The 53,277-nt window shown below is 67.9% G+C and carries 63 protein-coding genes and 1 pseudogene (1 of these 64 only partly in view); 43 read left to right on the plus strand and 21 right to left on the minus strand.

Annotated elements, in window-relative coordinates; translation table 11 throughout:
• The 3 genes and pseudogenes from D7V80_RS11545 to D7V80_RS41335 form a co-directional block, all read left to right on the plus strand.
• Positions 1–726 (plus strand): annotated as a pseudogene (locus tag D7V80_RS11545) (hypothetical protein); the annotation flags it as partial.
• On the plus strand, positions 723–1,253 hold the full coding sequence (locus D7V80_RS11550) for a hypothetical protein (RefSeq protein WP_120588202.1): 531 nt from the start codon (positions 723–725) through the stop codon (positions 1,251–1,253). The pseudogene D7V80_RS11545 and the gene D7V80_RS11550, both read left to right, overlap by 4 nt.
• A gap of 359 nt (positions 1,254–1,612) precedes the next feature.
• Positions 1,613–1,885, plus strand: coding sequence for a hypothetical protein (locus tag D7V80_RS41335; protein ID WP_147447051.1), 273 nt, complete (start codon positions 1,613–1,615; stop codon positions 1,883–1,885).
• A gap of 111 nt (positions 1,886–1,996) precedes the next feature.
• Here the strand turns inward: D7V80_RS41335 and D7V80_RS41735 are convergent, their stop codons facing one another.
• Complete coding sequence (locus tag D7V80_RS41735) at positions 1,997–2,173, minus strand: hypothetical protein (protein ID WP_158616600.1); 177 nt, start codon at positions 2,171–2,173, stop codon at positions 1,997–1,999.
• A gap of 261 nt (positions 2,174–2,434) precedes the next feature.
• Between D7V80_RS41735 and D7V80_RS11555 the strand changes: the two genes are divergently transcribed.
• The 3 genes from D7V80_RS11555 to D7V80_RS11565 all read left to right on the plus strand — a co-directional run bounded on the left by D7V80_RS11555 (position 2,435) and on the right by D7V80_RS11565 (position 4,826).
• Complete coding sequence (locus tag D7V80_RS11555) at positions 2,435–2,689, plus strand: hypothetical protein (protein WP_120588203.1); 255 nt, start codon at positions 2,435–2,437, stop codon at positions 2,687–2,689.
• 858 nt (positions 2,690–3,547) lie between these two features.
• Complete coding sequence (locus tag D7V80_RS41340; protein ID WP_147447052.1) at positions 3,548–4,393, plus strand: hypothetical protein; 846 nt, start codon at positions 3,548–3,550, stop codon at positions 4,391–4,393.
• A 145-nt stretch (positions 4,394–4,538) separates the two neighbouring features.
• A complete protein-coding gene (locus D7V80_RS11565) occupies positions 4,539–4,826 on the plus strand; it encodes a hypothetical protein (RefSeq protein ID WP_120588205.1) in 288 nt (95 codons plus the stop codon).
• A gap of 5 nt (positions 4,827–4,831) precedes the next feature.
• Here the strand turns inward: D7V80_RS11565 and D7V80_RS41345 are convergent, their stop codons facing one another.
• Positions 4,832–5,050 carry a hypothetical protein gene (locus tag D7V80_RS41345; protein ID WP_147447053.1) on the minus strand — a complete coding sequence of 73 codons (219 nt, stop codon included), beginning with the start codon at positions 5,048–5,050 and terminating at the stop codon, positions 4,832–4,834.
• 109 nt (positions 5,051–5,159) lie between these two features.
• Here D7V80_RS41345 and D7V80_RS11570 point away from each other — a divergent pair, with 109 nt between their 5' ends.
• The 16 genes from D7V80_RS11570 to D7V80_RS11650 all read left to right on the plus strand — a co-directional run bounded on the left by D7V80_RS11570 (position 5,160) and on the right by D7V80_RS11650 (position 17,266).
• The gene (locus D7V80_RS11570) at positions 5,160–5,729 is read left to right on the plus strand and encodes a terminase small subunit (protein ID WP_199738509.1); all 570 of its coding nucleotides are present in this window, start codon (positions 5,160–5,162) and stop codon (positions 5,727–5,729) included.
• A complete protein-coding gene (locus tag D7V80_RS11575) occupies positions 5,726–7,285 on the plus strand; it encodes a hypothetical protein (RefSeq protein ID WP_147447054.1) in 1,560 nt (519 codons plus the stop codon). Before D7V80_RS11570 ends, D7V80_RS11575 begins: the two co-directional genes overlap by 4 nt.
• A complete protein-coding gene (locus D7V80_RS11580) occupies positions 7,285–7,779 on the plus strand; it encodes a Mov34/MPN/PAD-1 family protein (protein ID WP_120588207.1) in 495 nt (164 codons plus the stop codon). The genes D7V80_RS11575 and D7V80_RS11580 overlap by 1 nt, the downstream gene beginning before the upstream one ends.
• Positions 7,776–8,312, plus strand: a complete 537-nt coding sequence (locus tag D7V80_RS11585) for a hypothetical protein (RefSeq protein ID WP_120588208.1) — start codon at positions 7,776–7,778, stop codon at positions 8,310–8,312. Before D7V80_RS11580 ends, D7V80_RS11585 begins: the two co-directional genes overlap by 4 nt.
• A gap of 95 nt (positions 8,313–8,407) precedes the next feature.
• Positions 8,408–9,745, plus strand: coding sequence for a DUF4055 domain-containing protein (locus D7V80_RS11590; protein ID WP_120588209.1), 1,338 nt, complete (start codon positions 8,408–8,410; stop codon positions 9,743–9,745).
• Between the two features lie 202 nt (positions 9,746–9,947).
• Entirely contained in the window at positions 9,948–11,147 is a 1,200-nt protein-coding gene (locus tag D7V80_RS11600; RefSeq protein ID WP_120588211.1) for a minor capsid protein, read from the plus strand.
• Between the two features lie 30 nt (positions 11,148–11,177).
• Positions 11,178–11,930: a hypothetical protein gene (locus tag D7V80_RS11605; RefSeq protein ID WP_120588212.1), complete on the plus strand. Its 753-nt coding sequence runs from the start codon at positions 11,178–11,180 to the stop codon at positions 11,928–11,930.
• Positions 11,931–12,101: 171 nt separating this feature from the next.
• The gene (locus D7V80_RS11610) at positions 12,102–13,034 is read left to right on the plus strand and encodes a major capsid protein (protein WP_120588213.1); all 933 of its coding nucleotides are present in this window, start codon (positions 12,102–12,104) and stop codon (positions 13,032–13,034) included.
• Positions 13,035–13,113: 79 nt separating this feature from the next.
• Positions 13,114–13,560 (plus strand): hypothetical protein, encoded by a 447-nt coding sequence (locus tag D7V80_RS11615; RefSeq protein WP_147447055.1) that lies wholly within the window; start codon positions 13,114–13,116, stop codon positions 13,558–13,560.
• Between the two features lie 21 nt (positions 13,561–13,581).
• On the plus strand, positions 13,582–14,073 hold the full coding sequence (locus D7V80_RS11620; RefSeq protein WP_120588215.1) for a DnaT-like ssDNA-binding protein: 492 nt from the start codon (positions 13,582–13,584) through the stop codon (positions 14,071–14,073).
• Positions 14,070–14,456 carry a hypothetical protein gene (locus tag D7V80_RS11625; protein WP_120588216.1) on the plus strand — a complete coding sequence of 129 codons (387 nt, stop codon included), beginning with the start codon at positions 14,070–14,072 and terminating at the stop codon, positions 14,454–14,456. Before D7V80_RS11620 ends, D7V80_RS11625 begins: the two co-directional genes overlap by 4 nt.
• Positions 14,453–14,872 carry an HK97 gp10 family phage protein gene (locus tag D7V80_RS11630; RefSeq protein ID WP_120588217.1) on the plus strand — a complete coding sequence of 140 codons (420 nt, stop codon included), beginning with the start codon at positions 14,453–14,455 and terminating at the stop codon, positions 14,870–14,872. The genes D7V80_RS11625 and D7V80_RS11630 overlap by 4 nt, the downstream gene beginning before the upstream one ends.
• Positions 14,869–15,288: a phage tail terminator-like protein gene (locus D7V80_RS11635; protein ID WP_120588218.1), complete on the plus strand. Its 420-nt coding sequence runs from the start codon at positions 14,869–14,871 to the stop codon at positions 15,286–15,288. The genes D7V80_RS11630 and D7V80_RS11635 overlap by 4 nt, the downstream gene beginning before the upstream one ends.
• Positions 15,289–15,318: 30 nt before the next feature.
• Positions 15,319–16,461 (plus strand): phage tail tube protein, encoded by a 1,143-nt coding sequence (locus tag D7V80_RS11640; protein ID WP_120588219.1) that lies wholly within the window; start codon positions 15,319–15,321, stop codon positions 16,459–16,461.
• A gap of 47 nt (positions 16,462–16,508) precedes the next feature.
• Positions 16,509–16,964 (plus strand): hypothetical protein, encoded by a 456-nt coding sequence (locus D7V80_RS11645; RefSeq protein ID WP_120588220.1) that lies wholly within the window; start codon positions 16,509–16,511, stop codon positions 16,962–16,964.
• Between the two features lie 47 nt (positions 16,965–17,011).
• Complete coding sequence (locus tag D7V80_RS11650; RefSeq protein ID WP_120588221.1) at positions 17,012–17,266, plus strand: hypothetical protein; 255 nt, start codon at positions 17,012–17,014, stop codon at positions 17,264–17,266.
• A gap of 18 nt (positions 17,267–17,284) precedes the next feature.
• Here the strand turns inward: D7V80_RS11650 and D7V80_RS41350 are convergent, their stop codons facing one another.
• Positions 17,285–18,046 (minus strand): hypothetical protein, encoded by a 762-nt coding sequence (locus D7V80_RS41350; protein WP_147447056.1) that lies wholly within the window; start codon positions 18,044–18,046, stop codon positions 17,285–17,287.
• A gap of 104 nt (positions 18,047–18,150) precedes the next feature.
• On the opposite strand from D7V80_RS41350, the gene D7V80_RS11655 reads away from it, so the two are divergent.
• Both D7V80_RS11655 and D7V80_RS43465 read left to right on the plus strand, forming a co-directional pair.
• Entirely contained in the window at positions 18,151–21,885 is a 3,735-nt protein-coding gene (locus D7V80_RS11655) for a phage tail tape measure protein (RefSeq protein ID WP_120588222.1), read from the plus strand.
• A 113-nt stretch (positions 21,886–21,998) separates the two neighbouring features.
• Complete coding sequence (locus D7V80_RS43465) at positions 21,999–22,130, plus strand: hypothetical protein (protein WP_255417634.1); 132 nt, start codon at positions 21,999–22,001, stop codon at positions 22,128–22,130.
• Here the strand turns inward: D7V80_RS43465 and D7V80_RS11660 are convergent.
• The 3 genes from D7V80_RS11660 to D7V80_RS43470 all read right to left on the minus strand — a co-directional run bounded on the left by D7V80_RS11660 (position 22,120) and on the right by D7V80_RS43470 (position 23,760).
• Entirely contained in the window at positions 22,120–22,656 is a 537-nt protein-coding gene (locus D7V80_RS11660; RefSeq protein WP_147447057.1) for a hypothetical protein, read from the minus strand. The genes D7V80_RS43465 and D7V80_RS11660 overlap by 11 nt on opposite strands.
• A complete protein-coding gene (locus D7V80_RS41355; protein WP_147447058.1) occupies positions 22,632–22,922 on the minus strand; it encodes a hypothetical protein in 291 nt (96 codons plus the stop codon). The genes D7V80_RS11660 and D7V80_RS41355 overlap by 25 nt, the downstream gene beginning before the upstream one ends.
• Before the next feature lie 715 nt (positions 22,923–23,637).
• Entirely contained in the window at positions 23,638–23,760 is a 123-nt protein-coding gene (locus D7V80_RS43470) for a hypothetical protein (protein WP_255417635.1), read from the minus strand.
• Between the two features lie 490 nt (positions 23,761–24,250).
• Here D7V80_RS43470 and D7V80_RS11665 point away from each other — a divergent pair, with 490 nt between their 5' ends.
• The 9 genes from D7V80_RS11665 (at position 24,251) to D7V80_RS11695 (ending at position 34,230) form a co-directional block, all read left to right on the plus strand.
• Positions 24,251–24,838: a phage tail protein gene (locus D7V80_RS11665; RefSeq protein ID WP_120588224.1), complete on the plus strand. Its 588-nt coding sequence runs from the start codon at positions 24,251–24,253 to the stop codon at positions 24,836–24,838.
• Positions 24,835–25,530 carry a phage minor tail protein L gene (locus D7V80_RS11670; RefSeq protein ID WP_120588225.1) on the plus strand — a complete coding sequence of 232 codons (696 nt, stop codon included), beginning with the start codon at positions 24,835–24,837 and terminating at the stop codon, positions 25,528–25,530. Before D7V80_RS11665 ends, D7V80_RS11670 begins: the two co-directional genes overlap by 4 nt.
• Positions 25,531–25,759: 229 nt before the next feature.
• Positions 25,760–26,686, plus strand: a complete 927-nt coding sequence (locus D7V80_RS41360) for a hypothetical protein (RefSeq protein ID WP_147447059.1) — start codon at positions 25,760–25,762, stop codon at positions 26,684–26,686.
• Entirely contained in the window at positions 26,683–27,222 is a 540-nt protein-coding gene (locus D7V80_RS41365) for a hypothetical protein (RefSeq protein WP_147447060.1), read from the plus strand. Before D7V80_RS41360 ends, D7V80_RS41365 begins: the two co-directional genes overlap by 4 nt.
• 53 nt (positions 27,223–27,275) lie before the next feature.
• Positions 27,276–28,007: a C40 family peptidase gene (locus D7V80_RS11675; RefSeq protein ID WP_120588226.1), complete on the plus strand. Its 732-nt coding sequence runs from the start codon at positions 27,276–27,278 to the stop codon at positions 28,005–28,007.
• Positions 28,001–29,059 carry a hypothetical protein gene (locus D7V80_RS11680; protein ID WP_120588227.1) on the plus strand — a complete coding sequence of 353 codons (1,059 nt, stop codon included), beginning with the start codon at positions 28,001–28,003 and terminating at the stop codon, positions 29,057–29,059. The genes D7V80_RS11675 and D7V80_RS11680 overlap by 7 nt, the downstream gene beginning before the upstream one ends.
• 1 nt (position 29,060) lies before the next feature.
• Positions 29,061–31,541 carry a host specificity protein J gene (locus tag D7V80_RS11685; RefSeq protein ID WP_120588228.1) on the plus strand — a complete coding sequence of 827 codons (2,481 nt, stop codon included), beginning with the start codon at positions 29,061–29,063 and terminating at the stop codon, positions 31,539–31,541.
• A 10-nt stretch (positions 31,542–31,551) separates the two neighbouring features.
• The gene (locus tag D7V80_RS11690; protein WP_120588229.1) at positions 31,552–33,681 is read left to right on the plus strand and encodes a Hint domain-containing protein; all 2,130 of its coding nucleotides are present in this window, start codon (positions 31,552–31,554) and stop codon (positions 33,679–33,681) included.
• A gap of 9 nt (positions 33,682–33,690) precedes the next feature.
• Entirely contained in the window at positions 33,691–34,230 is a 540-nt protein-coding gene (locus D7V80_RS11695) for a hypothetical protein (protein ID WP_120588230.1), read from the plus strand.
• Between the two features lie 5 nt (positions 34,231–34,235).
• On the opposite strand, the gene D7V80_RS11700 is transcribed toward D7V80_RS11695, so the two are convergent.
• Complete coding sequence (locus D7V80_RS11700) at positions 34,236–35,285, minus strand: DUF4062 domain-containing protein (protein ID WP_120588231.1); 1,050 nt, start codon at positions 35,283–35,285, stop codon at positions 34,236–34,238.
• A 297-nt stretch (positions 35,286–35,582) separates the two neighbouring features.
• On the opposite strand from D7V80_RS11700, the gene D7V80_RS11705 reads away from it, so the two are divergent.
• The 6 genes from D7V80_RS11705 to D7V80_RS41370 all read left to right on the plus strand — a co-directional run bounded on the left by D7V80_RS11705 (position 35,583) and on the right by D7V80_RS41370 (position 39,122).
• Entirely contained in the window at positions 35,583–36,020 is a 438-nt protein-coding gene (locus tag D7V80_RS11705) for a hypothetical protein (protein ID WP_120588232.1), read from the plus strand.
• A gap of 103 nt (positions 36,021–36,123) precedes the next feature.
• Entirely contained in the window at positions 36,124–36,669 is a 546-nt protein-coding gene (locus D7V80_RS11710) for a transglycosylase SLT domain-containing protein (RefSeq protein ID WP_120588233.1), read from the plus strand.
• Positions 36,670–36,796: 127 nt separating this feature from the next.
• The gene (locus tag D7V80_RS11715; RefSeq protein ID WP_120588234.1) at positions 36,797–37,294 is read left to right on the plus strand and encodes a hypothetical protein; all 498 of its coding nucleotides are present in this window, start codon (positions 36,797–36,799) and stop codon (positions 37,292–37,294) included.
• An 80-nt stretch (positions 37,295–37,374) separates the two neighbouring features.
• A complete protein-coding gene (locus tag D7V80_RS11720) occupies positions 37,375–37,890 on the plus strand; it encodes a hypothetical protein (protein ID WP_120588235.1) in 516 nt (171 codons plus the stop codon).
• Between the two features lie 38 nt (positions 37,891–37,928).
• A complete protein-coding gene (locus D7V80_RS11725) occupies positions 37,929–38,120 on the plus strand; it encodes a hypothetical protein (protein ID WP_120588236.1) in 192 nt (63 codons plus the stop codon).
• A 105-nt stretch (positions 38,121–38,225) separates the two neighbouring features.
• Complete coding sequence (locus tag D7V80_RS41370; protein WP_147447061.1) at positions 38,226–39,122, plus strand: hypothetical protein; 897 nt, start codon at positions 38,226–38,228, stop codon at positions 39,120–39,122.
• Between the two features lie 34 nt (positions 39,123–39,156).
• Here the strand turns inward: D7V80_RS41370 and D7V80_RS11730 are convergent, their stop codons facing one another.
• From D7V80_RS11730 to D7V80_RS11750, 5 genes are all read right to left on the minus strand, one after another.
• A complete protein-coding gene (locus tag D7V80_RS11730; protein WP_120588260.1) occupies positions 39,157–39,486 on the minus strand; it encodes a hypothetical protein in 330 nt (109 codons plus the stop codon).
• Positions 39,487–39,532: 46 nt separating this feature from the next.
• A complete protein-coding gene (locus D7V80_RS11735; protein WP_233585266.1) occupies positions 39,533–40,000 on the minus strand; it encodes an SMI1/KNR4 family protein in 468 nt (155 codons plus the stop codon).
• An 8-nt stretch (positions 40,001–40,008) separates the two neighbouring features.
• Positions 40,009–40,650, minus strand: coding sequence for a hypothetical protein (locus tag D7V80_RS11740; RefSeq protein WP_120588237.1), 642 nt, complete (start codon positions 40,648–40,650; stop codon positions 40,009–40,011).
• Positions 40,651–40,740: 90 nt separating this feature from the next.
• The gene (locus tag D7V80_RS11745; RefSeq protein WP_120588238.1) at positions 40,741–41,151 is read right to left on the minus strand and encodes a hypothetical protein; all 411 of its coding nucleotides are present in this window, start codon (positions 41,149–41,151) and stop codon (positions 40,741–40,743) included.
• 2 nt (positions 41,152–41,153) lie between these two features.
• Positions 41,154–42,215 (minus strand): hypothetical protein, encoded by a 1,062-nt coding sequence (locus D7V80_RS11750; protein ID WP_120588239.1) that lies wholly within the window; start codon positions 42,213–42,215, stop codon positions 41,154–41,156.
• Between the two features lie 219 nt (positions 42,216–42,434).
• Here D7V80_RS11750 and D7V80_RS11755 point away from each other — a divergent pair, with 219 nt between their 5' ends.
• A complete protein-coding gene (locus tag D7V80_RS11755) occupies positions 42,435–43,319 on the plus strand; it encodes a hypothetical protein (protein WP_147447062.1) in 885 nt (294 codons plus the stop codon).
• A gap of 131 nt (positions 43,320–43,450) precedes the next feature.
• On the opposite strand, the gene D7V80_RS11760 is transcribed toward D7V80_RS11755, so the two are convergent.
• Entirely contained in the window at positions 43,451–44,389 is a 939-nt protein-coding gene (locus D7V80_RS11760; RefSeq protein ID WP_120588241.1) for a hypothetical protein, read from the minus strand.
• Positions 44,390–44,560: 171 nt separating this feature from the next.
• On the opposite strand from D7V80_RS11760, the gene D7V80_RS11765 reads away from it, so the two are divergent.
• Entirely contained in the window at positions 44,561–45,265 is a 705-nt protein-coding gene (locus D7V80_RS11765; protein ID WP_120588242.1) for a DNA methyltransferase, read from the plus strand.
• Between the two features lie 220 nt (positions 45,266–45,485).
• On the opposite strand, the gene D7V80_RS11770 is transcribed toward D7V80_RS11765, so the two are convergent.
• Positions 45,486–45,737, minus strand: a complete 252-nt coding sequence (locus D7V80_RS11770) for a hypothetical protein (RefSeq protein WP_120588243.1) — start codon at positions 45,735–45,737, stop codon at positions 45,486–45,488.
• Positions 45,738–45,972: 235 nt separating this feature from the next.
• Here D7V80_RS11770 and D7V80_RS11775 point away from each other — a divergent pair, with 235 nt between their 5' ends.
• The gene (locus tag D7V80_RS11775) at positions 45,973–46,197 is read left to right on the plus strand and encodes a hypothetical protein (protein ID WP_120588244.1); all 225 of its coding nucleotides are present in this window, start codon (positions 45,973–45,975) and stop codon (positions 46,195–46,197) included.
• 106 nt (positions 46,198–46,303) lie between these two features.
• Here D7V80_RS11775 and D7V80_RS11780 read toward each other — a convergent pair whose 3' ends face one another.
• On the minus strand, positions 46,304–46,498 hold the full coding sequence (locus D7V80_RS11780; RefSeq protein ID WP_120588245.1) for a hypothetical protein: 195 nt from the start codon (positions 46,496–46,498) through the stop codon (positions 46,304–46,306).
• A gap of 184 nt (positions 46,499–46,682) precedes the next feature.
• Here D7V80_RS11780 and D7V80_RS11785 point away from each other — a divergent pair, with 184 nt between their 5' ends.
• Positions 46,683–47,234 (plus strand): nuclease-related domain-containing protein, encoded by a 552-nt coding sequence (locus D7V80_RS11785; protein WP_158616601.1) that lies wholly within the window; start codon positions 46,683–46,685, stop codon positions 47,232–47,234.
• Positions 47,235–47,519: 285 nt separating this feature from the next.
• On the opposite strand, the gene D7V80_RS11790 is transcribed toward D7V80_RS11785, so the two are convergent.
• The 6 genes from D7V80_RS11790 to D7V80_RS11815 form a co-directional block, all read right to left on the minus strand.
• Complete coding sequence (locus D7V80_RS11790) at positions 47,520–47,918, minus strand: ParB/RepB/Spo0J family partition protein (protein ID WP_158616602.1); 399 nt, start codon at positions 47,916–47,918, stop codon at positions 47,520–47,522.
• Positions 47,919–48,425: 507 nt separating this feature from the next.
• On the minus strand, positions 48,426–49,046 hold the full coding sequence (gene tmk, locus D7V80_RS11795) for a dTMP kinase (protein ID WP_120588248.1): 621 nt from the start codon (positions 49,044–49,046) through the stop codon (positions 48,426–48,428).
• A complete protein-coding gene (locus D7V80_RS11800; RefSeq protein ID WP_120588249.1) occupies positions 49,039–49,638 on the minus strand; it encodes a hypothetical protein in 600 nt (199 codons plus the stop codon). The genes tmk and D7V80_RS11800 overlap by 8 nt, the downstream gene beginning before the upstream one ends.
• Complete coding sequence (locus D7V80_RS11805; protein WP_147447063.1) at positions 49,631–51,127, minus strand: hypothetical protein; 1,497 nt, start codon at positions 51,125–51,127, stop codon at positions 49,631–49,633. Before D7V80_RS11805 ends, D7V80_RS11800 begins: the two co-directional genes overlap by 8 nt.
• Complete coding sequence (locus D7V80_RS43885) at positions 51,124–51,525, minus strand: cell wall protein (RefSeq protein WP_370452483.1); 402 nt, start codon at positions 51,523–51,525, stop codon at positions 51,124–51,126. The genes D7V80_RS11805 and D7V80_RS43885 overlap by 4 nt, the downstream gene beginning before the upstream one ends.
• 111 nt (positions 51,526–51,636) lie before the next feature.
• Positions 51,637–53,277: the 3' portion of an amidohydrolase family protein gene (locus D7V80_RS11815; RefSeq protein WP_120588251.1), read on the minus strand. It continues 132 nt past the right edge of the window; only the last 1,641 of its 1,773 coding nucleotides appear in the window; its start codon lies off the right edge, out of view — the gene reads right to left on this strand; the stop codon is at positions 51,637–51,639.

Genomic DNA, 53,277 nt, shown 5'->3' on the forward strand with positions numbered 1-53,277 from the left:
CAGAAGAAGCGTGCTGCTGCTGAAAGCGCGCGCGACGTGTCCCCTGTCCCCTGTCCCCCTGTCCCCGGGGACATGTCCCCTGTCCCCCTGTCCCGCGCCGGAGGGGACACGTCCCCGGCAGCCCCTGTCCCGGGGGCACCCGTCGTCCGCAAGGCCCGGCCGAAGTGGATGGAGGACGACGCGCCGAGCCCGGACAAGGTGTTCTTCTCGTGGACGCAGGAGGAGCGCTGCCGGCGCTTCGGCCGCGCCATCCCCGAAGCGCCCCCGCCGGGCTGGGGCACCTGGTACGCGGACGCGCTGGCTGCCGTCGGAGGCGACGAGGGGCGCCTGCGCGCGGCTTGGCTCGCGTGGCTGGAGGACACCTGGGGGCAGTCTCGCCAGCCGGTGTGCGCCTCCCGGGCCTTCATCGGTGCCGAGGTGTGGCGGCGGCACGTCCCGGGGCAGGGCGGGGCCGAGCTGGGCAGCGTGGGCCTTACGCAGCTGTCCCCCGCGGAGGCCCGTCGCCGCGCGCAGCTGAGCGTCGGCCGTGGTGAGGAGCCGAGTGCACCATGCGCCACCGGATGCGGGACGGCGTCCTCCCTGGTGGTGTGGGGGCATCCGCTGTGCCGGGGCTGCGCGGTGCGGTTGGAGGCGGACGTGCCGCGCCTCACGACGGACAGCGTCTCCGGCTGGGTGGAGCCTCGTGCACGCGGAGCATCCCCCACCGCCTTGGAGACAAGTCCATGAGCTGCATCCGTTTCGAGGTGCCGGTGGAGACCGTCAACACCTCCAACCGGCGTGAGCACCACATGCAGCGCCACAAGCGCTCCAAGGGGCAGCGCGACGCCACCCATCTGCTGTGGCCTGGCTGGAGCGGGCCCGCGCTCCTGGTGGTGCGCCTGACGCGCGTGTCCCCGGGGACGCTCGACAGCGGGGACAACCTCCCCATCTCCATGAAGAGCATCCGCGACGAGGTGGCCCGGCAGCTGCGTCTGGACGATGCCTCGCCGCTGGTGCGCTGGGTGTACGCCCAGGCCCAGGGCGAGTCCTCGGTGCTGGTGGAGCTCTCCTGGGGGGATGACGCCCTCGCCGCGGCTGTCCGCGCCCAGGATGCGTTGGCCCCGCCTCCACCCCCGGTGCCGCCCGAGTCCGCCGCTCCCCGCGCGCCCAGGGAGCGGAAGCCGAAGGCGGAGAAGAAGACCACGGCCCGGCCGCTGCGCGGGCTCGCGGCCCTAGCCACGCCGTCCTTTACCCCAGGTGGGAAGAAGCCCTGACGTACCGTCAACACGGGCGACGGCGGCAGCTAATGGAAATCTGGCACTACGGAGACGCTCGCGCCGGTGTAAATGTCGCTTGGACGACCGCAGAATTGATGTTCGTAAGTGATATAGATTGCAAAGATTGAGCCGGCTCCCGCTACAGGTTTACACGGGATCTTGCGTTGACACACCGAAGGACCCCCCATAGCTTGGGTTCGTCCGAGCGCAAGCGGTGCGTTCGAATGTGCCTCAAAAACAAAGGGCGCCCACCCCGCGAAGGTGGACGCCCTTCGTCGCAGAGGCCCTTCGGCACACCGCGACTGGCCCGGACAGCATGCACACCGTTGCGTTCAAACGCAACGGTGCAGCACTTCATGCAGAAGGAAGTCAGGGAAGGAAGAGGAGTGGGAAGACGATCAAAGCGTGCAGGGCATGCGAAGCATGGAAGTTCATCACAATCCGCGGAGAGGAACTTCGGCACATCGCGACTGGCATCCGTCGTGTCGAAGCTCTCTCCCCGCAGAAAGGGGAGGGGTGCGTCCATGGGCGACCCCATCATGAAGATGTGGATCATCAAAGCGGTCGGTACGACCGCTGCGGTGCTCCAGCTCGTGTACGGGCTTCTTAAGATCCATTGGGACAAGTAGCCGAGCCTGGCTGCGTCACAACCGGTTTGTCAGTGCCGGTTCGTGTTTGTCGCGAGGGCCGCCAGCGCTAAGCAGGCTGGCGGTCGTAGTGTCCCTGCGTTGTGACGACGTCTACTTCTGGTTCTGCTTATGGGCCTCCTCGATCCTCGTCTTCTCGGCGAGGGAGAAGGTCTCCTCGCAGTCGTTGCACTCGTAGTCCCCAGTGTGACAGCCCATGATGAGCTCACGGCTGATGCTCTTGTGTTCGCATTCCGTTGTGGCGGTTTGCTTGATGGTCGATTCGGCCATGGTGGTTCCTCCTGTGTGATGACTTGGCGTCCATGATGCGAGAGAAGCCTACCTGCCGGGGCTGACATGCCCGCCGCTTCCGGTGCTGTTCTCCCGGCCCTGCGGCACAGCAGGAGCGTCCAAGTCCTCCTGGCGCCCTCCAGTCCGCTGCTCCGAGGGCGACTGCATCCGCCCTCCCGACGCTGCGGCACCGGCGCAGGGCTACCGAATTCTTGAAGCGCACCGCCGGACCCGGTCTACGCCGCAGGTGATGCTGCGAGGATGGAGACCAACAACGGCGTGGCCACGCTCAAGCCCTGGGAGACCGTGGACTTCCCGCACTTCGTGGGCGTGCGGCACCGCGGCGGTGAGTGGAGCACCATCATCCTGAAGCCCTCGGGGCAGGAGATCGACGTGGCGAGCCTGGGCGGACGGCGCGTCGTCCTCCACGGCAACGGCATCGAGTTCCTGGACCCGCTGCCGTCCGCAGGCGCGCAGCCGGTGCCGCTGAAGCCCAAGACGCAGGAGACGGTGTAGCCGTTTCCTGCCTGCCGGATTCGCAGCTGACGAAGGGTGGTGGGCAATGACGCCCTGCGCCTGCCACCGAGAACGCGAGGATCTGCCGTGCCCGGTGCAGGGGGGGGGCGCAGGCGTGGCGCCCCCGCACGGTTACCACCGGGTCTCAGACGGCAGGCGCTGAAGCCGCGTCCTCGTCCCTGGTCCGCCCGGCGAGATGTCCCGGTGGGGCTGGGCGCAGTGGGAGCCCGTCCGTGCCGGAGGCCAGAAGAGGGAGTAGTAGCTGACCCAGAATGCTACGTCGTGAGATGCCTCTCTCGGGGGATGGCTGAGGCACTCGGGCGTCGAGTACAGGGAGTCCCAACTATTCGGTGTGCGCCTCGCGCATGCGGTAGGGGGAACGATGTCTAGGCTTTGCGGTGTTCTGGTGTGCGCGGTGCTGCTTCAGGGATGTTTTACGCCGGAAGCGGGTGATTCCTGTACTGAGGAGCGCCTCGGTGCCGTGGCGTGCAGCTACTCAGGAGGGGAAGTCCTTCGCTGTGATGCCGCGGCGGAGAGCCAATCCTGGGTGCTCCAGGAGGACTGCGGTGAGCGCTCCTACTGCGACCACGACACCACCACCTGCATTGCTGCAACGAGCGGTGTTCCGTCGGGTGGGGGAACCTGCTGCAAGCGCTGCGGATCCGGGAGCAAGGCGTGCGGGGACTCGTGCATCCCGTCGGGGAACACGTGTCGCAAGGGACCTGGCTGCGCCTGCTAAAGGATTCTATTGCGCCCATCCTCGACAGAGGGGGCTGGCTACAACAGGAACGGCCCAATGTCGCGGTATTGATCGGCAGTCGTAGACGCTGGATCGAGGGCTGGGGAGGTGTTGTCTAAATGGGCTGGTTTTGTGTGATTTGCTGCGTCGTGTTGCTGGCTTTCTACCTGTTCGGTTCGAATCTGTCTGAGGCAAGCAAGAAGGGCGAACGCAGTCTTGAGGGCCCAGCGTTGTTGCCTCAATCCATCGCAGGACTGACCCCCCAGTTCCTGGCTGGTGGCGCGTGTGTGGATGTCGATGGGGAGTCGCGCTATCAACAAGAGTTGGAGGAGATTGCTTCGGGGCGGACGGATGAGACTCACAGGTACTCAACCACGGCTACTCTTGTCTGCGTCCCCAGGGTCGGAAAGATGAGTGGTGGCGTTGCAGTTTTTGTTGAAGGCCGCCGAGTTGGAGATCTGCCTCTTGGAGTCGTGCGGGAGTTTCGGGAACTATTGAATGCAATGCAGGCGAAGGGTGAAGTGGCAACCTGTAAGGCAACAATTCTCGGTGGCAAGCTGATGGAGTCTGGTTGGCGGACCAGCTTCGGTGTGCAGCTTGACCTTGTTCATCCGGACAGAGTCCCAACGGAGTCGGCGATAATTGCCAAGGCAAAGCGAGAGATTGAAGACCGGAAGAGTCCGGAGGGGCGAAGGTCCGCACTTCGAGATTCACTGCGCCTGTTGTGGACCGACGAGTCGCGGCAGCTTCTTCTCGCTGAGGCCTCGCGCATCGAAGTGGAGCGCACAATCGAAGGCGCCAGCCTGTTGAGAACGAAGGCCGGGAGGAAGCGCCGCCTGGAGGACGCGCTGGCCGCGCTCAAGGCGGATGAGGTACCGGATGAGCTCCAGCAGGAGCAGGTGAAGTGGCTGGAGGACGCCCTGCGGGAACTGGACGCGCCCGCGGAAGGGAAGATGACGTCGTAGCGGACCGCCGCGTTACGTGCACGCCGTCCGGGCGTGCGGCACAGTAGGGGCGTCCATGTCCTCCTGCCGCTCTCCAGACCAGTGCTCCGAAGGCGACTGCACCCGGCCCCGGGCGCCCAGGCACCGGCGCTGCCACGGACACCTCATGCGGCAGCGCCGCGGGCAGTCCATGTCGGATCCGCTGCGAGAGCCCTACGCCACGCCCTGGGAGCGCCTGACGGCCGCGGCCCTGGCGTACGCCGAGGCGGACGACGGGGACGAGGAGGAGTTCTCTCGGGCCCAGGACAGGCTCCGGAAGGCGGCCCAGGCCTACGCGCAAAAGGAGCTGCCCCCGGCAGCCCAAGTAGAGACGGCCCCCCGAGCCCCGCGGAAGCGGACGGAGCCGGAGGGACAGCTCGCGCTGTGGGAGGACGACGTGGACGGCCAGGACTGAGCGCGTCAGCCGAGCGGACCGGTCCCCTTGGGACGCGGTCCGAGGTAGTCGCAGTCCGAGCAGTACCAGTCCTTCTTCCCCGGGACGCGGGACGCGTAGGTGTGCGGGCAGGTACTGAGCCGCTCGGCGCGCTGGCGGAGTTCCTCCAGGCCGGGGCACCCGTGGTGCGCGGAGGGGCGGTTGTGGGTTCGGCATGCGGGGCAGTAGCGCGGATCGTCGGACACGGCTTCTCCAGGGGGAGGACCGGCGAGAAGTCGCCGGTACCCATGAAGAAGGGTCGGCCTCCCGCGCCCGGGCCGGACGTTGTCCACGCGACACCGGAGACTCGGCGGCGTGGGAAGCACGCCTCCTCGCAAGCCCAGCACGCGCCCTGGCCGGAAGACCCCGGCGGATGAGTCGCGCGCCCAGGCGCTGACGGCGAAGCAGGAGCGCTTCGTCCAGGAGTACCTCCTCGACCTGAACGCCACCCGGGCCGCCCGGGCCTCTGGCTACTCGGAGCGCACCGCCGAGTCGCAGGGCAGCCGCATGTTGAGGAATGTCAAGGTGTTGGAGGCCGTGGCGGCGGCCCAGAAGGCCCGTGCTGAGCGCGTCGAGGTGAAGGCGGACGACGTCCTGCGCGAGCTGCTCCTCATCGCCCGGACGGACATCGGCGATGCCTTCAGTCCCACCGGAGCCCTGCTGCCGCTGAAGGAGATGCCTGCCCACCTGCGCCGGGCCATCTCCTCCATCGAGGTGGAGCAGCTCACCGTGGAGGGCGAGGCCATCGGCACCGTGGCCAAGGTGAAGCTCTGGGACAAGCCGAAGTCCCTGGAGCTACTGGGTAAGCACCTGCGCCTCTTCGTCGACAAGGTGGAGACCACCGTCCAGTTCAGCCACGAGGACGCGCTGGGGGAGCTGGAATGAGCGCCCCTGCCCGCCGCCGCGTGGCCGGGACGGCCCACCAGGGCGCGGACCCGGCGCCCCTCTCCCCGCGGGAGAAGGCCATCCGCCAGCGGCTGAAGGACGACTTCCCGCACTACGCCTCGCGGTGCCTGCGCATCCGCCCGAAGGAGGTGACGGGCGGGGAGTTGCCGGCGCTGAAGCTCAACCGCGCGCAGTTGTACATCCACGAGCGGCTGGAGGCGCAGCTGAAGCGCCGGGGCTTCGTGCGCGCCATCGTCCTGAAGGGACGCCAGCAGGGCTGCAGCACGTACGTGGAGGCCCGCTTCTACTGGAAGGTGAGCCACCTGAAGGGCGTGCGCGCCTATATCCTCACGCACGAGGACGCGGCGACGGTGAACCTCTTCGACATGGCGAAGAGGTACCACGACCACGTCCCGGTGCTGGTGAAGCCTTCGACGAGCGCCTCCAACGCGAAGGAGCTCCTCTTCGACAAGCTCTCCTCCGGCTACAAGGTGGGCACCGCGGGCGCGAAGGGGACGGGCCGCTCCTCCACCATCCAGTACTTCCACGGCAGCGAGGTGGCCTTCTGGCCCAACGCCGCGACGCACATGCGCGGCGTCATGGAGGGCGTGCCGACGGCGCCGGGCACCGAAGTCATCCTGGAGAGCACCAGCGACGGGCCCCAGGGCCTCTTCCACCACCTGTGCATGGCGGCGCAGAAGGGGGAGAACGACTTCGAGCTCATCTTCGTGCCGTGGTTCTGGCAGGAGGAGTACCGGCGTGAAGTGCTGCCGGGCTTCGAGCGCACCAGCGAGGAGGAGCGGTATGCCGCCCTCTGCCGCGAGGCGCACGGCTACGAACTGGACGACGCGCAGCTCGCCTGGCGCAGGGCGAAGATTTCCGTCTACGAGAAGGGCATCCACGACTTCCGCCGTGAGTACCCGGCGACGGTGGAGGAGGCCTTCAAGGCCGCGGCGGTGGGGGCGCTGTGGACGCAGGAGGTGCTGGACAACACCCGCGTCTCCGCGCTGCCGAAGGACGCCGAGGGCAACCCCTTGCCCATGGTGCGCGTGGTGGTGGCGGTGGACCCGGCCGGCGGCGACGGGCCCGCCAACGACGAGGTGGGCATCGTCTGCGCCGGCAAGGCCAGCAACGGCCACGCCTACGTCTGGCGCGACGACTCCGGGAAGTACTCCGCGGAGGCCTGGGCCGCGAAGTCCCTGGCCGTCTACGAGAAGGAGAGCGCGGACGCCATCGTCGGCGAGAAGAACTTCGGCGGCGACATGGTGGAGACGAACCTCCGCGCCAAGGCCCGCGAGACGAAGAAGCACGTCACGGTGAAGGTGGTGACGGCCTCGCGCGGCAAGGCGAAGCGCGCGGAGCCGGTGGCGGCCCTCTTCGAGCGCGGCATGGCCCATCACGTGGGGCGCCTGCCCGCGCTGGAGGACGAGCAGACGACGTGGGTGCCCGGGGAGTCCACCTGGAGCCCCAACCGCATGGACGCGGAGGTGTGGGCCCTCACGGAGCTGATGCTCGGCGAGGGCACCGCCACCTTCCAGGTGAGGAGCTACCGGTGATGGCCTGCCCGCTGCCGACCGCGTCCGCTCCGGCCCTCTACGTCTCCGACGGCTACCGCGTGCGCCTGGCGCCTGGCGTCCTGGCCAAGGCCCTGCGCCTGGCGCGGGTGCGCGCCCCGCTGGAGACGGACGGCCTGCTGCTGGGCGCCATAGTGGACGGTGAAGCCCACGTGCTCGCCGTCACCGGCCCCGGAAGGCGTGCCGTGCGCGGACGCGTGGGCTACGACGCGGACCGCGCCCACGACCACCGGCTCCTGGACCGGGTGCGCCCGCGCCTGCGCTACCTCGGCGACTGGCACACCCACCCGGGTGGGCCCGCCAGGCTGTCGCGCACCGACGAGGCCTCGGTCCGCGAGTCCCTCCGCGCGAACAGGCCGGAGGTGCTGCACCTGCTGCTGTCCGGCCCGTCCGCCATGCAGGGCCACGTGGTGGCGAGCGTCTTCACCGCGGTGCGCGGCGAGGCAGCCATCCGCCGCATGGAGGTGGTGTCGTGACGTGCATTGCCGGAGTGGTGCACCAGGGGCGCGTGTACGTGGGCGGGGACAGCGCTGGCTCCAACAGCTGGCAGTTGGTGGTGCGGAAGGACCCGAAGGTCTTCCGCAACGGGCCCTACGTCCTCGGCTTCACCACCTCCTTCCGGATGGGACAGGTGCTGCGCCACGCCTTCCGGCCGCCGGGCCCGCCTCGCCGGAGGAGCGCTCTGGAGCGCTTCATGGTGGTGGACTTCGTCGATGCTTTGCGCGCGGCGTTGAAGGACTCGGGCTTCGCGCACCAGGAAAACGGGCAGGAACGCGGTGGCCACTTCCTGGTAGGCGTCGCCGGCCGCCTCTTCACGGTGGAGAACGACTACCAGGTGGGCGAGTCGCGGGACTCCTTCGCAGCCGTCGGCTGCGGAGCGGACGTCGCTCGCGGGGCCCTCTTCGCCACCAAGGGCGTGAAGCCGGTGGAGCGCGTGCGCACCGCCCTGCGCGCGGCGGAGCGCTTCAACAACGGCGTGCGGGGCCCCTTCCTCGTGGTGTCCGGATGAGCGGTGCCGCCGACGTCAGCACTCCCAGCAGCGCCTACCGAGCCATGCAGCCAGCCTGGGCCCTCGTGCTGGCCCTCCTTGGAGGCACCGGCACCATGCGCGCCGCCGGACGCACCTACCTGCCGCAGTACCACGCGGAGGAGGAGGCGGCGTACAGGGAGCGCCTCCAGCGCGCCGTCCTCCTCAACGTCTTCGGCAAGACGGCACGCAACCTTGCGGCGAAGCCCTTCGCCAAGCCCGTGCGCCTGGGCGACTCCGCACCGGAGCCGCTGCGCGTCCTGGTGGACGACGTGGACAGGCAGGGCAGCGACATCACCGCCTGGGCCCGCGGCGTCTTCCGGGACGGCTTGGCCAAGGGCCTCGCCCACATCCTCGTGGACTTCCCGGTGGTGGATCCGGAGACGGTGAAGACGCTGGAGGACGAGCAGCGCGCCGGCCTCCGCCCGTACTTTGCGCACGTCTCCGCCGAGTCCCTCATCGCCGCGTACGCGGAGACGGTGGGCGGGGTGGAGGTGCTCACCCACGTGCGTATCCGCGAGAGCGAGACGCGCCGGAATGGCTTCGAAGAGGTGTTGGTGGAGCGGGTGCGCGTCCTCGAGCGCGACTCCTGGGCCATCCACGAGCGCAGTGGCACCAGCGAGTGGAAGGAGGTGGCGAGCGGCCGCAACACGCTGGGCTTCATCCCCCTCGTCACCTGGTACGCAGGGGAGCGCACCGCCCTGTGCGCCGCGAAGCCGCCGCTGATGGACCTGGCGGACAAGAACGTGGAGCACTGGCAGTCCGCCAGCGACCAGCGGAACGTCCTCACCGTGGCGCGCTTCCCCATGCTGGCGGCCTCCGGGCTGGAGCAGGACCGCGGGGAAGGGGAGGGGCGAGGCTCGGGGAAGGTGACGGTGGGGCCCCACGCGCTCCTCACCACCAGCAGCCCGCAGGGGAAGTTCTACTACGTGGAGCACACCGGCGCGGCCATCACGGCCGGCCGGCAGGACCTGGAGGACCTGAAGGAAGAGATGGCCATGCTGGGCGTGGAGCTCCTCGTCCGGAAATCGGGCTCCACCACGGCCACCGAGAAGTCCATCAACACCGCTCAGGCTCACTCCGAGCTGCAGGCCATGGCTGAGTCCTTCAGCGACGCGCTGGAGCTGGCCTTCTACTTTGCGGCCCGGTGGCTGGGCCTGGAGGTGGAGGACGCGAAGCTGAAGGTGGAGGTGCACACTGACTTCGGCATCTCCGAGGCCGACGCGCAGGGCCTGGACGTCCTCTTCAAGGCGCGCGCGGCCCGGGAGATTTCCCGCGAGGCCTTCCTCGCGGAGCTCAAGCGCCGCGGCGTCCTCATGGCCGACTTCGACGTGGCGGTGGACGGGGAGCGCTTGGCGAGCGAGGGGCCCGCGTTGGGCAGCCTCCGCACGACGCCGGCCGGAGGTGCCCAGTGAAGCTGCTGCATGACGAGACGCTGTGCGCCGCAGGACTCCTTGGGGAGCAACTGTCGTGCCTCACAGAAGACTTCGCGCGGGCCGCCCACTGGTTCCGTCCCAACCGCCGCGGTGCGCGGAAGGTGCGCCGCCGCTTGCGTGAGCTGCGTGAGGCGCAGCTTCTCCGCGAACGGCGCTCCAACACACCCATCCGGGGGACGCTGTGAGCACTGCCCTCCCCACGGCCAACGAGGAACTGCTGGAGCGCTCCGTCGCGCACGCCGTGCAGTTGGAGCGCTACAAGGCCGGCGTCGCCCGGCGCGTGGTGGCCCTCCTCAACGACACGGAGGAGCGCCTCACGGAGCAGCTCGCCGCGCGCCTCCAGGCCATCGAGGCCGCGGGCGGGTACGACGCCGGCCGCGAGACGACGGAGCGCATCGCCGGCCTGCTGTCCGAGGTGCGCACCCTCCGGGCCGGTGCCTACGCCGCCATCTCCAGCACGCTGCAGGAGGAGGCCGCTTCCTTCGCGGCGTACGAGGCGCGGTGGCAGGCGGCCCTGCTGGAGGAGACGCTCATCGTGGACGTCTCCATCGCCGCGCCCACGGCAGAGGTGCTGGAGGCGGCCGTCTTCTCCAGGCCCTTCAACGGCGCCGTCTTCGAGACGTGGGTGGCCGGCATGGAGCCGGCGGACCTGGCGCGCATCGAGCGCACCATCCAGGCGGGCGTGGTGGAGGGCCGGACGACGCAGCAGATTGTCCGGGACCTCGTCAGCGGGGACGGGGCGCTGGAAGGTAGCCGCCGCGGAGCGGAGGCCGTGGCGCGCACTGCCCTCAACCACGTGGCCACCCAGGCCCGGGAAGAGGTGTACCGGGCCAACGAGGACCTGGTTCGCGAGGTGCGGTGGGTGTCCACGCTGGATGGGCGCACCACGCTGCTGTGCGCCTCCCGCGACGGCCACACCTTCCCGGTGCGCGGGGGCCCGCGCCCGCCCGCGCACTGGCGCTGCCGCAGCACCACCGTCCCCGTCATCGACGGCGTGCGCCTCGTGGGTGACAGGCCCACCGTCCGGGATACCCGCGACAGGCGGAACCGGGAAATCGACTTCCGGGCCGAGGCGAAGGCGAAGGCCGGCGAGGCCTGGAAGGACATGACGGAGAAGGAGCGCGGCGCGGCGGTGAAGCGCATCCGCGAGCGCTGGGCCAAGGAGAACATCGGCTCCGCGCCCAAGGGCTTGTCCTACGAGGACTGGCTGCGCCGTCAGCCCACCAGCTTCCAGGACGAGGTGCTGGGCCCCGCGCGCGGCCGCCTCTTCCGCGACGGGGGACTTCGCCTCGGCAGCTTCACCGACGCCAGCGGCAAGACGCTCACCCTGGACGCGCTGCGCGCCACCGAGGCCGCCGCTTTCAAGAAGGCACAGCTGTAGCCGGCCCACCGGGCCGAGAAAGGCAGACACGTGGAATTCGAGTGGCAGCAGGAGTTGGACGCGCTGGACATCGTCCCGGAGAAGTTCCGCGGGCTGTACGCGAAGGGGGAGGGCGGGAAGTTCACCCTCGATGCGGACGTCTTCAAGCGCATGGACCACAGCGGGCTCACCACCGCCCTGGACAAGGAGCGCAAAAGCAGCAAGGCGCTGACGGCGGCCCAGGCGGCGTGGCTGAAGCTCGGCAAGACGCCCGAGGATGTGGAGAAGTCCGTCGGCGAGCTGAAGGCGGCGCTGGCGAAGGCCCAGGAAGGGAAGGAGGGCGCCGCCAACTTCGAGAAGTTGAAGGCGGACCTCGAGTCCGGCCACGCGAAGGCGCTCGGCGAGCGCGACGCCGTCGTGGAGCGCATGCGCGGCTCGCTGCACAAGCACTTGGTGGAGGCGGAGGCGACGGCGGCCATCGCGGAGATGAAGGGCAGCGCTGTGTTGCTCTTGCCTCACGTGCAGAAGCATGTGAAAGTGATTGAGGAAGGTGGTGGCTTCTTGGCTCGGGTTGTTGACGCGGAGGGCGATCCTCGCGGCAACGGCAAGGGCGGCTTCCTGACGATTCGAGAGTTCGTCGGGGAGCTCAAGAAGGACACCAACTTCGCCCGTGCCTTCGACAGCACGGGTGCTTCCGGAAGCGGGACGCAACCGAAGCCGAAGACGGGCGCGATGCCCAGCGGTAGCGACAAGCTGAGCCCGACGCAGCGAATCGCGGCGGGCCTGGCCAGTCGCAGCAAGTAGGAGGCCCCTGGCAACGCGTGATGCGGAGCCGAGGCGAACCGGGCGGGATGCCCGGCAGTGCCCCTCTCGTCCAATCCCTTTCATCCGCCCAGGGGTCCTGACACCCCTTCGCCCTTGGCGCGTCTCCCGCCCCTGTTTCACCTCCCTCGCCCCGAGGAGGAGTTCACCCGTATGCCTTCCATCACCCTCACCGAGTCCGCGAAGCTGTGCCAGGACGAGCTGATTGCCGGCGTCGTCGAAACCATCGTCACCACCGACCGTCTCTTCGAGCGGCTGCCCTTCGACGAGTTGGAGGGCAACTCGCACACGTGGAACAAGGAGTCCGTGCTGGGCGACGTGCAGGTGCTCGGCGTGGGCGGCACCATCACCGCCAAGAACCCTGCCACCGTGGAGCAGGCCACCGCGACGCTGACGCGCATCATCGGCGACGCAGAGGTGGACGGCCTCATCCAGGCGACGCGCTCCAACGTCAACGACCAGCGCACGTACCAGCTGGCGAGCAAGGCGAAGGCCGCGGGGCGCCAGTACCGCAACATGCTGATGAACGGCACGGGCCTCGGCAATGAGTTCCCCGGGCTGCTGGCCCAGGTGGCCGCGGGCCAGACGCTGGTGGCGGGCACCAACGGCGCCCTCTACGACGTGGGCATCCTGGACGACCTCATCTCCAAGGTGAAGGCGAAGGACGGCGAGGTGGACTTCATCACCATGCCGGAGGTGCTCCTCAACCTGCACTACGCCTTCCTGCGGAAGCTGGGCGGGGCGAGCATCAACGACGTCATCACCCTGCCGAGCGGCAAGACGGTGCCGGTGTACCGGGGCGTCCCCATCTTCGTGAACGACTCCATCCCCACCAACCAGACGCAGGGCACGGCGACGGACTGCACCTCCATCGCCGCGGGCTGCTTCGACGACGGCAGCCGGAAGGTGGGCATCGCCGGCCTGACGGCCCCGGGCGCCAGCGCCGGCATCCACATCAAGACGGTGGGCGAGTCGCAGGACAAGGACGAGAGCATCGACCGTATCGTCTGGTACTGCGGCCTGGCCAACTACAACGACTACGCGCTGGCGGTGGTGAAGGGCGTGCGCACCGCGCGCCTCAACTGATGCAGCCGGGAGAGGGCGGCCGCCCGTGGCCGCCTCTCCGTCTCCCTCTCACACCTTTCGCAGCACAGGAGCCTTTCGCATGGACGGCATTCGTATGGTTTTGGTGGGCCCGCACGCGGGCAAGGACATCGAGCTGGGCGGCTTCCGCTTCGAGGAGGGGGAGTGCATCCTCCCCTCGCGCGGCAGCGAGCACGCGCAGCGCATCCTCTCGCGCTACTACAGCGCGTACCCCGAGGGCAGCGTGGAGGGCCGGGCCGCGCACCAGGCCTGGAAGAAGTCCCAGGAGGAGAAGTCCTCCGCCGGTGAGGCGGCCCCTGCAGTGAGCGCGCGTGACGTGACGCAGATCCAGGACGCGATGGAGGACCTCCGCGCCGAGCTGGAGGCGTCGCGCCGCCTGCGTGAGGAGCTGGAGGCCCGGCTGGCGCGCGCGGAGGCGATGAAGGCCGCCGGCACCACGCCGGCCACCGAGGCGCCCGCCGCTGAGTCTCAGGAGAAGCCGCCCAAACCCGGCAAGGCGGCGAAGTAGTCCGCGCACGAGGAGCTGCCCATGGCACTCGACACCACTCCCGGCGGCCCACTCGCCGACTCCTACTGCGACGTCGTGGAGGCGGATGCCTACCACGCGGCGCGCGGCCACAACGACGCCTGGGCCGCCGCTGACGAGGCGGCCAAGGAGCGGCACCTGAAGTGGGCGACGTCCGTCCTGGACTCCCGCTGCGAGTGGCTGGGCGCGCGCGCTGACGCGGAGCAGGCCCTGGCCTGGCCGCGCCGGGGCGTGGTGCTCGACGGGTGCCCGGTGGCGGAGGGCGCCGTCCCCCGGCGCGTGAAGTCCGCGGTGGCGGAGTTCGCCTTCAGGCTGCTGGGCGAGGACTGGACGGCCGGCCTCGGCCCCGTGGTGGACGAGGGCGTGACGGTGGGCCCCCTGAAGACGTCCAAGGAGACGCACCGGCCCATCCCCTCCCAGGTGCTGGCGCTGCTGGGGCCCCTCGTCCAGGGCAGCCCGGGCGGCATCCGCGTCCACACCACGGTGCGCGGATGAGCGCCCAGGCGGACAGGCTGGCGAAGAAGGCCCTGGCGCTGGTGAAGCGCTACGGCCAGGAGGCCACCCTCACGCGGGCCGGGCCGGGCGCCTACGACGTGGCCACCGCGAAGGTGGTGGCCTCCACGGCGACGTACCCCGTCCATGCGCTGGTACAGGCCGACAGCGGACAGGACAGGGAGGGCGACAGCCTCGCCGACGGCGGCACCACCCGCGCGGACCGGCGGAAGGTGCTCGTCGCGGCCAGCGGCCTGCCGGTGGTGCCGGCGCCGGGCGACACCGTGGGCCCCCTGGAGGGACGCACCTGGCGCGTGTTGCGGACGGACCCGCCGACGCAGCTGGGCGGCACCCCCATCCTCTTCAACCTCCGGGTGTCCGCATGACGAAGGTGGACAGGCGCATCCGCAAGGGGGCGCGCTTCAGCAAGCAGGTGCAGGCCTTCGTGAAGGCCACCGAGGCACGTGCCAACGAGATGGTGCGCAAGACGGCGCTGGGCGTCCTGGCCAACGTCGTCACCGCGTCCCCGGTGGACACCGGGCGCTTCCGGGGCAACTGGCAGGTGGGCATTGGCGACAAGCCCGCCGGCACCGTGGACGCGGAGGACAAGGACGGCAGCGCCGTTGTCTCCCGCGAGGGCGCGAAGCTGGAGGGCGTGCAGGTGGGTGAAACCGTCTTCATCACCAACAACCTGCCCTACGCCCGCCGGCTGGAGTTCGGCTGGAGCCAGCAGGCCCCGAAGGGCATGGTGCGCACCACCCTCGCGCAGGTGGATGAAATCCTCGAGGAGGCGGCGAAGTGAGCACCGTCCTCCTGGACATCCCCCAGGCGCTGGAGGCGCACGCCGCAGGGGTGTTGGCGCCTGTGGTGGGGGCGGACAACATCGCCTTCCCCAACGTCCTCTTCGCCCCGAAGGAGGGCACGCCCTGGGCGCGGGTGGACCACCTGCCCGCGCGCACGGCCCCCGCCGGCCTGGGCCAGGACGCGCAGACGCGCCACCCAGGCGTCTTCCAGGTGTCCCTCTTCTTCCCCCTGGGCGAGGGCGCCGGGCCCGCCAACACCGCCGCCCAGGCCGTGTGCGACGGCTTCGCGCGCGGCACCTCGCTGCAGGCGGGCGCCACCGTCGTCCGCATCCAGTCCGCCTCCGCCGGGCCGGGCCTCCGTGAGGAGCCCTGGTGGATGCGTCCCGTTTCCGTCTTCTGGCTCGTCCACGCGTAGCACCGTCGCCTCGCGCGACAGGAGAAACCCATGCCTTCCGCTTCCGGCCAGCGCACCGCGCTGCGCTTCACCTCCGAGGCCAGCTTCGGCGTCGCGGCCAGCACCACCTACAAGGCCCTGCGCTTCACCAGCACGGGCCTCAACCTCAGCAAGGCCAACTACCAGTCCAACGAGATTCGCGCCGACAGGCACCTCTCTGACCTGCGCCACGGCATGGTGAGCGTCGGCGGGGACATCGGCGTCGAGCTCTCCCTCGGCACCTTCGACGACTTGCTGGAGGCCGCCCTCAGCGGCGCCTGGGCCACGGCCACCACCGGCAGCGTCTCCCTCGCCGCGGACGCGGGCGCCGTGGTGCGCACCGCCGGCAGCTTTCTCGCGGACGGCTTCCTGCCCGGGGACCAGGTGCTGGTGTCCGGCTTCGCGGAAGCCGACAACAACGGACGGGCGCGCGTCGAAGCCGTCACCGCCGAGGCCCTCACCCTGGACCGGGAGCTGGAGGACGACGTGGCCGCCGCCGGCCGCACCGTGGCGCTGGTGGGCCGCCGGTTGAAGTCCGGCACCGTCCTGAAGACGTTCTCCTTCGAGCGCGCCTTCACGGACATCAACCAGTACGCCCTCTACCGCGGCTGCGCGGTGGACAGCCTGAAGCTCTCCATCAAGCCGGAGGAAATCATCACCGGCACCTTCGCGCTGCTGGGCAAGGACATGCAGATGGCCACGGCGTCGCACGCGGCCACCGTCACGCCCCCGGGCACCAACAGCCCTTTCGACGCCTTCACCGGCAGCCTGCGCGAGGGCGGGCAGCTGGTGGCCAACGTCACGTCCCTGGACCTGGACATCACCAACGGGCGCTCCACGAAGGGCGTCATCGGCCAGCGCTCCGCTACGGAGATTCACGAGGGCGGCTTCGGCGTGTCCGGCACCCTCAGCGCCTACTTCATGGGGCAGGACCTGCTCTCGAAGTTCCTCGACGAGTCGGAGTCCTCCCTGGAGGTGGTGCTGCAGGACGTGAACGGGACGGATTTCCACACCCTCCGGATTCCCCGCCTCAAGTACACGGGCGGCGAGCTCGACAACCCAAAGGAGGGCCCCGTCCAGGTGTCCATGCCCTTCACCGCGCTGCTCGACCCGGTGTCCGGCGCCTCCATTCTCTACCAGCGCAGCAACGCGTAGCAGCCCGCGTCCGCGCCCCTTCCACCCCTCACCACCAGGAGTCCCGCATGAGCACTGCCTCCGCCCCCTCCGGCTTTGACCTCTCCAGCCTCATCCGCCACGACACCCTCACCGTGGACATCCTCCACCCCGTCACCGGCAAGCCCACTGGTATGCAGGTGGAGGTGGCCAGTGCGGACTCGCCGCGCTACCGCGACGCCACGCGGGCCCTCATCGACAAGGCCACCGCCACGGCGCCGCGCGCCGGCCGCCGTGCCCGGCAGGAGACGCCCCGGGACATGGAGGCCGACGCGCTGGAACTGCTGGTGGCCTGCACCGTCTCCTGGACGGGCGTCCTGGAGGGCGTGGCGCAGGTGCCCCTCACGCCCGACAACGCCCGGCGCCTCTTCACCGCCCACCCGTGGCTGCGCCGCCAGGTGGACGAGGCCGTCTCGGACCGCGCGAGTTTTTTCGAGGAGAGGGCGAGCGACTCCTCGACTTCGCCCGCCACGAATTCCGCCTGAGTCGCACCGACGCGGAGGGCGTCTCCGTCCGCGCCCACCTGGAGCAGGTGGAGCGCGCCACCGGGAAGCCTCCGCCGGAGCTGCTGGAGGCGCCCCCGCTGCCCGAGGCCCTCGCCCACGTGTGGGGGTGGTTCGCGGAGCTGTCCAACGCCCGCGGCGCCGGCGCCTTCACCCTCAACCCCATCTCCTTCTCGGACATGGAGTCATGGGTGCGTCTCTCCGGCCACCGGCCCACGTCCTCCGAGGTGCAGCTACTCCGCCGGCTGGATGAAGCGTTCCTGGTCGAAGTCTCGAAGAAGTGAGAACGAACGGGGCCGAAGCTACATGCAGGCTGACGTCTCTTCGGTCCACTTGCCACCTGCTTCGCGGCAAAGAATGTATGCGCAGCCATCGCCAGAGTATGAACAGCAGGAGTATTCAAATCCGCCAGAACATCCGCCACGGGGTCTGCCGTTGTGAGTGGTCGGCGGAATGATGCTGTTGTTGGTGGGTTGTTTTGGTTTTGCTTCTCCGGTGCTGCCTGGAGACGAAGCCATAGGAACAGCCGATGCCGGCTGGCCGTCAGGTAGAGAGGCGCCTGTCGGCTTGCTCGGATCGAGGCTTTTCTTGTCGCTAGCTGCATTTCGGTACTCGCTGATGAACTCCTTGATTAGGCTGTTGACAGTTTCGAGCGTGCGCTTTGCGGCGAAGTCGGTGCGCGATTGGATTAGTCGTGAATTCTCCCATGTCGTTGCAAGACGTCGGTGCTCAGTTCCAGTAATGGTGGCTGGTTGGGCGACGGAGACGTTGATGTGAATTGCTGTCACCTCGTGGTTTTCCCAGGTGACCTCTTCGATGGATATGCTGAAGAGCGCCGAGCCTGCGTCTGTGTTCGTTCGCTCGATGGTGAGGATTGATGCTGTTTTAAACGCGCCGACTGCTGTTTCCTCCAGGCGCGCTGATGAGAGTCCCTGCTGCGCAATTAGTTCGGGAACCGAAGCGCTGACGCGAAACGCTGTAACGTCGGCAAGGTGGCCGAACGCGCTTCCTGCGAATGCGGTCGCAGAAAGCATTCCAATGAGAGTTGCCACAAGAGCTTTCATGCTCCAAGGCCACCATATGCCGGCCGAGCAGTCCACTGAGCGCCCGTGCAGATGGGCATTGGTCCGTTCTGCCACGCTGAATCTTGAATTTTTCGAGGGGCATCATGTCGTTCGACTTGGCTGAGCTGAGCATCCGCATCAACACCAGCGACGCGAAGGAGGCAGTCACGTCGCTGGGCGGGCTGGAGGAGGCCGCCGAGAAGACGGAGCGGAAGACGACGGGCCTGGAGAACGCCACGGAGGCCCTCACCAAGGCCTTCGCCCGCGCGACGCGGGGCCTGGACGGCACGTCGAAGGCGCTGGCCGACATCCGGGCTGCCACCTCCCACCTCTCGGTGCTGGAGCAATCCGCCGTGAAGATCCAGACGGCCTTCGCCGCCACTGCGACGGCCACAGGGGCGCTGGAGGCCCAGTTCATGTCCCTCGGGGGCGCGGCCGGGAAGCTCCAGGCGACGCTCGCGGACACCTCCGCGCTGTCGCGCTTCCTGACGCACGTGGAGTCCCTCAACAAGCGCTTCGACGAGATGGGGAAGCAGAAGGAGGGGGTGGCGGACGCCCTCCGCAAGGCGAAGGAGGAGGCCGCGAAGGCCGAGCCCCCGGTGAGCAAGTTCGCGGACGGGATGAAGCGGCTGGCGGGCCAGTTCGTCGGCGTCGCCGCGGCAGGGGCTGCCATCAAGGGGGCTACCGAGGAGGCGTTGCGCTTCTCGACGGCCATGGCCCAGGTGTCCACCGTGCTGGAGGAGGATCAGCTCGGGATGATGGACTCTCTCACCGCGAAGGTGAAGGAGTTGGGGAACCAGTTCGGCCGGACGCCCACGGACCAGGCCGGAGCCCTCTACGAAATCCTCAGCGCGGGAGCGAGCGACGCAGCGAAGGCCACGGAGCTTCTCACCGTGTCCAACAAGCTGGCCATCGGCGGCGTGACGGATGTGAGAACGGCGGCGGACGGCCTGACAGGCGTCATGGCCAGCTACGGGAGCCAGCTGCGCAACGTCACCCAGGCAGCGGACATGATGTTCGTGAGCGCCGCGGATGGGAAGACGAGCATCGAGGACCTCTCGCGCTTCATCGGCCGGGTGGCCCCCATCGCGTCCCAGACGGGCGTCAGCCTCGCGGAGCTGCTCGCGGCCACGGGCGCCCTCACGAAGAACAACATCCAGACGTCCACGTCGATGGAGGGCCTGCGCGCCATCATCTCCGCCACCGCTAAGCCGTCCAACGAGGCGGCGAAGCTCGCGGACGCGCTCGGCCTGGAGTTCTCCGTCACCGCGCTGAAGGCCAAGGGGCTCGCCGGTTTCCTCCAGGACGTGAACGAGAAGACGAAGGGAAGCACCGAGGAGATGGCCATGCTCTTCGGAGGCGTGGAGGCGCTGCTGCCGGTGATGACGCTCACCGGCACCGCCTCCGCGGACTTCGCGGCCTCCCTGAAGCACATGCAGGACTCCGCCGGGCGCACGGAGGCCGCCTTCAACAAGATGGCGAGCACGCCCCAATTCGCCCTGGACCAGCTCCGCGCGCGCTTCTCGGACCTCCAAGGCGAGGTGGGCGGCGACATCCTCTCCGCGACGGAGCCGGGCGTCCGTGCGCTGACGGAGAACTTCGAGACGGCCACCTACGCCGTGAAACTCTTCGGCGAGTCGCTGGTGGTGGTGGCGGCCATGCGCGGGGCCGCATGGGCCCAGGAGTGGGTGAAGGGGCTGGTCGCGAAGTCCACCGCACTCACCCAGGCGCGCGAGTCGGCCGCCAGCGCCGCGCTCGCTGAGGCGAAGTACGCCCGGGCCGCCGACGAGAGCCGTATCGCCGCGCTCCGCTCGGCGCAGGCCATGTTGGAGAAGAAGCTCGCGGCGCTCCAGGCCTCGGCGGCCGTGGAGGGCAGCCTCATGTCGGCGACGAAGCGTGCCACGCTGGCTTCCACGGAGCTGGCGCTGGCGAAGGTGAGGGAGGCGTCAGCCATCGAGGGCGCGTCCTTGGCGGCGCGTGCGGGGAAGACGGCGCTGGAGTTCATGGGTGGGCCCATCGGCATCATCACCGGCGCCCTCACCACGGCGGTCGCCCTCTGGCACGAGTACGGCAAAGCCGCAGAGGACGCGAAGGAGAAGACGCGGCAGTTCGCTCAAGAGAGCGGCGCCAACGCCACCCGTGGCAGTCAAATCGCGGAGAACCTCATCCGCGAAACGAAGGCCCTCAAGGACTACGAGAAGGCGCAGAAGGCCGCCGCTATCGCGCGCACGGAAATGGCGTCGCTGGGGGGGAGATACCAGGATGCCCTGAAAAACGTTGGCGACTCAGCGGAGGATGTCGTCAGGGTTTACGAAAGCCTCTCCCAGGAAGATCTGGTGGCGGCCTTGGCTGAGATTGACCGGCTCGAAAAGGAAATCAACGATCCCAACAACGGCGTGAAGCGTTGGATCGTGCTGAATCACTACAACGATGAAAGGCTGTCGAAGAACATTGGTCGTGACGTGCCGTTCTCGAAGGTTCGTGCGGACCCCGCCTACGCAGAGGACATTGAGAAGAAGCTAGCGCCCCTGGAGAAGGATCTCGGCATCCAAATGCAGCGCGCGGCCGACATCGAGAAGAGCCTCCAGCGGGTGCGGGCTGCACGAGCGGAAGACGCGAAAGTGAGCGCGGCCGCTGCGAAGGAGAGCACCTCCAACACGAAGGCCTCGCTCAAGGAGGCGGAGCAGGAGGAGAAGGCCCGCGAGAAGCTGCTGAAGCGCCAAGAGCAGTGGCTGATGAACCTGGAGGAGGAGGCGCGCACCCTCGGCAAGACGAAGGACGAGGCGAAGCAGCTCTCCGACGAGTACCGCTCGCTGAAGGACCCGAAGATGATCGCGCGGGCGGACGCGGCCATCGCGCAGTTGGAAGCCCTCCGGAAGCAGAAGGAGGAAACAGAGCGGGTGAAGAAGGCAGAGGAGGAGCGGGCGCGGGTGCTCCAGAGCCTCAACCGCGAACTGGGCAACCAGGACACGGAGAAGTACAGCCAAGCCCAGAAGGTCCTCCGCGAGGAACTCGAGGCCGGGCGCCTCAAGGCCGCGGAGTTCGAAGCGGCCATGAAGAAGGCCCGGGCGATGTGGACGCCGGAGGGCAAGGCCGAGGCTGCGCTGAAGACGGAGATGGACCAGCTCGCCAAGCAGCTCAACCCCACGGCGGAGCTGCAGAAGCGCTTGGAGATGGTGAATCAGCTCTTCGCCGACGGGCGCATCACCGCAGAGCAGTACCGGCAGGAGGTGGAGCGCCTCCAGGACCAGCTCCACGGCGGCTTCTCCTACACGAAGGAGATTGTCGGCACGGCCACGCAGCACATGGCGGACGCTTTCGCGAACTTCGTCACCACGGGCCGACTGGAGTTCTCGTCGCTGGTGGACGGCATCCTGAAGGACCTGGCGCGGCTCGCGGCGCAGAAGGCCTTCATGGCCCTCGTCAACCTGGGCATGGACGCCCTCAGCGGCTCGGTGTCGTCCGGCAGCGGCTCCACGCTGGTCGGCGGCGCGGACATGAGCAGCACCTACGGCTTCATGCTGGGCGGGGCGCACGCGGCTGGCGGCTCTGTTCGCGCACAGCAGGCGCACCTGGTGGGTGAGCTCGGGCCGGAACTCTTCATCCCCTCCAGCTCCGGCCGCATCGTCCCCAACGAGGCGCTCGGGGGAGGGGACGTGAACCAGACCCTCTACATCACCGTCAACGCGGACGGCTCCTCCCAGGTGAGCGCGTCAGGGGAGGGCGGACGTGCGGAGGCGGAGCGCCTTGGCAGGCGCCTCGCAGATGCCGTCCGGAAGGTGATGCGCGAGGAGATGGCGCCCGGAGGCATGGTCTACACCTACGTGAAGGGGCGGTAGCGTGGCCTGCGGCGAACGCCCGCCGCGGTGACGCACTCCCGTCCTTGATCGAAGAATTCTGAACGCGTGGCCTGGCGGGCGTCGGTGGCGGACTAATTCGTTACAGCCTGGGCATGACGACCAACAACCCGAAGTGCCCGAAGAAGTCTCCCCTCGACTGGGCCGCCATGTTGCTCCCGCTCGCCTACTACAGCGCCGAACTGCTCCAGCTCCTGCTTAAGGTGCTCAACGGACCTACTCCGTAATTTGGGGTGCCGGTCCAGCGCGGCGGCGTGCCTCCAGTGCCTGGAGCGCGTCCTCCGAGAGGGGAATCAGCCGCTCCAGCGCGGCGAGCAGCTCCGCAGACTCCTTGCGCGCGCACAGGCCCTCCACCAGCGCGCGCAGCGCGGCCGGGTTCTCCGGAGCCGCTTCCGCCGCGCAGTGCGTGAGGGCCCACACCGTGTCCGCGTCCGACAGCGCCCCGCTCGCCACGGACGCGGCGGCGAGCAGCAGCTCCGCGGCGCGCGAGCCTCCCGCCGCCTGGGCGCCCGCTTCGTAGATGTCCAGCAGGTCGCCGTGGCGGCCCCGGGCGCGCAGGCCCTCCACCGCGCGGTCGATGACGCTCGCGTCCGCCGGACGCAGCGGGCCAGCGGCACCAGCGCGTCGATGGCCACGCGGGTCCTCGAAGAGGTCCAGCGCACACAGCAGAACCTCCTCCGTTGCTATGTCCGGAGCCCGGCTCGCCAGTCGCAGGAAGGCCGGCGCAGCTACGCCCTGGTCTTTGACTCCCACCACTCGTCAGGAACAGAGACGTCGAGGCAAACTGCGACGTCAATACCGGCGCTGGTTGCTGTTGCCGGCCTGCCTGCCAGGAGACGAATTCCCGTTACTACTGCATTGACGTTGGGCTCGATCAATTCGATTTCAGTACCTACAGGAAGAACAACGACCTCGTTGATTCGCATGAGGGCCATGTTGTTCTTCCGGTCGTGGATGACCGTGTATTTGGCGGACTTGAGAGTCGGAACGGTATGCATGCCACTTGCGTCGACGAACATGTGGACCTCTGGTGTCTGGATTCCCGCTTACAATAGCGGTTCCGCCGTGCCGGAGTAGTCCAACTCCTGCTGATTTTGAAGCCCACCCCTCGGCTAGAGAGACATGGCCGAGCCAAGGCGCAGCAAGCTCTCGACCCTCGGCGGATCCACCGGTTTGCCTATGCGCAACAGCGCCAAGCGCAGCAGCACTGCCGCGCCCTCCTTCGGTCCCCGTCCTCCAGGGCAGCGCGCGCTCCCAGCATCGGGCGTCGGCGGTCACGGCGCTCGGCCAGGGCTGCGTCCCTGGGGGGCGTGTCCAATTCGGCCGCGAAGGCGAAGGCGCGTTCGCGAGCGTCGGCAGTGCCGCGTCCGCGTGGCCCAGCGCCTCCGCCAGCCGTGTCTCCTCGTCCCAGGCCGCCAGCTCGGCCTCCACGTCCCCAGCATGGAGGCTGAGCGCGGCCACTGGCTGGAGCTCGGCCAGCAGATCTGCGGCGCGGCCCGTCTCTCGGAAGAGCGCCACCAGCCGGTGGCGTAGCAGCAGGGGATCCTTCGCCATGCGCGCCGCGTGCGACGGGAGCGTAACGCTCGACCGGCTGCGGCCAGATTTCAATGACCCTCCCGGGATGCACGGGGGCATTCGTGCTTACGTACGTCGTCCCGGAAAGCTCACACTACGAGGTGCTGCTAGGCATCTTGTCACTGCTCCGCTCAGCGACGAAGAAGCCACCTCCTGCTGCTACAGCGGCTTCCAATCCCCCATGTCGCCGGGGGCGCGCGAGAGGTCTCCCTCGCGGTAGAGCTGGTTCTCCTCGTCGATGAGGTAGACGCGGTTGATGGACCGATCGACGACGCGTTTCACCACGACAGGCGAGCCATTCCGATTGAATCGGTCGTGCAGAGTCCCGTCCCGGTAGATGGAGACACTCGGACGACGGAGGAGTTCAGCGAGGTTGATGTTCATGGCGTTGAGCCCTTTCGTGCTGCTCCGTGCAAACGCACGGCGTGCCCCTCGCGACGAGGTGGCCCGCAGCTCGTACCGCGCGCACCGTTCGTCGTCAATGGACTTTATGCGTGTCATTAGGCGCGCGTCTATCTTTGCCGCTTAGCCGCGCGTCTATCTTTATTGAAGTCGTTAAACGGCCGAAATCTCTACGGTTCCGGCCCTACCCCACGTGCTTCCACGGGAGGCGCTGAGCGATGCGGCGTCAGGGGGGGACGATTCGAGAGGCGCGGGGCCACGCCATTCGGCGGAAGCTCGCAGCTGGCGTTGGCCCGGGGGGCCATCGTCCACGCCTCCGCTGAAGATTCGCCGCATGATCAGGTGGATTCCCAGCAAGGAGCGGTAGCACATGGAGCGCTTCCCCTTCACCCCGGACTACGGGGCCCAGGCGGACTCGGTGCCCCGGGTGCGCAAGGCGCAGTTTGGCGAGGGCTACACGCAGCGCTCCGGGGACGGACTCAACTCCGTCCTGCGGCACTGGGCCCTCCAGTTCTCCAACCTCACGAAGGTGGACGCGGACACCCTGGAGGCCTTCCTGCGCGCCCGCGCGGGCGTCGAGCCCTTCGAGTTCGTCACCCCGGACACAGCCTGGTCCGCCACCGCACAGCCTTTCGGGGTGGGGAACGGGGTCCAGACGCAGTGGCTCCTCCAGCGGCCGCTCTCCTCGGACGTTCCGGATCTACTGGTGCCCGCCACGGGCTGGACGGTGCCGCCTACCGTCTACGTCGCGGGCGTCGCCCAGGTGGCAGGCACCACCTACGTGCTCTCCGCCTCGGGGCTCGCCACCTTCACTGCGGCGCCGACCGCCGGGGCTGCGCTCACCTTCACCGGCGCGGGCGAGCTGGTAGCACACGTGGTGTGCGAGGAGTGGCATCGCACCGTGAAGGGCTTCAACGCCTACGACTTCACCGCGACGTTCCAGGAGGAGGCAGGGTGAGCATCGACAGCGACATCCAGAGGCTGGACGCAGGGGCCCTCGTGGAGCTCTTCGTCCTGGACGCCACCAACCTGCCAGGCGGGGGCGTCAGCCACTTCCACGCGGGCACCAACGGCCTCCGCGGGCCCGTCGTCTGGCAGGGCATGGCCTACGAGCCCTGGGCCATCCAGGTGAAGGGCTTCGACAAGTCCGGCATGGGGCGGCTGCCCAGGCCCACCCTGACGCTGGCCAACGTCGCCGGCACCATCGGCGCCATGGCGAGAGACTTGAACGACCTGCTGGGCGCGCGCGTCCTGCGGAAGCGAACCTTCGTCCGTTACCTGGACGCGGTGAACTTCCCCGGGGGCGTCAACCCCACGGCCTCGCCGCTGGATGCCTTCCCGGACGACGAGTTCGTGGTGGACCAGAAGACGGTGGAGAACAAGCACGTCATCGAGTTCAGCCTGGCCGCGAAGTGCGACCTGGACGGCGTGCGCATTCCGCTGCGCATCATCACGCAGATGTGCCCCTGGGAGTACCGCGGAGAGGGCTGCGGCTACGTCGGGCCGCCAGTGGCGAAGCTGGACGACACGCCGACGTCCAGCGCCACCGAGGACCGCTGCGGGAAGCGCCTCTCGAGTTGCAAGCTGCGCTTCGGGGAGAAGAGCGTCCTCCCGTACGGCGGATTCCCGGCAGTCGGACTAATTCGCTGAATACGAACAAGCGCGTCGCCCGATTCCCAGTGGTGGTTGTTGGGGTGGGTCAATATATACCCGTGCATGGGTATACGTGTCAGACCCCTGTCTAGAATCGTCCTTAGTAGCGAGGCCACAGGGGTGATGCCGACCCAGTGTCAGCCATTTCGAGGGAGTGTAAGGATCTTCATCAGGTCGCGCTTCAGCGACCAACATGCGCACATGTTCTCGGAGGGGCCTGCGCAAGATGAAGATCCGACTGTTGGGGGCGACTTTTAAAGCTGGCAGCGTAGTTACACTGGATGATTTGGATGCTTCATTTGAAGAGTCCAGTGGGCAGTTGGTAACTTTTGGTGGATGCGAACGAATGTATCTGTCTAAGAGACTGGAGGAGTACAATGTTGGTCTGCTGATTAGTATTAAGAATCAGAGGCGATTCTGCACTCTGCTGGAAAAGCCTGATGGCTTCGAAGTCGACGTGCATGAACTCGAAGACAAGACGCGCATGATGGATTTTAATTACTTTGTTCAGAGCCGTTCGACTGGGCGGGCGCTGTATCAGTACTATCATCATTCCTGTGCGCTAAGCAGGTTTGCTGCCTTTCTGGGCGAAAGGTATTCCATGTTGAAGCATAGGCGCATGGAAGCGGAACTCCAGTCTGCCGGTGGACAATCGGCGCCTGTCCGAGTCCAGAAGGCCATTAGGAGTTCGTTCAAGGGTCAGTTTGAGTGGGCGCAAATGCTTAGCGCCAAACAGGCCGGCGAGTTGATTGAGCAGCTCGAGGAGGTTTCTCGTCTTGAATTGAAGTTTGCGACCTTCGGAAGCAATGAATCGGATTTTCGACCCCTCAATGAACATGTGCAGAGAGGAAACATCGACATTCTATTTAAGCGCGAGCACAGGTCGTCGCCGACTCTTCGCGGCAAGGTGCGCTCTCTAATTCAAAGGGTCAGTCCTGCCAATGGATTGATCGAAGGGAGGGATGCTGAAGGAGTCAAGCAGTTTGTGAGGCTTGCTGATAATATTGAGTCGTTCGGCGAGTTCGACTTTGAGAGAACTTCCGGCACAATGAAGTTTGATTTGAAGAAGTTCCATGAGTCAAAGATGATTGGGGATATGATTGAGGTGATGAAGGAGAATAGGGCGCTATTTGATTATCCGGAGGCCGCATGAAGCGTGTGTTTCTGGTGGCTGCTGTGATTGGATTGTTTGTTTTTGCTGGGGTTGCTGCGCTTTCGCATGGAAAGATTGATGTGTCGGGGGTTTACAGGGATAGCTTGCGCGGGAGCTTTTTTAGTGGGTTTTTATCTGTGGGTGGTTTTCTGTTTTCATTAAAGACGTTTATTGTAATCAAGATGAAAGAGGGGTTGTATGATAGCGATGAATATCGGGAGAGGCATCGCGAAAAGTCAAAGCTTGGGCGTAGGGGTGTTGGTCTATTTGATCCGCTAAGAAACCTTAGTCGGCTGTTGTTTTATTCTATTGTTTCGTCGTTTAGTACTGCTGTTGCGCAGGTTACTGTTGGGTTGGTTCCGGGTTGGGGCGCCGTGGGCTTGTGCTTGTCCATGGTTGCTTGCACTCTCTGTCTGTTGTTTTTCTCGCTTCGAGAGATCAAGGGGAACCTTGACACTTGGTTTGACTGTCTTGAGGCAGAGGCAAAGAAGCCCGCTCCTCCGGCGACCGTGGCTTCGGCAAATGGAATAGCCTAGAAGCGCCAAGGGGTGCTCTGGATCCTGTCCACGCTCTCCAGCACCATGAGTGCATGAGCGACCCCTGCCGGCTGACGCTGGCTGATGACGTCCTGAGCGCCGCGCTCACGCACGCCCGGGCTGACTTCCCCCGCGAGTCCTGCGGCCTCGTGGTGCTGGTGGACGGCGCCCAGCGGTACCGCCCCTGCCGGAACCTCGCCAGCGGCCAGGCTCACTTCGTCCTCGCCCCGGAGGACTACGCCCGGGCGGAGGAGGAGGGCGATGTGGTGGCGGTGGTGCACTCCCATCCCAATGCCGCGCCGGAGCCGAGCGAGGCGGACCGGGTGATGATGGAGCGCTGGGGCCTGCCCTGGCTCATCCTCAACGTGCCCGTGGGGCACTGGCGCCTCTGGTATCCGGACGGCTACCGGCCGCCGCTGGTGGGCCGCACCTTCAGCCACGGCGTCCTGGACTGCTACTCCCTCATCCAGGACTACTACCGGGAGCGTCTGGGTCTGACGCTGCCAGACTTTGAGCGTCCGGACGACTGGTGGGCGAAGGGCGGCAACCTCTACCTGGAGGGCTTCGGCCGCGCGGGCTTCGTGGAGGTCACCGGGCAGCCCCCGCGCGAGCACGACGTCTTCCTCATGCAACTGCGCGCCCCGGTGCCCAACCACGCGGGCGTGTACCTGGGCGGGGACGTCCTCCTGCACCACGTCATGGGGCGCCTCTCCACCCGGGAGACGTACTCCGGCTTCTGGGCGCGCATCACCCAGCGCGTCGTGAGGCACGCCTCCCAATGCTGACGACCATCGTCCTGGGCGGGCCCCTGGGGAAGCGCTTCGGGCGCGTCTGGAAGCTGGACCTCTCCGTGCCCTCGCCTGCGGAGGCCGTGCGGGCCCTCTCCGCCGTCTGCGACGGCTTCCGGCGCTACCTCGCGGAGAACAGTGAGCCCGGCTACCACGTCTTCGCGGGCAAGCGGGACGTGGGAGAGGACGACCTGGGCATGCCCACCGGCGCGCGCGTCCTCACCCTCATGCCCGCGCTGGCCGGGGCGAAGTCCGGCTGGTTCCAGGTGGTGGCGGGTGCGGTGCTCATCGCCGCTGGCGCCGTCCTCACCGTCTACGGGTACGGCGCGGGCGTGCCCCTCATCACCGCGGGCATTTCCCTGGTGGTGGGCGGCGTCTCGCAGCTCCTCTTTGCCCCGCCCGCCTCCACGGGGCCGGACGAGGACGATGCCAACAAGCCCAGCTACGTCTTCGGCGGCCCCGTCAACACGCTCGCCCAGGGCCACCCCGTGCCCATCTGCTACGGGGAGATGGAGGTGGGCAGCTGCGTCGTCTCCGCCGGCATCGTCACCGAGTGGTCCGACGGCGGCTTCGGGGGCAGTGGCGGCAGCGGGCAGACGGGCCCCGGTGGAACCCCAGCGGGTGGCGGCACATGCCCCGCTCCGTGGGTGCCGATTCTCCTGGCGGACGGGCGCGAGGTGCCCGCGGGCGCAGTCCAGGTGGGCATGCGGGTGCGCACCCAGGACGAGGAGACGCTGGAGTGGGGCGACTTCCCCGTCACCGCGGCGGAGCTCGCCGAGGGCGTGCGGTGGTTGCTGGAGCTGGAGGACGGTCGGCGCCTGGAGGCCACCGGCAACCACCGCGTGCGGACGGAGGACGCCTGGGTGGAGCTGTGGCACCTCGCGGCCGGCGCGCGGCTGGTGGGCGCGCGGCCGGGCGTGGTGCGTCAGGTGACGCGCGGCGAGCACGGGCCCGTGGTGCGCCTCACCGTGGCGGGCGCGCACACCTACGTCTCCAGCGGCGTCCTCAGCCACAACGTGAAAAAGGCAGATCCGACGGTGGTGGACTGACATGGGCGGCAGCAGCGGCGGCAAGGGGGAGGGCGGCGCTCAGCGCACCCCCGTCGAGTCCCCCAACACGTTGAAGTCCAGCTCCAAGGCGCGCGTGCTGGATTTGCTGTGCGAGGGGGAGATTCAGGGCCTCGTGGACGGGCTGAAGTCCGTCTACCTGGACGGTGTCGCCATCCAGAATCCCGATGGCACCTTCAACTTCACGGGCGTCACCGTGTACGACGTGAAGGGCACGCAGTCGCAGGAGTACATCCCCGGCTTCCCCTCCGGCGAGGCGGAGCACTCCGTGGGCGTGGAGGTGAAGCACGCCGCGCCGGTGGTGCGCACAGTGTCGGACCCGGAGGTGGACGCCGTGCGCGTCACCCTCCAGGTGCCCCAACTCACCTACCAGGACCCCACGACAGGCGACTTGAAGCCCACCCGCGTCCTCGTCTCCATCGCGGTGCAGAGCAACGGGGGCGGGTACGTGGTGCAGTCCTTCCAGGACGCGGAGCTCTTCCGGGGGAAGTGCACCAGCCCCTACGAGCGCACCTTCCGCGTGGAGCTGACGGGCTCGCCGCCCTGGGACATTCGCGTCACGCGCGTCAGCGAGGACGCGGACAGCGTGACGACGCAGAATAAGGTCATCTGGAAGTCCTACGCGACGCTGCTGGACGAGAAGCTCGGCTTCCCCAACACCGCGCTGTGCGCGCTGCAGGTGGCGGCGAGCCAGTTCTCCAGCATCCCCACGCGCAGCTACCGCATCCGCGGGCTGCGGGTGCGCGTGCCCAGCAACTACAGCCCCGTGGCCCGGACGTACGCGGGCACCTGGGACGGCACGTGGAAGGTTGCCTGGACGGACAACCCGGCCTGGTGTTTCTACGACCTCCTCACGACGAAGCGCTACGGCCTGGGCCGCTACCTCAACGAGGCCGCGGTGGACAAATGGGGCCTCTACACAGTGGCGAAGTACTGCGACGAGCTGGTGCCGGACGGGAAGGGCGGCATGGAGCCGCGCTTCCGCTGCAACCTCTACCTCCAGACGCAGGAGGACGCGTACAAGGTCATCAACAACCTCGCCTCCGTCTTCAGAGGCATGACGTATTGGGCCTCCGGCGCTGTCTTCGTCGCCCAGGACGCGCCGCGCGACGCCGAGTACCTCTTCACGCCGGCCAACGTGGTGGACGGCCTCTTCACGTACGCCTCCAGCGGGAAGCGTGCGCGGCACACCGTGGCCCTCGTCACCTGGAATGACCCGGACAACCACTTCAAGGCGGCGCAGGAGTACGTCACCGACGAGGAGGGCCTCGCCACCTACAGCTACAACCCCACCGAGGTGGTGGCGCTCGGCTGCACCTCCCGGGGCCAGGCGCAGCGCGTGGGCCGGTGGTTGCTCCTCACCGAGAGGCTGGAGACGGAGACGGTGACGTTCCGCACCGGCTTCGAGGGCGCCATGCGCAACCCCGGCGCCATCGTGAAGCTTCAGGACCCGTACCGGGCCGGACGTCGGTGGGGCGGTCGCGTGGTGGCCGCCACCCCCAGCCAGGTGGAACTCGACGCGGACGTCACCCTGGAAGCGGGGAAGACGTACGCCCTCTCCGTGGTGCTGCCGGACGGCACCGTGGAGGAGCGCCCGCTGGCCGCGCTCGCGCCGGCGCCCTACCGCGCCCTCACCGTGGCGCCGCCCTTCTCGGCCGCGCCACAGCCCCAGGCCGTCTGGGTGCTGGCCGCGTCCGACTTGACGCCCACCCTCTGGCGCATCCTCAACGTGGCCGAGGTGGAGCCGCACCTCTACGAAATCACCGCCCTGCGCCACGAGCCGGGGAAGTACGCGGAGGTGGAGCACGGGGTGAAGCTGCAGCCGCTGCCCACGTCCGTGCTGCCTTCGTCCTCGCCGCCCGCGGGGCTGGCGGTGGGTGAGTCGCTGTACAAGACGACGAATGGCGGCGTGAAAGTCATGGTGACGGCCCGGTGGACGCAGGTGGCCACCGCCACCGAGTACCGGGTGCGCTGGCAGCGCGAGGGCGGCAACTGGACGTCGGAGACGCCGTTGCAGACGCACTACTGGGAGTTGCTGGACTGCCTGCCGGGCGCGTACACCGTGCAGGTGGCCGCCGTCCTCAACGGCCTCGTCACCACCTACGCCTCGGCCAGCTACACCGTGGTGGGCAAGGCCGCGCCACCCTCCGACGTGACGGGCCTCTCCTGCGCCCTCAACGGCAGCACCGCGACGCTGCGCTGGGCGGAGGTGCCGGACCTGGACAGGGATACCTACGAGCTGCGCTACGGCGCCAGCTGGGAGGCCGGCACCCTCATCGGCAAGGTGCGCGCCACCACCTACGAGTGGGCGCTGCCGCCGCCGGGCGTCAACCACCTGGTGCACGTGAAGGCCATCGACACCTCGGGCAACTACAGCACCGGCGCGGCGAGCGTCCTTGTGGTGTCCGTGCCCACGGTGCCGGCCACCCTCACCCTGGGGATTTCGTCCACGCCGCCTCCCTAAACGGGAGGGCATGCGCTCGCGCGAGCAGGAGGAAGCGGCCGGCATCTACGACCGCGAGGTGGACGGCGTCCGCTCTCCGCAGCTCATCAAGTCGCGCTACCTGGACATTCGCTGGACGCACGACGAGGTGCTTCCCGCGCACCTCCTCGCGGGCTTCCAGGTGGTGGTCTACGAGGGCGGCAACCCCAACGACACGGACAGCTACCTGCTGGAGCCGCGGAAGTTCGGCCCCTCGGAGAGGCGGTGGGTGGCGCCGCTGAAGTTGACGATGCAGACGGAGGTGCAGTGCGCTGTCCAGGCCCTCTACACCAACGGTAGCCAGAGTAGCTGGCGCGTCCTCGGTGGCGGCGTGGTGGCCGACCCGGACACTGTCACCATGGCCGTGGCGGACCTCTCCAACGTCCCCACCGGCAGCGTCTACGCCCGGCACATGTCGGCCAACTCCGTCACCAGCGCCGCGGTGGCGACGGCGGCTATCTCCTTCCAGCACCTGCTGCTGCCGCCCACGGACAACCTGGTGCCCAACGGGTACTCGGAGGCGGATGCGCAGGGGAAGTCCCCCGAGGGTGACGCGCTGGTGGAGGAGCCCGCCAATGCAAAAGAGGGACGCCGGTGTCGCAAGCTGGTGGTGCCCAGCGGGGGCGGCTTCACGGGGCTCAACTTCATCGGGGGCTTCCAAAGCGCTGCCCCGGGGGGACGCATCCGCTGCACCGCAGGGGATTCCTTCTCCGCGGAGGCCTGGGTGAAGTCCTCCGCCGCGCTCGACCAGGCCGGCGCCAATCTCATCCTCCTCTGGGAGGATGCCAACGGCACTTACAGCGGCCAGTCCACGAACACCTTCGTCACGCTCACCACCGCGTACCAGCGCGTGAAGGTGAAGGGCACCTGCCCGGCGGGGTGCACCGGCGTCCAGCTGTACTTCGAAATCAACGCCGCCAGCTCCGACACCGGGAAGGCGGTGTACCTGGACGCCGTCTCCATGCGGAAGATGGTGACGTTTGACTTGCTGGTGGCCAACACCCTCCAGACGTCCAACTACGCGGAGGACGGCAACGGCGTGCCCGTGGCCGGAGCGAAGCTGGACAACGTGGGCACCGCCTTCAAGGCGGCCGGTGGCAACGTCCAAATCGGCAGCTACCTCCTGGACACGCCCTTCTTCCGAGCGAACCAGGCGCTGGACGGGACGTCGGCCGCGGGGCGCGTCCACTACCGGGGCAGCAACAACACAGGCGTGCGCGGCGGGGCGCCGCTTATCGACAGGCTGGACGTCCAGTGCACGGACTACTTCCGCTACACGACGCCCATCGTCCACTCCTGGCTGGTGCATCACTTCTTCATCCAGCCCTCCAGCATTGACGACAACCTGGACGCGCTCCGCTACCTCAAGGTGGACTACTACAGCAGCTTCAGTGCCACGTACCGAGGGACGCGCTACATTCCCCTGCCGGACCGGAAGTACGCCTCTGCGGTGGACAGCAACGCGCTCAACCGCATCGCCATCAGCCACACCTTCCAGTCCCCGGTGGCCCTTGCAGGACTCTGGGGGCCGAACCTGGGGGAGTACGTCGCGCTCTTCTGCGAGGTGCACGGCGTCTACGGCGTGAGCGCCTCCATGTGGTTCTCGCCCGTCTACACCGCGGGGCTGGGCGTCAACTTCGCGAAGTCCACGGCGTCGCCCTTCAGCGGCGGTCCGTCCGGCGGCGGCGGTGGTGGCTCCGGAGGGACGGGCGGCACGTGCGTCGCGCCCGAGATTCTCATCACCCTGGAGGACGGTCAGGAAGTGCCCGCGGCGTCCCTCCGCCCCGGGATGCGCGTCCTCACCCAGCACGAGGACACGCGCCGCGTGGGTGTCTTCGAGGTGGTGGCCGCTTCCAGCCATCGCGCCGCGCGCTGGCGGGTGGAGCTCATGGACGGCCGCGTCTTGGTGGCGACGCCCAACCACCTAGTCTACCGGCGCTTCGCGGGCTGGACGCAGGTGCGCACGCTGCGGCCTGGCGAGTTGCTGGAGGGACTGCGCCCGGGGCTTGTGCGGCGCGTGGCGCCGGAAGGGGAGGGCGCCGTCGTGCAGCTCACCGTGCACGGGGCACGGACGTACGAGTCCGCAGGGCTCCTCAGCCACAACATCAAGCAGCCCATTTAGGAGTCAGCCATGCCGGCCCTCACGCAGAGCGACGTCTACACCATCAACGCCAACGAGGCCCGGAAGCGGGACCTGCGGCTGGAGATCGCCCGCATCAAGGGGCAGCTGGACGCCTCGGCCGCGCTGTCGCGCCAGGCTGCCGAGGTGAACTCCGCCACGCTGGTGAAGAAGACGGCGCTCGAGCAGGAACTGGCGCAGCTGGAGTCCGCGGGCGCCGCACCGGGTAGCAGTGACGACTGGGGGAAGTACTCCACCGTGGAGATGGCCGCCCAGGACGAACGCTTCTACGCGAAGGACAAGGGCTACGACTGGCTCGTCTTCAACCCGCTGGCCACCTTCGAGGAGACGGTGGCCGAGTTCGAGAAGTACATGCTGGAGCAGCGCACGGCCCGGGGACGGCCCTGGCTGCTCCAGCGCGGCGAAGGGCTCATCCACGAGTGGCAGGCGAACGCCTTCGCGCGCGGGCTCATCGCTGAGGACTCCTGGCCCGCCTTTCGCGACTGGCTGCTCATCGTCGGGAAGGAGAGGGCGGTCAGCAGTACACAGTAGAGCCCTTACGTTGGCTTTGGGGGCGCTTTCTCATCTTGCAGTGAAGGCGGAAGACTTGGGCCGGATTTTCTGATTGTGCGAATGGAAACCATGAGTCGATAGCCAGCCTCTGTTAGTTCCCAAAAGAGCGCACGGCCTCCTGTCTTGGTGTTGTACATGTTGAGTTTAATCAGTCCAAGTGCAATCATTTGGATTTTGATGGTTTGGTAAGATTCGTCACTGAGATCGTCGTAAGTATCGCCTCTGTTGAGCTTTTCAAAAATGAGTTTTCCCAAAGTGCTGCGGGCCAGGTCATCGTTCTTAGGCTCAAGAAGGTGGGGCGCTAAGAGCCCGAATATCTCCCTCCATGTCAATTCTATCTTCCAATTAGAGTTGATGGTTTCGCCAGCCCTGTAGCGGTAGCTGGCGCCAAGGATGCTGTATGTGTCGTCCAGCCCAGCAATGTCTGGAATCCGATTCGTCTCTCTGGAGCGAAGCAGGCGGACTTCTTCTTCCAGTTCGGCATTGCGCTTTTGGAGTGTTGCCATCTCGGCAAGGGTCTCTGCATTTGAGATGGCGTTGGCCCTGACCCAGCCGGTGGCGGGATATGTTTTTATTGTCTTTGGTAGGCTCAGGGCTATGATTCCTGGTATCTGCGTTGCATCGTTCCAGAACTTCACAAGACGGCCAGTGCTGGCCTTGGTGCGAAATGCCTTTAGTTTGTTGACTTTTTCGGTGTCGGTGTCAGATTTCGATACTGGGATGCTGTCTGGGTTTTCGTGTAGAAGTGCGATGACTTTGATGCCCTTCTTGAGGGCGTAGTCATACTCTTTTTCCGTGTAGCTGACGCCTTCTGGCGCGACGGAACCATATCGCCCCCCAATGATTAGAATGTAGTAGTCGCAATCGTCGATTACTTTCTCAATAAACTTCATTTGCTCTTCGTCTGCGGCGGGAAAGATTTCCATTCCTGCCGGAATGCAGTCCATTTCCATTAGTGTCTGTATTACTCTGGAGCGTTCTTCTTTGAGGTCTGTGAACGTTGAGCTAACAAAGACTTGATAGCGTTTGTCCATGGTGGCCTTGATCGTGTTGACGACTGGTGTGATGGATTAAGTGTTAGCTATTGTCCCATGACCCTGTGAAGCCCGCTAGCGGGGCTAGATTGACCCGTAGGCAGGGGCGACTACGGAGTAGGATCGCCAAAGTTCTTGGCCGGACGCCGTCCACGCGAGCGTTGAGCATGCGGCGGTATGCCCCCCGCTCCCCGCCGTATCCCTGACAACACCGTCCGTGAGGATCTCGCCCGGCTTGCCGCCCAGCAGGAGGCGACGAACGAACGTGCCGGCACGGCGCTGAAGGCCGCTGAGCGAATGGCGGTGGACCTCCACCGGCTCATGGAGGGCGTTCAGACGGAGGTGCGAGGTGTCGGCGAGCGCATGGCCACCGCCGAGCAGGTGCGCCGCCTGGAAGATCGCATCATGGAGGTGGACCGGCGCGTGACGGAGCACGCGCCGGCCGTCGGTGCGGTGCCGGGGCTGGCAGCGAAGGTGGAGGCGCTGGAGAAGTCCTCGGCCGCCCACGGGGTTGCGGTGGAGGCCATCCCCGCCATCCGGGAGCGCCAGGACGCACAGGAGCACCGGAACTCCCGTCAGGCTGGGGCGCTGTGGGTGGTGGGCGTCGTCGTTGGCCTACTGGGACTCGCGGGCCTGCGCGACTGCGGACGCTGGTTCGTCCAGGCCCAGGCGCCCGCCCAGCACCAGTCCATCCAGGACGCGCCCGAGGCCGGTTCCTCCACGAGGCGCCGGTGAGCCTTGTCCTCTTCGCCGCGCACGTGCTCGCCGCGTGCGCCTTCCTGGTCCTGGCCGCGTGGCGCGTCGGCGGGCCCTCGACTTTCGCGCCTCCGGAGAACCGATGATGTCCCTCGCTGAGCTGGGGCAGCGCCTGCCGAAGCACCTCTCGCAGTGGAGCCGCGAGCTTCACGCCGCGTCCACGGTGACGCGCCTCTGTCCGTACCTGCTGGCGGCCATCTGCGACCGTGAGTCGCGCGGCGGACTCGCCCTCAAGCCGCCGGGACCGGGCGGCACGGGCGACTTCGGACACGGGCGCGGCCTGATGCAGGTGGACGACCGCTACCACGCGGGCTTTGTCGGCGCGACCGACAGCGCTGACCGGGCCCTGTGGTGCCTGCCCGCCTTTAACATTCTCTACGGTGCGCAACTGCTGCGCTCCTACCTGGGCACGTTGAAGGACGTGCACCTCGCGCTCGCCGCCTACAACGCGGGCGTCGGCAAGGTTCGCCGGGCGGCCGATGCCATCACAGTGGGCGGGGACACGGCGAAGCTGATGGCGCAGCGCCGCTCCGCCGCTGACTCGCTGACGTCCGGTGGCGACTACGGCCGGGACGTCCTCCGGCGCCGCGCCCAGTGGGCCCCCGCCGAAGCGCCGCTGGAAGGCTGAATGGGCTCGCCTCCTCGATGCCGCCTGTGCGGCAAGCGCCTGGGCCAGTGCGACCACCCGCGCTGGCTTCCGCGCCGCTGAGTCTCTGTCTCGCAGTCCAACCCGCAGCATCGCCAGGAGCATCAGCATGTCCACACCCGCGCCGTACACGCCGCCCGCCGAGCTCATCACCGCCGCCGAGCAGGCGCTGGCCCAGGCCAGCCCCGGCAAGCTCGCCACCGCCCTGACGCTGTACCACCGCTACGGCAGCGTCACCGGCGGGCGCTCCGCGGTGACGGGCGTCGAGCTGCCGTCGTTCGAGAAGTGCTCCGTGTTGGTGCGTGCCGGCTGGCTCGCAGTCGCCGAGGCCATCAACACCCCGGTCGCGTCCGTGGCCGCGGTGCCGCCGGGCCCAGTCGGCGCTCCCATGGTGCCGCCCGGGCAGAAGCCCAGCATCGGCCGGGCCGTCCACTACCAGCGCGACGAGGTGGTGTGCGCGGCGGACATCACCGCCGTCAACGACGACGGCACCGTGGATCTCCTGGTGAAGCCTCCCCGCTTCCTGCCGTTCACGGCGGCCAACGTGTCCCAGGCCCCCACCGAGGCGCCCGAGCCCGGCAAGTGGAACTGGATGCCGCGCGTCTGACGCCTTCATCCGGCAGCTGCCGGCGCCTGCCCGGGGCGCCTCCCGGGAGCCCCACACCCCCACCCAGAAGGAGCAACACCATGAAGAAGCGTCTCTCCCTGGCCGCGTGCCTCGCGGTCATTCTCTCCGCGCCGGTGGCCCTCGCCCAGGCGTCCACCGGCGCCAGCTCCAGCATCCTGGACGCGCTGCTCACGCCGGGGAACATCGGCATCGGCCTGGGCATCGTCGCCAGTGCCGTCGGCCTCTTCGCCGGCGGCACCTGGCTCACCACCCGGCGCAAGCGCATCGTCGCCACCGTGGCCTTCCACGCCTTCCACGTGGTGGAGGACTTCGCCGCGATGGACGAGGAGGAGAACGCCCTCGACAAGGTGGCCAAGGGCCTGGAGGTCGCGGACTCCTGGCTGAAGGCCAACGGCTGGCGCCCGCTGAAGCCCTGGGAGCAGGAGGCTGTGAAGCTGGAGTTCGCCTCCATCCACGGCGCCCAGAAGGCCGACGTGAAAACTCGCGCGGAGGCGCTGGAGCAGGCGCTGGGCGCCATCGGCAGCGTCGCGGCGCTTGACTCGGCTGCCACGGCGGCGGTGGCGTCGGTCCCTTAGATGCCCCGCGGTTAGCCGTTGCCGCGGGGCTGTCGCGGGTGCTGAGCGACGTGCCGGTGCGGACCGGCTACCTGGAGGCCCAGGCGGGCGTCTCCTCCCTCACGGGCGCCTACGCGCGCCTGGAGGGTGGGGCGCGGCTCCGGCAGAACCTGGGCGTCTTCGTCTTCGCGGAGGCTAACCAGCGCGAGCGGATGGCCGGCACGGGCATCCGGTACACGTTCGGCCTGTAGTGCTGCGGCCCGTCCTTGGCATTGAGGATGGGCCGCTGTGCATCGTCCTCTTTCTTGGAGGTGGTTTTCTCGGCCGCTATGGTCTCCTCAGAAGGAGAAACTACGATGCGCGACGCATTTCTATCCCTCGACACATCGGCTTTGAGCCGCGTGCTTGAGACTGATGAATCCGTTGCCTTCTTTGCTGCTACTGCGCGGAAACGTCGTGCAGTGATCCTTGTTTCTCGGATCGTTCTCTTTGAAATTACTGCCATTTCGCGTGTTGAGTATAGTTTTGAGATGATAAGGCGACTTCAGCTCCTGTTCCAGCTCCTTGGTCGTCGCGCATGCCCTTCCTATGACCATATGGAGTTGATGGAGGCCGAGGTCGAAGGCGACGTGTTGACTCCATTGGTGTACTCGCGAGGCTGGGAGTCGTTTGTTGCGGCGGGACTGCCTGAGCTGCACAGCGAGGCAGTTCTTTCTCCATTTGCGCATGGATGGCTTCAAGACAAGAAGAGTAGTCTCTTGGAGCGTGATTTGTCGCTTCCTCGGCAGCTGGTTTTGAGTGGCATCGAGCAGCGGCCCGATATTGTCGTTCAGGCGATTGAGCGCGCTGACAGTATTCCGCATGATTATGTGCTGTTTTGTGAGGTGGCGAAACTGTCTCGCGGGGGCTTGGGCGTCAGTGCGATTGCCGGAAATCCGACGCGATTCAAGGCGACGCATCTTATGGCCAATCTGGAGTGGAGAACCATGTTGGCAAATTGCATTGACCGCCCAAATTCAACTGTCGAGATGGCGCATGACAAGAGCCATGAAGCCATTTTGGGCACATGGCGCACGAAGGCTGGGGATAGGGGTAAGGGCACCCAGTATGATTTGGCTGTTGCGAGCGCCGCTGCGTATTCTGACTTTTTTGTAACGAACGATGGAAATCAGTTGCGTCGATGTGAGTTTTTGCGAGAGAAGGGGCTGGTCGACTTCGTGAGTTGTACGCTGTCGGAATTCGAGATGTCGTAAGTTAGCAATGCTCGCGTGACGATGCGTTTCGTCGTCACGTTGCCCCTTGCGCCTCGTGCCCGGTCAGCGCGTCCTGATGGGTGATGGCGCCGGCTGCATTCAGCCAAGCGCCGCAGGTGGCGCAGCGGTAGACACGGCAGCCTCCAGCCATCACCCGCGCGGTCACCTCCGGGGGCACCACCAGCAGTTCGAGCGCGCCGGACGGGCGAGCGCGGGGGATGCCCGCGCGGCGGAGCTGGGCCGTCAGGGCCTCCACCTGGGCCCACGCCTCGTGAGAGAGGCGCAGCCCGTCGATGCGCACGGTGGTGCCGGCGGGTGCCCCGCGCCGCTCCGGCGGCGTTTTTGTCTTGTCGTGGGTCGGCACGTCGCGGAGAGCGCACGCGCGCGGCCCCGCCGCCATCGCTCCGGAGTCAGCCCTTCAGCCAGAAGAACTCATCGCCGCTGGCCAGCGCCTTCTCCAGGAACTCGCTGAACGAGGCTGCGATGGGGCGCACCGCCTCCGGGAACGTCTCGTGGTACGCGTCGAGGACGGGGTACTTGCCGTCCACCTGGTGGGCTGCGTCCAGGATGACGTAGTCAGAGTCCTGGAGATCCACGAGCGTGTACCAGGAGGCGGGCCCGAAGCGGTCGTCATCCCCCGGCCGCATCGCGACGCGGGCCCTGCGGATCTGCTCCAGCGGCAGCAGGTGGTAGTTGGCGTCTGGGAAGCGCCGGAAGAGGGCGGCTCCGTCGCAATGGAGGTAGAAGGCGCGCAGGTCCTCGTCCAGCTTCCAGCCCATGCGCTTCTCGAAGGCTGCCACCTGGGCAGGCGTCGCGGGTGGGTTGGGGAAGTGATTGGCGGAGACTTCAGCCAGGAGCTCCTTCATGGACTTGGGCATGGGAGTCCTCAGTCCACGTAGGGACGCGCGGGCCCTGGCGTCAGCCACTTCCCTCCCGGCGCGTAGCAGGCGGGGTACTCGGCATTGAAGATGCTGTGCACGTCGTCGGGGGCGGGGAGGACGTTGTTCGGTGCGACTGGCGGCCCTCCGTGGCCGAGGTCAAAGATGTGGTGGCCCGGCCAGTACTTCCCGGTGCCTGACTGTGGCCACGCGCCGAACTCACGACCCCACGCCTCTCGGTACTCGGGCCGTGCGCGATTCCACACCTTCCGCAGGGCTTCACCGTCTGCCTTGGGGTAGTCGCAGCAGCAGTGGGTGACGGCGAGGCGTCCGCCAGCCTCCGCGGGCATGAAGAGGTAGCGCCCCTTCCAGTCGCCCTTGATGTCGGCCAGCCAGATGCAGCCCATGAGCGCGTGACCCTGCGCCGCGCACTTCGACTCGCACCGGCTGATGAACGCGGCGCTGCACTGCCAGGGCCCGTAGTAGATCGTCGTCTGGAGCTGTCCGCCGTCCGGAGTTCTGACGATGGGGCTGACCCACTTCGCGCGCGCCGGACTGCCGCCCCCGCCGACGGTCGCGGAGCCACAGCCAACGATGGCGAGGAGAGCGGCAGCGCTCGCGGAGCGGTGGAGGGCGGGGATGGCTGGCATGGTTCAACATGCCAGCACGGCAAAACGAGAAAGTTAAGTCGCGGCTGCGAGTGCGCCCTGCTAGGTAGGACGTGCGGGACGACCTGCACGCTACTCCTTCTCGGGACGGACGCTGCCGTCCTGCCCGGTAACGAAGCGAAGCGTGCCTGCCGCTTCGCCGGCCACTTCTATCCGGTACAGCCGCCCGCGCTCCAATGGCTGGGGCTCGTCAACCGTCTCGAAGCCTCGGGGCTCCTCGCCGTAGACGATGCGCCGCGACTGCGTTTCTCCGAAGGAGTGCGCACGGGCGAACCAGACCTGCGTCCCATCTTCCGCCAGGACGTAGATGGCATTGTACCGCGGGGGCTTCCCGTCCTGAGAGGGCTCCTCAACGGTGAATGCCGGCGCAGGGAGGACCTCGTTGGAGGAGGCCAGCTTCACCTCCAACCAGGGCCTGCAGCTGCTAAGGAGCATCACCTGGGCAAGCAACAGCGGCAGGAGTACGGCGTGATGAAGTCGCATGGCTATGGGGCTCCCTGTCCAGCGCGCATGGACTTCTTAGCGGCCTCGAACTGCGCAGTGTAGTCCCGTCCATCGATGGTGAAAGGCGCGGGCCGTTCGTCGAAGCAGCCCTGCCGGAAGGCCTCCTCCATCAGCTTGGCCTGCTGCTCCGGATTCATTTCCTCCCACGACTTGCCCTGTCGCAACGCCTTCTCAAAGTTGTAGCCGTCGCCGAACCATTGAGCGATGAGCGCCTCGCTCATGTAGTCATTGCCGCCGTTCTGGTGCTGCCATACGTGGGCGGCTTCGTGGACGAGCGAGGCCTCCGTCAGCGGCAGCCAGCCCTCGGGCACGTAGATCGTGTCGCCGTGGACGAAGGGGCGCCCGCCCACGGTGAGGAGCCCCGCGTTGCCTTCCTTGATTTCGATGCGCGTGTAGTCGATGGAGTCCCCATACACCTTGTGCAGCGCCGCAAGCTCGTCGCCCGTCAATTTGCGGCTCGTCGGCTCGATGAAGAGCATCGTCTGGATTGCGCTGAGGACGCTCCCGCCCAGGCGCAGGAGCCCGTCCGTCGGCGTCTGGATGGCCTTCAGCAGGCTCAAGCCGAGCTGCGCGAAGCCCTCTGCGAAGCGGCCGGTGAAGATGTTGGCGATGCCCTTGCCGAACGTCTCCGCCATCTCCCAGGTGTTCTTCAGCGTCCCGGTCACGCTGTCGTAGATGCCCTTTCCGATGCCTGCTACGCCGTCCACCACGCGGCCGCCGAAGTCCTTCAACGCGCCACCGATGTCCTTCAGCGCGCCGCCGATGGCACTGCCGATGCCCTTGGCGGCGACGCGCGGCTCGCTCTCCGCCGACTTCGTCAACCCCTCGGCTGGCGGGCGGATGGTGATGGCCTTGGGCGTCGTCGCGCGGCGTGCTTGCTCGACGAGCGCCTTCTGGGTAGGTGTGTGCGGGGTGAAGGCGTCGACGGTGTTGATGGTCCGCTCCAGCACCTGGGGCTTCGGCGCGGAACGCTGGGGTTGCTCCGCAGGCTCGCGGTAGGTGGTGGGGAGGAGGGCGGTGCGGCTGCGTGAGATGGGGTCCATGCTGGCTCCGTGCGGCGTGTCCCCCTGGAGCAGTGCAGCGCGCGTGCCCAGTTCTTTCGCTCTGCAGTTGGGACGGGGCACCGTCCCGGGATAGAGACGACCGTCCGGCTATCCTCCTGTGGCATCGACTGGCTGCTTTGTCACTCGCCCGAGATAGGGCCGGTGCCCTGTGATAGTGGCAGGCATGGAGCGCCTGCCCCCTATGCTCTTGGAGAGCCCGTGACCCCGACCGACCGCGCCGCGAATTTCTGGAGACACTTTCAGAACCTGTACTCAAAGGCTCCGCCGGCCGACTTCGGAAAGGGGAGCGGCACTGACTGGACGCGCGGCATGTACAAGCTTCTGCACAAGCTTCGTCGCGAGTTGTCCATGCACTGTGAATGCAAGGCCCAAGCGCTACATCAAGACCAGGTCGACACGGTCCGCGGAGAGCGGATGAATGTGGACTTCTTCTGGTACGAGTTGGACTCGAAGCAGTGGTCCCGTCCAACGGTCGTTATTGAGCATGAGAACGTTGAGGAGGGGGCGCTCCTCGACTTCTGGAAGGTCACGCTGCTGGATGCCCCGCTTCGAGTCTTCATCGGCTATGCGCGGACGAAGGCGGGCGTCACGAAGCTTTTCGAGCGCTTGACCACTCAGGAGGGCATGGATGAATGGCGTGTCCCTGCTGGCGCTGCTGACCTCGTAATCCTCGGAGACTACGAGGAGTGTCTCGACTTCACCGCCTGGACACGAACGGCTGGAGCAGCATGGTCACGCCTCGGCTCTGCTCCGGCACCCCAGTTGGAGCCGTTGCGCCCAAGGCCGGGGAGTGCCGAAAAGCGCCCCTGGTCGCCGAATGACATCGTCCGTAGTGTCGATGCATACGTGCAGGTGAGGGAAAGCCCAGCGCAGCGTGGAGCGGTTGTCGCCGCGCTCGCTACCGCAACCGGTCGTTCCCTTTCGGCAGCCGAGGCAGGAATGGACGCGGTGGGGCGGGCGGACCCCGGCAACGGAACGGGGCCAGAACTCACGCCCTTCGCCCAGGTGCTGGCCACGTTTCTCCTCGCCAATCAGAAAGAGCTGAGGCGGTTGATAGGCGTCATCAATACGCAGGAAGGCTGAGTAGCTCCACCGCCTCCTGCGGAGGGCTGAGGACCTCCATCGCCTGCTGCTCGGCTGAGACTCATCGCGCTGCGTACTGCTGCACGGGCGCCCTGCTGACGGCAGGGCGCGTCGCTTGTCCTGTGGGCGTGTCAGAAGCCGCAGGTGTGGAAGTTGCCGGACGCCGAGTACTGGCACTGCGCGGGATTGCCGCACAGGGAGCCGCACTGGTTGTTGCGCCCGGGCACGGAGCAGGTGCCGCAGAAGCACGTCGTCTGGTGCCCGAAGGACGTGACGAAGGTGGAGCAGAAGCCCGCGGAGGAGCCTGTCTCCACGGTGCAGTTGCTGGCGATGAGGACCCCGGCGCTCGGCGCGCAAATGAAGTGAACGCGGGGAGTCGCGGCGCTGGCGCCAGAGGCGGTGGCGCAGACGCCGTTGGCGTCGATGCTGCCGCAGGTGCAGGCGCCGTTGCCGGCCGAGTCGAGCCGCTTGCACTGGCCCGGCCCGCACTCCATGGTGACGATGCCCTCCTGGGCGTCGCACCGCACCCAGGTGTCGCCGGAGCAGTAGCCGTACTGGCTGACGCCCTCACAGGCACCGCCGACGCGGACGCAGCCGTTGTGCGCCTGGTTGGGCACGTAGCCCAGCACGCACGCACAGGAGTCGCCCGCGGTGCTGCAGGTGGCGTTGGCCGGGCAGGTGCCGCAGACGCCACCGCAGCCGTCCGGCCCGCACGTCTTGCCGTTGCACTGGGGCACGCACACGCAGCTGCCGCCGCTGCACGTGGTGCCGCTCCGGCACGTCCCGCATGTGCCACCGCAGCCATCCGGTCCGCAGGATCTGCCGGAGCAGGAGGGCGTGCAGATGGGTCCGCCACCACCATCACGGGGCGTGGAGCCTCCATCCTGGGTGGGCATGCCGCTGTCCACCTGGCTCGCACCGCCGTCCGACGGGCCTCCGTCCTGCGAGACAGGAGGCCGCGTGGGCGGACTGTCGTCCAGGTCCTCGGACGGGCCGCAATGCACCAACGTGAGGCAGAAGAGGAGCGCCGCGGCGAAACGGAGCGGGCCGGGGAACTGATGCGTGGACACGGGAAATCCTCGGGCGGGGCCGCACGGAAGCACTCGCGCACGGCCAGGGAGTCGCCCCCCTGGAGCAGGAGGCGTGCCGACTGCGCGGTGCGATGCCGGACGGTCGGCATTCCCCGTGCATTACGCGCGCGTTGTGCGCCCTTGCACCACGTCCTCGACGAGGCCCCCAGAGTGAAGCCCTACTTCCAGACCGACACCATCACCCTGTTCCACGCCGACTGTCGCGACGCCTTGCCCGGACTTCCGTCCGGATCCGTGGACGTGCTGCTCACCGACCCGCCCTACGGGATGGCCTACGAGGCCAAGGGAAGGAGCGGCGCGGCCATCCGCGCCGACGGCTCCCGCCAGGGCATGCGCGTCTTCCGCCAGGCGCTCACCGCAGCCGGACCCGCGCTGAAGCCGGACCTGCACTCCTTCGTCTTCTGCCACTGGGAAAGCTGGCCCGACTTCTTCGACGCGGCCTCAGCGCACCTGAAGATCAAGGGCGCGTTGATGTGGTGGAAGGCGCGGGGCGGGATGGGCGACTGCGCCGCCAGCTTCGCGCCGGACTACGAGGTGGTCCTTCATGGCACCGGACCGACGAGGCGGGCCCTGTTCGGGAAGCGCCACGGGGCGGTCCTCTCTGGCTACCCGCCGGTGCCCGCGAAGGCTCGCACGCACCCCACGGAGAAGCCGGCCAACCTGCTGGCCTACCTGCTCGAGCGCGCGTGCCCGAAGGGCGGCCTCGTCCTGGACCCGTTCGCTGGCTCCGGGGCCACGCTCGTTGCTGCGCAGTCGCTCGGACTCCGCGCCGTCGGCGTGGAGCTCGAGGAACGCTACTGCGAGGCGGCTGCCCGCCGACTGGAGGCCGACACTGCCCTGGCGCGCGCGGCGTGACGCACCAAGTGCGGCAGGCTGCGCGCGTGACGAGGGAGGAGCTGCCCCAGCACGTCAAGACGCTCGGTCGCGAATCCGAGGCGTGCCGCAGGCGAGTATGGGAGCGCCATGTCTCGGTCCTACGGCGTGTCGGCCACGAACGTCCGCCGCATCGTCCAGCGCCTCACATGGAGGCATGTGGGGCAGGGCTGCCCGACGTTTCCGAGCAGCCCCATGCTGCTCAATCCGCGGCGTCCGGCACCATTGTCCGGATGTTGTCGACGACGACGTCCTTGTTGTCCGGCACCGTGGACGTGCTCGAACGCCCCTCGGCGACGCCCAGCGCAATGGCGGCCATCTCGCGCGCGTCGTAGTTTTTCCACGCGCCGTCCTCCGGTTCACCCACAAGGATCTTGGGCTCGAAGGGTGCGCCGCAGCGCACCAGGGCAAAGCCCTTCAGGTAAAGCCTATACAGGTTGTCGCTGTCGTCCATGGTATCCCCCATGCCCTGGCGCGAATCTTGGACGCCGCGGGCAGGGCGCCAACCTACGGCAGCTGCCTGTGGCGTCGCCAGCCTCCCCATTCGGGGGATGGCCGCGGGCAGAGCTGACCCACTGGGATGAGGAGGGCGCCCAAGGAACGTCGGCCCGAGCCGGTAGGCTGTCGGAGCGTCCCGGCACAACCAGGCGCGGTGGCTTCGGCCTTCTCCACGAAAGGACACCCAGACAATGAAACTCTCCGCGTTCCGTACCCGCCGCGATTTGGCGATTTACCCCAACCAGGAGATTCCCGGCCGGTTCAATCGGTACGGCTCTCTCGTTCAGGTGACTCGGTATGCCGACCAGCAGGCGAAACGGGTGTACGAGGTCGACGAGGAGCACATGCTCTACCGTGAGGCTGACCTGACGAAGGTGCCGGCCGTCATGGGGGAGTGGAAGCCGCTGGAGCCCTAACGACGCAACGACCGGGCCCCGTCTAAACCATGTCCTCGGGGCCCTGAATCTCGGGGCATGCGCAATCTCCTCGCCGTCGCTGTGGTCGCGGCCCTCGGATTCGTCCTCACGCGGCCGCACTGGTTTCCTGGAGCGCGAGCACCACCCGCGCATGAGCCTCCACCGCCCGGTGTTCCTCCCGGGCTTCGGCCAGCCGCGTCCGGGCCTCGGGACTCCCGTCCAGCCCGTGCATCGCGCCCTGCAGATCCAGTTCCGCATCTTCCAGGCGCTGCGCCAGCGCCGCCCGCTCCTGAGTCGTCATGGGCGGGCGAGGAGAGCAGGAGGCGTGCCGAGCGTGGGGATCCAACCAGGAGGAAAGTCGACACGGCTGGTACGATGGCCCCCATCAAGCAGCTGGGGGAACAATGGCAAGACGGGGAAAAGGGCCCGGAGACTCGATCGACGGGCGCAGGGCCGGGCAGAGCGCGCGTGAGAAGCAGCAGCAGTTGGCGGATGAGTCGCCCTTCACGACGCTCGTCGCACGCGTCCTGGGCATTCCCACCGCAGAGCAAGCCTGGGGACGCGGGGCGGACGGCGAGGAGCACGTCGGCGCTCTCCTGGCCAAGCTGGTCCCGCACGGATGGGCCGTCGAGCACGACGTGAAAATCGGTCGACGAGGCGCCAACGTCGACCATCTCGTCATTGGCCCGCCTGGCGTCTACCTCATCGAAACGAAGCTCGTCAGCGCGGACGTCTGGGTGGATGGCGACGTCATCAAGGTGGGAGGGTTCAGCAAGGACTACGTCGACAAGCTCGAAGCTGACGTACTGCACGTCCGCGAGAAGCTGTTGGCGGTGACGAAGCGCCGTCGACTCTGGGTACAGGGGCTTCTCGTCTTCGTTCGTCCGACGCTGAAGGTTGTGCAGCAGCCTCAGAATGTGCACGTGCTCGCGGACCACGAACTCGTCCCGGGGCTCCTCGACCAGGAGGTGAGGCTCGAAGACGCTGAGGTGAAGCAGCTCGTCCGCGCCGCCCGACAGGCCTCCACCTGGAAGTGACGGTCGGCGCTACACCGCCGCCCAGTCCTCCGGCGGCGGCCCGCGTACGCCCGTCTGAACTTCGCGGCTGGCCTCCAGGAGCGCGTCGTCACCAAGTGGGCCACGTGCTCAGCGTTGGCCGGGAGCTGCCTGCCGAACTCCATGGCCTCCGCGTGCAAACGCGCCGCGGCGGCGGTGAGGTGCAGCTTCACGATGGGCATCCGGGACAGGTGCATGGCCACCTCCTCTACGGAGGGTTCGCATGCGCACGCGGCTGCAACTGCAAGGTGCGGCCGGGCCCCGGCGTCACTCATCAGCGCTCGCTGCGTCCTCCGCCTCGGCGAGCGCCGCTGCGCCAGGGTCCCAGGGGCGGAGGTAGTCGGCCAGGTCCTCCTGCTCAATAGGGTTGTCCCTCTCGTTTCGGAGGGAGTCGCCGTGGATGGACTCGTGCACGTGGAGCCCACCGCCCAGCTGGGCCACGTAGACAGGGACCTCCTCAAGCCCTGCCTCTTGTGCCGCGGCGGTGCGGTGACTCCCTGTGAGCGCGAGGAAGGCCCCGACGGCGGAAGGATGGGCCACGCCGAGCAGCGGGCGTCCCTGCCAGCCGTTCTCCTCCATGGACTCACGCAGGGCGGCCAGCTTCCCGTCATCGCGGACCTCGTGCGGCGGGATGATGCTGTCGATGCGAACCATCACGACGCCCATGACGGCCTCCGGTGAACGCTGGGGAGAGAGTACCGCCTGGGAGGGCGGCGGGGCGCTACCCCTCAAGAGGGAGTCCCTTCGCGGCACGGGCCGGACGCCACTTCGCGGCAGCACCCATCTTCGTTGGCTGGAGGCGGCCATTCCGGCCAGGACGGTAGATGTTCCGGTCCTGGCGGCGAGGCCCTGCGGCGTGGCTGCCCGAACAGGACAGGAAGCCACCTGGAAGCGGTGTGAGGAACTGCCCGCAGACGGGGCAGCGATAGGTGTTGGGCGTCATGACCAACAGACGCTCGGCCCCGGGCTTGTTACCTCGCGAGCTACAGCGGCAGCAGGTCCGCCTGCAGCGCGACGTCCGCGGTGACGTACGTTCCTGTCAGGCCCGGCACCGGCGTGTCCCTGCGGGCACGTACGTCAACGTCAGCCCCGCGGGGCGCTGGCGCGCGGGTAGAGCCCTACCGTCCGGCGCCCGGGCCGGCAGGTGGTGATGGGGGTGATCCGGAGCGACGGCTACGGGTTGGTGCGGGGGAGCAGGGACAGCACCTGCTCGAGCGCCGCGCGCAGCACCTGCGCGGGACCCTGGGCAGCATCCACGCGGACTACGCGCTGGCCCTGGGCTTCCAGGTACGTGAGGGCCTGTGCGTAGCCGGCGGCCGCGCTGGCCGCGACAGCAGGCGTCTCGTAGGCGTCTAAGGTGCGTGCTGCTCCCGCGCGTCCGAGAGCGACGTCCACAGGGCACTCCAAGAAGAGGAGCAGGTCCGCCTTGAGCGCATGGGCGTTGAGTCCCATCACGCGCTCCAGGCCCACGTGCGGCCCCTGGTAGGCCAGGGACGACAGCACGTAGCGGGTGCACAGCACCACCTCGCCGCGGGCGAGCGCCGGCCGGATGACTGTCCCCGTGTGGTGCGCACGGTCAGCCGCGTACAGAAGAGCCATCACCTCCGGGGACAGGGGACGCTCCGCCAGCATGCGCCGGATCAGCACCCCCACGGGCCCGCCGGAGGGCTCCTCCGTGTTCAGCACCCGCGCGCCCTGAGCGTGCAGCTCGTCTCCAATGAGACGAGCCAGCGTCGTCTTCCCGCTGCCGTCTCCGCCTTCCAGGACGACGAAGGTTCCGGGCATTTCAGCCATGGACGGCACCTCCCTCGGACTCCCAGGCCTCGCGCTCGTGCTGGAGCGCAAGAGCCTGGGCCGCGGCCAGAAGCTCCTCGCGGATGGCGGTGGCGAGCGCGGGCATCACGTTCTCGCAGAAGCCGCGCACGTCCGGCGGGTAGTCGTAGGAGGCGAACTCGTAGGGCATCTCCAACTCGGTGTCGTGACACCAGACCGCGAATTGGTCGATGCCGATCTCGTCGCAATCCTTCGCGTCACGCCCGCTCCAGCAGCCCAGGGCATCAGCGAGGGACTGCCACGCCTCGGCCGCCTTCTCCTTCGAGTAGGTGCCGTCGCGGCGGTAGGTGAGGATGTGCTCGCGGATGCGCTTCAGTGTCCGCGCGCCATCCCACCAGTCACGCGTCTCCAGTTTGCTGCATACGTAGTCGCCCTGGCCCGCGAGCTGCACGACGAAGGCGCGGAACTCGCGCCCCGGCGCGGTCCACCGGAATGCGTAGTTGCCCCAGTCGGATACGGTGGCAAAGAAGCCGTCGCTCCGGAGGATGACGTCCGCGAGCCAGGCGCCCTTCTCGGTGCGGAGGCGGTACTGGTAGACGAGCGGCTCAGCCACGGGACACCTCCTCCCAGGGGAGCAGCGAGAGGCGGCGAATGCGCTCCTCCGCCTCACGCAGCGGCACGTTGCTGGAGGTCCACGCCGCCCGCTCGCGCATGTCCGCCGCACCGAGGCGCGCGGCCTCGGTGACGGCCTGAGCGAGTGTGTTCCACATCAGCAGGCTGTCCGCGCCGACCCGAGCATTCGGCACTGGCAGCTCCGGGTACACGGCCCGGAGGACCGCAACGGCCACGCCCTGGTGTGCGGTGGTGACGTGCAGGGCGCTCCACACCTTGGCGAGCGCGTGGCGCACGGCCTCGGGGATGTACGGGCTGCCGCACGCTTCGCAGCGCGCCCCGCACCACGCGCAGGTGCCTTCGCCAGCGCAGGTGCAGCGCCCGGACGGGTGAAGCGCTTCCGCCGCGGTAGTCGTCAGCGGCGTGGGCTCGTGGCCCAGCTTGGCGAGGGAGTTCCGCAGGCGCTCGCTGAGCGGTGGCACAGCGGGGCGCACGTCCAGGGCGCTGAGCATCCGGTACGGCAGCGCCACTGTGCTCGGCTCCTGTCGCTCCGGGGCGGGCGTCGTCTCGGTGGTTGCGTCGATGGCCGTGGTATCAATGGCCGTGGTGAGAAGGGCGATGGCACCGGCGCTGCGACCTTGGCGGAGCGCGGCACGGGCATCCCACGCGGCCCGCCAGAGCAGCTCCGCCCTCGGGTCCAGGCGCGTGGCTGGTGTGGTGGACAGGGCGGCGATGGCAGCGAGGACAGCGGCCACGGCCTCGAAGGCTTGGTGCTCATGCTTCCCGTGGGCGGTGATGACGGGAGCGCCGTCGCGCTTTGACCAGTACAGGTCAAGCCCAGCAGGAAGCATCGCCTTCAGGCCCTGCACCTGCGCGCAGAGGGCGTCACGCTCGGACTCGGCGATGTCACGCAGTTCCAGCGCCTGCGCGGCGCGGTCCCGGGCGATTCGCTCGCCAGCGCGGAAGGTGTCTCGCTCGCGCTCCAACTCCGCCACCCGGGCCTGGAGCGTGGACACCTCGCGCGATTGCTCCGCGAGTAGGGCCTCGCCGGGGTGCTCCTCGGCCAGTACTCGGTGAGCAACCTGGAGCGTGAAGGAATCGGGCGTGTACGAGCCGTCGATAACACCGTCCATTAAGTCGGCTAGTTCCTTCAACGCGTCCACCAGCGCCGCGTTGTCCGCCACGAGCCCCGGCACCTTCGCGCCCTCCAGCGCGGCGTCGCGAAGCATCCGGACCATCATCGTTTCGATGGAACCCTTTGTCCGCGCGACCACTGCCCGGAACCACCGTTCCACATCCTCGGTCGTGTACTTCGCCGCGCCGGGAGACGGCTCAGCCGACAGTGAGGCGGACGTCAGCGGCGCGAGCCAGGCCCATGCCTGCGCCAGCGCGGCGCGGACCTGCGCCTCATCGGCGGCCACCTCGCCCAGGGCGATGCGGCGGACCTCCTCCAGCTCCTTCGGCATGCCGCTGACGTCCGCTGGCTTCATTGGGCGCTCGCCTCCGCAAGCGCCTTCGAGGCGGCGCGGCCGCGCGGCAACTGGACGTCCTCCACGCTGTTGGGATTGGCGTTGTCGGCCCACGCCGCCGGGCGCCGGTTCGTCTTCTCCAGGTTGCGCAGCTTCTGGTAGTGCGCCGCGCAGTAGCCCTTCGTCCGGCTGGGCTTGCCGCAGCCCTTGATGGCGCACGCGCGCGCGCCGTCAGCCTGGGCCGCCTTCGCCTTGTCGGGCTTCGCCGCCCTGGCCGCGCTCATCGGGGGCGCCTTCGCCGCAGGCGCGGGCGTCACCACGCCGCCCAGCTTCGCCACGGTGTCGCGCAGCATCTGCGCGGCGTCCTCCAGCCTGTCCGCCAGCTCCAGCAGGCCGCCACTGCTCTTCGTCTTCGTCACGTTCGTCTCGTTTCGTTGTTGGGGAGCGCGCCGCCGTCGCGACGACGCGCGAGAAGAGGGCGGGCGGCCCGCGATGCACCGCCCGCCGGCTGCCTCAGTGAAGGGGAGGGGCTACGGCGTGGCCGGGACCAGCGTGCCGTCCGAGTAGACGACCCTGCCGTCGGAGACGGTCACCAGGGGCCGCGTGGCGCCAATCTGCTCGGGCGCCACCGCGTACGGGTCCTGGTTGAGGATGAGCAGGTTCGCCCGCGCGCCCACCTTGAGCGCGCCCACGCCCTTCATCGCGCGCAGCTCGGCGGTGGTTTGGGTCTGCGAGCGCCAGTAGGTGGCGAAGTCGATGCGCTCGGCCGGGTTGCGGTGCGTCGCCGCGCGGCCGGCCTGTGCGAACGGGGGCTCGGGCGCGAGGAAGCGGTCCCCGCCATAGCCCACTGTGAGTCCCGCCCGGTACAGCGAGGCCACCGGCTGGGACTCCGCGACGATGCGCGAGGGGTAGCGGAGCTGGATGACGGGGAACAGGTCGAAGTGCGGGGTGTTGAGCACCACGGCCATGCCGGCAGCACCGAGCACGGCGACCTGGTCCGGTGAAATCAGGTCCACGTGCTCGAAGGTGACGACGTCGCGGAAGGCCTCCAGCGAGCCGCCCACGGCCACCATGCGGCGCATCACCTGGCCGATGGCTCCGCGCCCGGCCGCGTGCAGCACCAGCCGCCGTTGCTCCTTGTCGGCGAGCACCCACGCGAGGTCCCGGTCGAGCTGCGCGTCCGTCAGGTTGTAGTTGCCCCACCAGGGGAGGGTGTGGACGGGCAGCGTCTCCGGGTTGAGGTACGCGAGTTCCTGGTCCTGGTTGCCGTCCTCGTCGGTGTTGGCGAAGCCGTCCGCGAAGGCGCCGTCGATGAAGCGCTTGAGGATGGTGATGCCATCCGCGTTGGGCTGGCAGTCGGCCAGCTCGCCCGGGCCTGTCGGCAGGCACGCGCTCACGATGACTTGCGGCTCGGCCGTCGCGGCGCGCACCTGCTCGGCGACGCGGACGGGGTCCACGAAGTTGATGTCCACCGTCCGGCAGTAGCCGGCCGCGAAGGCGGCGGAGGTGAAGGCGTTGAGCTGCGCGACCTTCACCTCGAAGGGGATGAACGCCGCGACGAAGCGAAAGAACGGTACCTGCGCGCCCTGCTCGTGGGCATGCCCGTCCAGGCGGCCGGCCGCGTCACGGCCGAAGCGCCCGCCCTCGGGGTCGGGGGAGTTCGGGTTGAAGCCCACCAGCGTTGCAGCCGTCCAGTTGTGCAGCGCCCCGTGTCCATCGACGTCGAAGAGGTAGACGAAGAAGCCCGGTGCGGCGGCCTCCAGCGCGTCGGCGACATTCACCCCCGATGCGTTGATGCCGGGATGGATGGTGAAGAGGGTGAGGCCAACGATGGGCAGGCGCGCGGGCACCGGCTTCCCGGCGTCCTGTGCGGCCTTCTCCGCCGCGAGCACCTCCGCCGCACGTGCCCGGACGGCGGTGAGCAGCTCGCCGAAGTCCTGCCAGGGCGCCACCTGGCCCGGCACGGGCGACACCAGCATCTGCGGCAAGAAGGGCAGGTCCTGGTGCTCATGCCCGCTCACCGCGCAGTCCTCCGCGGGGCGGCCCTGGGCGTCGATGACGGTGGTGTCCCGGTTGATGCGGTCGGCCACGCTGCCCGGCGGGCCCATCGCGAGGACCTCGCCGTGGGCGCCAAACGCGAAGTCCATCATGACGCCGGGCGCGTCCTTGTC

The sequence above is a fragment of the Corallococcus sp. CA054B genome (genome assembly GCF_003611625.1).
Classification (GTDB): domain Bacteria; phylum Myxococcota; class Myxococcia; order Myxococcales; family Myxococcaceae; genus Corallococcus; species Corallococcus coralloides.

Excerpts from the sequence above, each read along its gene's own strand:
- D7V80_RS11550 (WP_120588202.1), top strand. The coding sequence starts at position 723 with ATGAGCTGCATCCGTTTCGAGGTGCCGGTGGAGACCGTCAACACCTCC.
- D7V80_RS41335 (WP_147447051.1), top strand. The coding sequence starts at position 1,613 with ATGCAGAAGGAAGTCAGGGAAGGAAGAGGAGTGGGAAGACGATCAAAG.
- D7V80_RS41735 (WP_158616600.1), bottom strand. The coding sequence starts at position 2,173 with ATGGCCGAATCGACCATCAAGCAAACCGCCACAACGGAATGCGAACAC.
- D7V80_RS11555 (WP_120588203.1), top strand. The coding sequence starts at position 2,435 with ATGGAGACCAACAACGGCGTGGCCACGCTCAAGCCCTGGGAGACCGTG.
- D7V80_RS41340 (WP_147447052.1), top strand. The coding sequence starts at position 3,548 with ATGGGCTGGTTTTGTGTGATTTGCTGCGTCGTGTTGCTGGCTTTCTAC.
- D7V80_RS11565 (WP_120588205.1), top strand. The coding sequence starts at position 4,539 with ATGCGGCAGCGCCGCGGGCAGTCCATGTCGGATCCGCTGCGAGAGCCC.
- D7V80_RS11575 (WP_147447054.1), top strand. The coding sequence starts at position 5,726 with ATGAGCGCCCCTGCCCGCCGCCGCGTGGCCGGGACGGCCCACCAGGGC.
- D7V80_RS11580 (WP_120588207.1), top strand. The coding sequence starts at position 7,285 with ATGGCCTGCCCGCTGCCGACCGCGTCCGCTCCGGCCCTCTACGTCTCC.
- D7V80_RS11590 (WP_120588209.1), top strand. The coding sequence starts at position 8,408 with ATGCGCGCCGCCGGACGCACCTACCTGCCGCAGTACCACGCGGAGGAG.
- D7V80_RS11610 (WP_120588213.1), top strand. The coding sequence starts at position 12,102 with ATGCCTTCCATCACCCTCACCGAGTCCGCGAAGCTGTGCCAGGACGAG.
- D7V80_RS11615 (WP_147447055.1), top strand. The coding sequence starts at position 13,114 with ATGGACGGCATTCGTATGGTTTTGGTGGGCCCGCACGCGGGCAAGGAC.
- D7V80_RS11620 (WP_120588215.1), top strand. The coding sequence starts at position 13,582 with ATGGCACTCGACACCACTCCCGGCGGCCCACTCGCCGACTCCTACTGC.
- D7V80_RS11625 (WP_120588216.1), top strand. The coding sequence starts at position 14,070 with ATGAGCGCCCAGGCGGACAGGCTGGCGAAGAAGGCCCTGGCGCTGGTG.
- D7V80_RS11630 (WP_120588217.1), top strand. The coding sequence starts at position 14,453 with ATGACGAAGGTGGACAGGCGCATCCGCAAGGGGGCGCGCTTCAGCAAG.
- D7V80_RS11640 (WP_120588219.1), top strand. The coding sequence starts at position 15,319 with ATGCCTTCCGCTTCCGGCCAGCGCACCGCGCTGCGCTTCACCTCCGAG.
- D7V80_RS11645 (WP_120588220.1), top strand. The coding sequence starts at position 16,509 with ATGAGCACTGCCTCCGCCCCCTCCGGCTTTGACCTCTCCAGCCTCATC.
- D7V80_RS41350 (WP_147447056.1), bottom strand. The coding sequence starts at position 18,046 with ATGAAAGCTCTTGTGGCAACTCTCATTGGAATGCTTTCTGCGACCGCA.
- D7V80_RS11655 (WP_120588222.1), top strand. The coding sequence starts at position 18,151 with ATGTCGTTCGACTTGGCTGAGCTGAGCATCCGCATCAACACCAGCGAC.
- D7V80_RS43465 (WP_255417634.1), top strand. The coding sequence starts at position 21,999 with ATGACGACCAACAACCCGAAGTGCCCGAAGAAGTCTCCCCTCGACTGG.
- D7V80_RS41355 (WP_147447058.1), bottom strand. The coding sequence starts at position 22,922 with ATGTTCGTCGACGCAAGTGGCATGCATACCGTTCCGACTCTCAAGTCC.
- D7V80_RS11665 (WP_120588224.1), top strand. The coding sequence starts at position 24,251 with ATGGAGCGCTTCCCCTTCACCCCGGACTACGGGGCCCAGGCGGACTCG.
- D7V80_RS41360 (WP_147447059.1), top strand. The coding sequence starts at position 25,760 with ATGAAGATCCGACTGTTGGGGGCGACTTTTAAAGCTGGCAGCGTAGTT.
- D7V80_RS41365 (WP_147447060.1), top strand. The coding sequence starts at position 26,683 with ATGAAGCGTGTGTTTCTGGTGGCTGCTGTGATTGGATTGTTTGTTTTT.
- D7V80_RS11675 (WP_120588226.1), top strand. The coding sequence starts at position 27,276 with ATGAGCGACCCCTGCCGGCTGACGCTGGCTGATGACGTCCTGAGCGCC.
- D7V80_RS11680 (WP_120588227.1), top strand. The coding sequence starts at position 28,001 with ATGCTGACGACCATCGTCCTGGGCGGGCCCCTGGGGAAGCGCTTCGGG.
- D7V80_RS11685 (WP_120588228.1), top strand. The coding sequence starts at position 29,061 with ATGGGCGGCAGCAGCGGCGGCAAGGGGGAGGGCGGCGCTCAGCGCACC.
- D7V80_RS11690 (WP_120588229.1), top strand. The coding sequence starts at position 31,552 with ATGCGCTCGCGCGAGCAGGAGGAAGCGGCCGGCATCTACGACCGCGAG.
- D7V80_RS11695 (WP_120588230.1), top strand. The coding sequence starts at position 33,691 with ATGCCGGCCCTCACGCAGAGCGACGTCTACACCATCAACGCCAACGAG.
- D7V80_RS11700 (WP_120588231.1), bottom strand. The coding sequence starts at position 35,285 with ATGGACAAACGCTATCAAGTCTTTGTTAGCTCAACGTTCACAGACCTC.
- D7V80_RS11705 (WP_120588232.1), top strand. The coding sequence starts at position 35,583 with ATGGCGGTGGACCTCCACCGGCTCATGGAGGGCGTTCAGACGGAGGTG.
- D7V80_RS11710 (WP_120588233.1), top strand. The coding sequence starts at position 36,124 with ATGATGTCCCTCGCTGAGCTGGGGCAGCGCCTGCCGAAGCACCTCTCG.
- D7V80_RS11715 (WP_120588234.1), top strand. The coding sequence starts at position 36,797 with ATGTCCACACCCGCGCCGTACACGCCGCCCGCCGAGCTCATCACCGCC.
- D7V80_RS11720 (WP_120588235.1), top strand. The coding sequence starts at position 37,375 with ATGAAGAAGCGTCTCTCCCTGGCCGCGTGCCTCGCGGTCATTCTCTCC.
- D7V80_RS41370 (WP_147447061.1), top strand. The coding sequence starts at position 38,226 with ATGCGCGACGCATTTCTATCCCTCGACACATCGGCTTTGAGCCGCGTG.
- D7V80_RS11735 (WP_233585266.1), bottom strand. The coding sequence starts at position 40,000 with ATGCCCAAGTCCATGAAGGAGCTCCTGGCTGAAGTCTCCGCCAATCAC.
- D7V80_RS11740 (WP_120588237.1), bottom strand. The coding sequence starts at position 40,650 with ATGCCAGCCATCCCCGCCCTCCACCGCTCCGCGAGCGCTGCCGCTCTC.
- D7V80_RS11745 (WP_120588238.1), bottom strand. The coding sequence starts at position 41,151 with ATGCGACTTCATCACGCCGTACTCCTGCCGCTGTTGCTTGCCCAGGTG.
- D7V80_RS11750 (WP_120588239.1), bottom strand. The coding sequence starts at position 42,215 with ATGGACCCCATCTCACGCAGCCGCACCGCCCTCCTCCCCACCACCTAC.
- D7V80_RS11770 (WP_120588243.1), bottom strand. The coding sequence starts at position 45,737 with ATGGACGACAGCGACAACCTGTATAGGCTTTACCTGAAGGGCTTTGCC.
- D7V80_RS11775 (WP_120588244.1), top strand. The coding sequence starts at position 45,973 with ATGAAACTCTCCGCGTTCCGTACCCGCCGCGATTTGGCGATTTACCCC.
- D7V80_RS11780 (WP_120588245.1), bottom strand. The coding sequence starts at position 46,498 with ATGACGACTCAGGAGCGGGCGGCGCTGGCGCAGCGCCTGGAAGATGCG.
- D7V80_RS11790 (WP_158616602.1), bottom strand. The coding sequence starts at position 47,918 with ATGGGCGTCGTGATGGTTCGCATCGACAGCATCATCCCGCCGCACGAG.
- tmk (WP_120588248.1), bottom strand. The coding sequence starts at position 49,046 with ATGGCTGAAATGCCCGGAACCTTCGTCGTCCTGGAAGGCGGAGACGGC.
- D7V80_RS11805 (WP_147447063.1), bottom strand. The coding sequence starts at position 51,127 with ATGAAGCCAGCGGACGTCAGCGGCATGCCGAAGGAGCTGGAGGAGGTC.